General features: G+C 62.8%; 61 protein-coding genes and 1 pseudogene (2 of these 62 only partly in view). 25 read left to right on the forward strand and 37 right to left on the reverse strand.

The window, feature by feature from the left end:
* The 5 genes from X738_RS52885 to X738_RS52905 form a co-directional block, all read right to left on the reverse strand.
* On the reverse strand, positions 1-231 hold the 5' portion of the coding sequence (locus tag X738_RS52885; RefSeq protein ID WP_023798212.1) for a hypothetical protein. It extends 18 nt beyond the left edge of the window; 231 of the gene's 249 nt are visible here — the first part of the coding sequence; the start codon lies at positions 229-231; the stop codon falls past the left edge of the window.
* Positions 232-352: 121 nt separating this feature from the next.
* Positions 353-751, reverse strand: coding sequence for a GFA family protein (locus X738_RS52890; RefSeq protein WP_023798213.1), 399 nt, complete (start codon positions 749-751; stop codon positions 353-355).
* Positions 752-937: 186 nt separating this feature from the next.
* Positions 938-1,894: an alpha/beta fold hydrolase gene (locus X738_RS52895; protein WP_023798214.1), complete on the reverse strand. Its 957-nt coding sequence runs from the start codon at positions 1,892-1,894 to the stop codon at positions 938-940.
* Positions 1,895-1,920: 26 nt separating this feature from the next.
* A complete protein-coding gene (locus X738_RS52900) occupies positions 1,921-2,406 on the reverse strand; it encodes an SRPBCC family protein (RefSeq protein ID WP_023798215.1) in 486 nt (161 codons plus the stop codon).
* A gap of 136 nt (positions 2,407-2,542) precedes the next feature.
* Positions 2,543-2,791, reverse strand: a complete 249-nt coding sequence (locus tag X738_RS52905) for a ParB N-terminal domain-containing protein (RefSeq protein ID WP_023798216.1) — start codon at positions 2,789-2,791, stop codon at positions 2,543-2,545.
* Between the two features lie 156 nt (positions 2,792-2,947).
* On the opposite strand from X738_RS52905, the gene X738_RS52910 reads away from it, so the two are divergent.
* The 5 genes from X738_RS52910 (at position 2,948) to X738_RS52930 (ending at position 8,657) form a co-directional block, all read left to right on the forward strand.
* Positions 2,948-4,588: a N,N-dimethylformamidase beta subunit family domain-containing protein gene (locus X738_RS52910; protein ID WP_023798217.1), complete on the forward strand. Its 1,641-nt coding sequence runs from the start codon at positions 2,948-2,950 to the stop codon at positions 4,586-4,588.
* A 1-nt stretch (position 4,589) separates the two neighbouring features.
* Positions 4,590-5,969, forward strand: a complete 1,380-nt coding sequence (locus X738_RS52915) for an aminotransferase family protein (RefSeq protein WP_023798218.1) — start codon at positions 4,590-4,592, stop codon at positions 5,967-5,969.
* A gap of 3 nt (positions 5,970-5,972) precedes the next feature.
* Positions 5,973-6,902: a 3-keto-5-aminohexanoate cleavage protein gene (locus X738_RS52920; protein ID WP_023798219.1), complete on the forward strand. Its 930-nt coding sequence runs from the start codon at positions 5,973-5,975 to the stop codon at positions 6,900-6,902.
* Between the two features lie 211 nt (positions 6,903-7,113).
* A complete protein-coding gene (locus X738_RS52925) occupies positions 7,114-7,617 on the forward strand; it encodes a GNAT family N-acetyltransferase (protein ID WP_031254578.1) in 504 nt (167 codons plus the stop codon).
* Positions 7,618-7,625: 8 nt separating this feature from the next.
* Positions 7,626-8,657 carry a histone deacetylase family protein gene (locus X738_RS52930; protein WP_023798221.1) on the forward strand — a complete coding sequence of 344 codons (1,032 nt, stop codon included), beginning with the start codon at positions 7,626-7,628 and terminating at the stop codon, positions 8,655-8,657.
* Positions 8,658-8,675: 18 nt separating this feature from the next.
* On the opposite strand, the gene X738_RS52935 is transcribed toward X738_RS52930, so the two are convergent.
* Together X738_RS52935 and X738_RS52940 are read right to left on the reverse strand one after the other, a co-directional pair.
* Positions 8,676-9,941 carry a cysteine desulfurase-like protein gene (locus tag X738_RS52935; protein ID WP_023798222.1) on the reverse strand — a complete coding sequence of 422 codons (1,266 nt, stop codon included), beginning with the start codon at positions 9,939-9,941 and terminating at the stop codon, positions 8,676-8,678.
* 60 nt (positions 9,942-10,001) lie between these two features.
* A complete protein-coding gene (locus X738_RS52940) occupies positions 10,002-11,069 on the reverse strand; it encodes an aldo/keto reductase (RefSeq protein ID WP_023798223.1) in 1,068 nt (355 codons plus the stop codon).
* Between the two features lie 246 nt (positions 11,070-11,315).
* On the opposite strand from X738_RS52940, the gene X738_RS82385 reads away from it, so the two are divergent.
* Positions 11,316-11,480, forward strand: a complete 165-nt coding sequence (locus X738_RS82385) for a hypothetical protein (protein WP_023798224.1) — start codon at positions 11,316-11,318, stop codon at positions 11,478-11,480.
* Between the two features lie 43 nt (positions 11,481-11,523).
* Here X738_RS82385 and X738_RS52945 read toward each other — a convergent pair whose 3' ends face one another.
* Complete coding sequence (locus X738_RS52945) at positions 11,524-12,030, reverse strand: DUF1993 domain-containing protein (protein WP_023798225.1); 507 nt, start codon at positions 12,028-12,030, stop codon at positions 11,524-11,526.
* Positions 12,031-12,154: 124 nt separating this feature from the next.
* Between X738_RS52945 and X738_RS52950 the strand changes: the two genes are divergently transcribed.
* Entirely contained in the window at positions 12,155-13,204 is a 1,050-nt protein-coding gene (locus X738_RS52950) for a DUF1176 domain-containing protein (RefSeq protein ID WP_023798226.1), read from the forward strand.
* Here the strand turns inward: X738_RS52950 and X738_RS52955 are convergent.
* The 7 genes from X738_RS52955 to X738_RS52985 all read right to left on the reverse strand — a co-directional run bounded on the left by X738_RS52955 (position 13,201) and on the right by X738_RS52985 (position 19,698).
* A complete protein-coding gene (locus X738_RS52955) occupies positions 13,201-14,079 on the reverse strand; it encodes an alpha/beta hydrolase family protein (RefSeq protein ID WP_023798227.1) in 879 nt (292 codons plus the stop codon). The two genes, X738_RS52950 and X738_RS52955, sit on opposite strands and share 4 nt — an antisense overlap.
* Positions 14,080-14,111: 32 nt before the next feature.
* Positions 14,112-15,734 carry an NTP transferase domain-containing protein gene (locus tag X738_RS52960; protein ID WP_023798228.1) on the reverse strand — a complete coding sequence of 541 codons (1,623 nt, stop codon included), beginning with the start codon at positions 15,732-15,734 and terminating at the stop codon, positions 14,112-14,114.
* The gene (locus X738_RS52965; protein ID WP_023798229.1) at positions 15,731-16,435 is read right to left on the reverse strand and encodes an XdhC family protein; all 705 of its coding nucleotides are present in this window, start codon (positions 16,433-16,435) and stop codon (positions 15,731-15,733) included. The genes X738_RS52960 and X738_RS52965 overlap by 4 nt, the downstream gene beginning before the upstream one ends.
* Before the next feature lie 183 nt (positions 16,436-16,618).
* Entirely contained in the window at positions 16,619-16,957 is a 339-nt protein-coding gene (locus X738_RS52970; RefSeq protein WP_023798230.1) for an XdhC family protein, read from the reverse strand.
* Between the two features lie 28 nt (positions 16,958-16,985).
* Positions 16,986-18,236, reverse strand: coding sequence for a vWA domain-containing protein (locus tag X738_RS52975; RefSeq protein WP_023798231.1), 1,251 nt, complete (start codon positions 18,234-18,236; stop codon positions 16,986-16,988).
* A 4-nt stretch (positions 18,237-18,240) separates the two neighbouring features.
* A complete protein-coding gene (locus tag X738_RS52980) occupies positions 18,241-19,170 on the reverse strand; it encodes an AAA family ATPase (protein WP_023798232.1) in 930 nt (309 codons plus the stop codon).
* Positions 19,171-19,203: 33 nt separating this feature from the next.
* Complete coding sequence (locus X738_RS52985; protein WP_023798233.1) at positions 19,204-19,698, reverse strand: flavin reductase; 495 nt, start codon at positions 19,696-19,698, stop codon at positions 19,204-19,206.
* 193 nt (positions 19,699-19,891) lie between these two features.
* On the opposite strand from X738_RS52985, the gene X738_RS52990 reads away from it, so the two are divergent.
* Both X738_RS52990 and X738_RS52995 read left to right on the forward strand, forming a co-directional pair.
* A complete protein-coding gene (locus X738_RS52990; RefSeq protein ID WP_023798234.1) occupies positions 19,892-20,977 on the forward strand; it encodes an ABC transporter substrate-binding protein in 1,086 nt (361 codons plus the stop codon).
* Positions 20,977-21,978 carry a P1 family peptidase gene (locus X738_RS52995; RefSeq protein ID WP_023798235.1) on the forward strand — a complete coding sequence of 334 codons (1,002 nt, stop codon included), beginning with the start codon at positions 20,977-20,979 and terminating at the stop codon, positions 21,976-21,978. The genes X738_RS52990 and X738_RS52995 overlap by 1 nt, the downstream gene beginning before the upstream one ends.
* 23 nt (positions 21,979-22,001) lie before the next feature.
* On the opposite strand, the gene X738_RS53000 is transcribed toward X738_RS52995, so the two are convergent.
* Positions 22,002-22,256: a DUF2171 domain-containing protein gene (locus X738_RS53000; RefSeq protein WP_023798236.1), complete on the reverse strand. Its 255-nt coding sequence runs from the start codon at positions 22,254-22,256 to the stop codon at positions 22,002-22,004.
* Positions 22,257-22,500: 244 nt separating this feature from the next.
* Between X738_RS53000 and X738_RS53005 the strand changes: the two genes are divergently transcribed.
* The 3 genes from X738_RS53005 to purB are packed head-to-tail and all read left to right on the forward strand — an operon-like array spanning position 22,501 to position 25,108.
* The gene (locus X738_RS53005) at positions 22,501-23,226 is read left to right on the forward strand and encodes a DUF2259 domain-containing protein (protein ID WP_023798238.1); all 726 of its coding nucleotides are present in this window, start codon (positions 22,501-22,503) and stop codon (positions 23,224-23,226) included.
* Positions 23,223-23,741 (forward strand): hypothetical protein, encoded by a 519-nt coding sequence (locus X738_RS53010; RefSeq protein ID WP_031254586.1) that lies wholly within the window; start codon positions 23,223-23,225, stop codon positions 23,739-23,741. The genes X738_RS53005 and X738_RS53010 overlap by 4 nt, the downstream gene beginning before the upstream one ends.
* Positions 23,742-23,800: 59 nt before the next feature.
* The gene (gene purB, locus X738_RS53015) at positions 23,801-25,108 is read left to right on the forward strand and encodes an adenylosuccinate lyase (RefSeq protein ID WP_023798240.1); all 1,308 of its coding nucleotides are present in this window, start codon (positions 23,801-23,803) and stop codon (positions 25,106-25,108) included.
* A gap of 176 nt (positions 25,109-25,284) precedes the next feature.
* Here purB and X738_RS53020 read toward each other — a convergent pair whose 3' ends face one another.
* Positions 25,285-26,097: a VOC family protein gene (locus tag X738_RS53020; RefSeq protein WP_023798241.1), complete on the reverse strand. Its 813-nt coding sequence runs from the start codon at positions 26,095-26,097 to the stop codon at positions 25,285-25,287.
* 305 nt (positions 26,098-26,402) lie between these two features.
* Here X738_RS53020 and X738_RS53025 point away from each other — a divergent pair, with 305 nt between their 5' ends.
* Positions 26,403-26,951: an RBBP9/YdeN family alpha/beta hydrolase gene (locus X738_RS53025; protein ID WP_023798242.1), complete on the forward strand. Its 549-nt coding sequence runs from the start codon at positions 26,403-26,405 to the stop codon at positions 26,949-26,951.
* A gap of 117 nt (positions 26,952-27,068) precedes the next feature.
* On the opposite strand, the gene X738_RS53030 is transcribed toward X738_RS53025, so the two are convergent.
* Both X738_RS53030 and X738_RS53035 read right to left on the reverse strand, forming a co-directional pair.
* Positions 27,069-27,842: an HpcH/HpaI aldolase family protein gene (locus X738_RS53030; RefSeq protein ID WP_023798243.1), complete on the reverse strand. Its 774-nt coding sequence runs from the start codon at positions 27,840-27,842 to the stop codon at positions 27,069-27,071.
* A gap of 207 nt (positions 27,843-28,049) precedes the next feature.
* Positions 28,050-28,370 carry a DUF1476 domain-containing protein gene (locus X738_RS53035; protein WP_023798244.1) on the reverse strand — a complete coding sequence of 107 codons (321 nt, stop codon included), beginning with the start codon at positions 28,368-28,370 and terminating at the stop codon, positions 28,050-28,052.
* Between the two features lie 277 nt (positions 28,371-28,647).
* Here X738_RS53035 and purC point away from each other — a divergent pair, with 277 nt between their 5' ends.
* The 5 genes and pseudogenes from purC (at position 28,648) to X738_RS0141060 (ending at position 31,203) form a co-directional block, all read left to right on the forward strand.
* Positions 28,648-29,442: a phosphoribosylaminoimidazolesuccinocarboxamide synthase gene (purC, locus tag X738_RS53040; RefSeq protein ID WP_023798245.1), complete on the forward strand. Its 795-nt coding sequence runs from the start codon at positions 28,648-28,650 to the stop codon at positions 29,440-29,442.
* A 42-nt stretch (positions 29,443-29,484) separates the two neighbouring features.
* Complete coding sequence (purS, locus tag X738_RS53045; protein WP_023798246.1) at positions 29,485-29,727, forward strand: phosphoribosylformylglycinamidine synthase subunit PurS; 243 nt, start codon at positions 29,485-29,487, stop codon at positions 29,725-29,727.
* 18 nt (positions 29,728-29,745) lie between these two features.
* Complete coding sequence (locus X738_RS53050; RefSeq protein WP_023798247.1) at positions 29,746-30,000, forward strand: hypothetical protein; 255 nt, start codon at positions 29,746-29,748, stop codon at positions 29,998-30,000.
* Positions 29,997-30,665, forward strand: coding sequence for a phosphoribosylformylglycinamidine synthase subunit PurQ (gene purQ, locus X738_RS53055; RefSeq protein WP_023798248.1), 669 nt, complete (start codon positions 29,997-29,999; stop codon positions 30,663-30,665). The genes X738_RS53050 and purQ overlap by 4 nt, the downstream gene beginning before the upstream one ends.
* A gap of 45 nt (positions 30,666-30,710) precedes the next feature.
* A pseudogene (locus X738_RS0141060) lies at positions 30,711-31,203 on the forward strand (hypothetical protein).
* Between the two features lie 145 nt (positions 31,204-31,348).
* Here the strand turns inward: X738_RS0141060 and X738_RS53060 are convergent.
* Entirely contained in the window at positions 31,349-31,594 is a 246-nt protein-coding gene (locus X738_RS53060) for a DUF1127 domain-containing protein (protein ID WP_023798249.1), read from the reverse strand.
* 93 nt (positions 31,595-31,687) lie between these two features.
* Here X738_RS53060 and X738_RS53065 point away from each other — a divergent pair, with 93 nt between their 5' ends.
* The 5 genes from X738_RS53065 to X738_RS53085 all read left to right on the forward strand — a co-directional run bounded on the left by X738_RS53065 (position 31,688) and on the right by X738_RS53085 (position 37,665).
* Positions 31,688-33,100 (forward strand): aminotransferase-like domain-containing protein, encoded by a 1,413-nt coding sequence (locus X738_RS53065; RefSeq protein WP_023798250.1) that lies wholly within the window; start codon positions 31,688-31,690, stop codon positions 33,098-33,100.
* Between the two features lie 143 nt (positions 33,101-33,243).
* Positions 33,244-35,484, forward strand: a complete 2,241-nt coding sequence (purL, locus tag X738_RS53070; protein ID WP_023798251.1) for a phosphoribosylformylglycinamidine synthase subunit PurL — start codon at positions 33,244-33,246, stop codon at positions 35,482-35,484.
* 81 nt (positions 35,485-35,565) lie between these two features.
* Positions 35,566-35,799: a BolA/IbaG family iron-sulfur metabolism protein gene (locus X738_RS53075; RefSeq protein WP_023798252.1), complete on the forward strand. Its 234-nt coding sequence runs from the start codon at positions 35,566-35,568 to the stop codon at positions 35,797-35,799.
* A gap of 175 nt (positions 35,800-35,974) precedes the next feature.
* Positions 35,975-36,310: a Grx4 family monothiol glutaredoxin gene (gene grxD / locus X738_RS53080; protein ID WP_023798253.1), complete on the forward strand. Its 336-nt coding sequence runs from the start codon at positions 35,975-35,977 to the stop codon at positions 36,308-36,310.
* A 110-nt stretch (positions 36,311-36,420) separates the two neighbouring features.
* The gene (locus tag X738_RS53085) at positions 36,421-37,665 is read left to right on the forward strand and encodes a multidrug effflux MFS transporter (protein WP_023798254.1); all 1,245 of its coding nucleotides are present in this window, start codon (positions 36,421-36,423) and stop codon (positions 37,663-37,665) included.
* Positions 37,666-37,677: 12 nt separating this feature from the next.
* Here X738_RS53085 and X738_RS53090 read toward each other — a convergent pair whose 3' ends face one another.
* The 8 genes from X738_RS53090 to X738_RS53125 all read right to left on the reverse strand — a co-directional run bounded on the left by X738_RS53090 (position 37,678) and on the right by X738_RS53125 (position 45,677).
* The gene (locus tag X738_RS53090) at positions 37,678-38,079 is read right to left on the reverse strand and encodes a hypothetical protein (protein ID WP_023798255.1); all 402 of its coding nucleotides are present in this window, start codon (positions 38,077-38,079) and stop codon (positions 37,678-37,680) included.
* A 102-nt stretch (positions 38,080-38,181) separates the two neighbouring features.
* Positions 38,182-38,928, reverse strand: a complete 747-nt coding sequence (gene pldH, locus X738_RS53095) for a pyridoxal 4-dehydrogenase, SDR-type (RefSeq protein ID WP_023798256.1) — start codon at positions 38,926-38,928, stop codon at positions 38,182-38,184.
* 31 nt (positions 38,929-38,959) lie between these two features.
* Positions 38,960-40,138 (reverse strand): pyridoxamine--pyruvate transaminase, encoded by a 1,179-nt coding sequence (gene ppaT / locus X738_RS53100; protein WP_023798257.1) that lies wholly within the window; start codon positions 40,136-40,138, stop codon positions 38,960-38,962.
* Between the two features lie 26 nt (positions 40,139-40,164).
* Positions 40,165-40,971 (reverse strand): 4-pyridoxolactonase, encoded by an 807-nt coding sequence (gene pldA, locus X738_RS53105; RefSeq protein WP_023798258.1) that lies wholly within the window; start codon positions 40,969-40,971, stop codon positions 40,165-40,167.
* A gap of 48 nt (positions 40,972-41,019) precedes the next feature.
* On the reverse strand, positions 41,020-41,955 hold the full coding sequence (locus X738_RS53110) for a putative B6 ABC transporter permease subunit 1 (RefSeq protein ID WP_023798259.1): 936 nt from the start codon (positions 41,953-41,955) through the stop codon (positions 41,020-41,022).
* 4 nt (positions 41,956-41,959) lie between these two features.
* Positions 41,960-43,057 carry a putative B6 ABC transporter permease subunit 2 gene (locus X738_RS53115; protein WP_023798260.1) on the reverse strand — a complete coding sequence of 366 codons (1,098 nt, stop codon included), beginning with the start codon at positions 43,055-43,057 and terminating at the stop codon, positions 41,960-41,962.
* Positions 43,054-44,622, reverse strand: coding sequence for a putative B6 ABC transporter ATP-binding protein (locus tag X738_RS53120; RefSeq protein ID WP_023798261.1), 1,569 nt, complete (start codon positions 44,620-44,622; stop codon positions 43,054-43,056). The genes X738_RS53115 and X738_RS53120 overlap by 4 nt, the downstream gene beginning before the upstream one ends.
* Positions 44,623-44,699: 77 nt before the next feature.
* Positions 44,700-45,677 carry a putative B6 ABC transporter substrate-binding protein gene (locus tag X738_RS53125; protein WP_023798262.1) on the reverse strand — a complete coding sequence of 326 codons (978 nt, stop codon included), beginning with the start codon at positions 45,675-45,677 and terminating at the stop codon, positions 44,700-44,702.
* A 154-nt stretch (positions 45,678-45,831) separates the two neighbouring features.
* On the opposite strand from X738_RS53125, the gene X738_RS53130 reads away from it, so the two are divergent.
* Positions 45,832-46,251: a hypothetical protein gene (locus tag X738_RS53130; RefSeq protein WP_373420402.1), complete on the forward strand. Its 420-nt coding sequence runs from the start codon at positions 45,832-45,834 to the stop codon at positions 46,249-46,251.
* 39 nt (positions 46,252-46,290) lie between these two features.
* On the opposite strand, the gene X738_RS53135 is transcribed toward X738_RS53130, so the two are convergent.
* The 8 genes from X738_RS53135 to X738_RS53170 all read right to left on the reverse strand — a co-directional run bounded on the left by X738_RS53135 (position 46,291) and on the right by X738_RS53170 (position 53,463).
* Positions 46,291-47,301: an ABC transporter substrate-binding protein gene (locus X738_RS53135; RefSeq protein WP_023798264.1), complete on the reverse strand. Its 1,011-nt coding sequence runs from the start codon at positions 47,299-47,301 to the stop codon at positions 46,291-46,293.
* Positions 47,302-47,334: 33 nt separating this feature from the next.
* Positions 47,335-48,132 carry an ABC transporter permease gene (locus X738_RS53140; protein WP_245277616.1) on the reverse strand — a complete coding sequence of 266 codons (798 nt, stop codon included), beginning with the start codon at positions 48,130-48,132 and terminating at the stop codon, positions 47,335-47,337.
* Positions 48,133-48,146: 14 nt separating this feature from the next.
* Positions 48,147-48,989, reverse strand: coding sequence for an ABC transporter ATP-binding protein (locus X738_RS53145; protein ID WP_023798266.1), 843 nt, complete (start codon positions 48,987-48,989; stop codon positions 48,147-48,149).
* A 124-nt stretch (positions 48,990-49,113) separates the two neighbouring features.
* Complete coding sequence (gene fhmpcd1, locus X738_RS53150) at positions 49,114-50,043, reverse strand: 5-formyl-3-hydroxy-2-methylpyridine 4-carboxylate 5-dehydrogenase (RefSeq protein WP_023798267.1); 930 nt, start codon at positions 50,041-50,043, stop codon at positions 49,114-49,116.
* Positions 50,043-50,663: a glutathione S-transferase family protein gene (locus tag X738_RS53155; protein WP_023798268.1), complete on the reverse strand. Its 621-nt coding sequence runs from the start codon at positions 50,661-50,663 to the stop codon at positions 50,043-50,045. The genes fhmpcd1 and X738_RS53155 overlap by 1 nt, the downstream gene beginning before the upstream one ends.
* Positions 50,664-50,688: 25 nt before the next feature.
* Entirely contained in the window at positions 50,689-51,096 is a 408-nt protein-coding gene (locus X738_RS53160) for a RidA family protein (protein ID WP_023798269.1), read from the reverse strand.
* 9 nt (positions 51,097-51,105) lie between these two features.
* A complete protein-coding gene (locus X738_RS53165; RefSeq protein WP_031254596.1) occupies positions 51,106-52,239 on the reverse strand; it encodes an LVIVD repeat-containing protein in 1,134 nt (377 codons plus the stop codon).
* A gap of 72 nt (positions 52,240-52,311) precedes the next feature.
* Positions 52,312-53,463: a cupin domain-containing protein gene (locus X738_RS53170; protein WP_023798271.1), complete on the reverse strand. Its 1,152-nt coding sequence runs from the start codon at positions 53,461-53,463 to the stop codon at positions 52,312-52,314.
* A 26-nt stretch (positions 53,464-53,489) separates the two neighbouring features.
* Between X738_RS53170 and X738_RS84645 the strand changes: the two genes are divergently transcribed.
* Entirely contained in the window at positions 53,490-53,723 is a 234-nt protein-coding gene (locus X738_RS84645; RefSeq protein ID WP_156942568.1) for a hypothetical protein, read from the forward strand.
* A 16-nt stretch (positions 53,724-53,739) separates the two neighbouring features.
* On the opposite strand, the gene X738_RS53175 is transcribed toward X738_RS84645, so the two are convergent.
* A protein-coding gene (locus X738_RS53175; RefSeq protein WP_023798272.1) for a GMC family oxidoreductase crosses the window boundary here: on the reverse strand, positions 53,740-55,249 show its 3' portion. It continues 119 nt past the right edge of the window; 1,510 of the gene's 1,629 nt are visible here — the last part of the coding sequence; the start codon falls outside the window, past its right edge; its stop codon occupies positions 53,740-53,742.

The raw sequence follows: 55,249 nt of genomic DNA on the forward strand, positions 1-55,249 counted from the left end.
ATTGTGGCAGCTCTCGGCTACCATATGAGCGGGCGGGACGGAGCGGTCGGTGCCAAGGCGATCAGAGTTGGGGCGATCGGTGACGGGATTGACCGGCGCATCATCATCCCGGCGAACCTTTTCTTCGAGCAGCGAGCGAAGCTCGGCCGGCTGCACGTGGTCACGCTCCATCACCAGCTTGACCATCGGATCGCTCAAAAGCTCATCCAGGGTGTTAATTCTGTCGTTCATCTGTCGCCTCCTTCGACTGCCGACCCGCAGGCAATAGATAGGCGGCAATGATGGCTCGCCAATGACGCTTTGCCGGCTATCTCGTGTCTCGGACGAAAAAAATTTGGGCACGCCCTGCGCCTCAGTTGGGCGGGGGCGCGCCTTCATATTGCGGCAGTTCGTCGTCGAGTTGCACCCAGGGCTGCTTCGAGGCGGTCCAGATATGCATCTGCGGTTTGAACATGGAAGGTTCGTCGAGCGAGCCGGAGGTGATGCCGATGATGCCGGCGGAGTCGCGCCGGGAAAACATCGTCGTGCCGCAGCCCGGGCAGAAGCCGCGCTTGAGATCGGGCGAGGAATTCACCGTCGCCACCGGCCCGTCAATGGTCACATCGTCGATACGGAACAGCACGCGGGCGTTGAAGGCCGCGCCCAGCGCCTTCTGGCAAAGCCGGCAATGGCAGACGCGCTCGTTGATCGGCGCGGCCTCAGTGCGGTAGCGCACTGCCCCGCACAGGCAGCCACCCTGATATTTCGCCATTGCCTTAGCCCGTCTTTCTGAAGATTGGCAGGAAGGTAGCTGCCGGGATAGGAGCGTCAATTGAAAAGCTTTATGGCGCCATCTGTTGGCGTGATGCGGCAGGCCGAATGTACGATCAGGCGCGATGCGCAACGAGCGTCGCCGGCCATCTCGCGGGAGGACGGCCGGCAGGCAGTTGTCAGGCGGTCAGTGCGTTTCTCTGACGATCTCGTCCCAGGTCTTGACGTTGGTCTCGCCATTGAGGAAGGGCAGTGCGGCGGCCACCAGTTCCGGCGCGAAAAACACGTCGTAGTGGGTGCGGTTCGGCAGGATGGCCAAGCGGTTCTGCGACAGGTTCTCGCGCATCCAGCCGGCGTCCTTCAGCCCGCCGCCGAGCATCTGATAGAACTTGATCTCATGCTCGGGCCGGTACATGTCGCTGTCGCCAAATATCAGCATGACCGGCATCTTCAGCTTCGCCACGCCGGCGGAGTAGTCGTAGTCCTTGCGCATATGGGTGCCCAGCTGGTCGAGCAGTTTTGGAAAATCCTGCGGGTGCGGCGCGACCGCCACGTAGGATTTGTACATCGGCGTGTCCTTCATCATGTCGGCCATCGCCGCGCCGACCTGCGCCTGCTGAGTACGCATGTCGGCATAGAAGCCGTCCGAGGCATAGCCGGTCGAGACCAGCACCAGCCGGCGCACTGTCTCGGGATGCTGGACGGCCATGCGGAAGGCGACGCCGCCGCCCAGCGAGTAACCCATGACGTCGACTTTGTCGTAGCCGAGCGCCTTGACGATCGCCGCCATGTCGTCACCCATCGCCTCAAGGTTCAACGGCCGATCGCCGAGCGCGGTGCGGCCGTGACCATGCAGGTCGACGCCAATGACGGTGCGGCTTTCGGCAAGTTTTGGCAGGATCGGCGCAAACATGTCGGTGGTGCCGAGCCCACCATGCAGCAGAAGCAGCGGCTCGCCCTGGCCATAGACGGCGTAATAGTAATTCAGGCCATTGATCGGCAGCAGGCCGGATTTCGCCGGCTTCGGCATGGCTTTCGTTTCGCTGGTCATGGACGGCTTTACGTCCTCGGCATTGCTGGCGCCCGGCGCGGCGAACAACGCCGCGGCCGAGGCGAAAATGGCGAAAAACATCGATCTGGACATGTCGGTCTCCTTGCGTCCCGCCGATATCAAAGCCGCCTGGCGACTTCTTCGAGCTGGTCGGCGCACTGGCCCCAGCCCTCGTGAAAGCCCATCTTCTCGTGCTCTTCGCGGTCAGTGACCGACCAATGCGCAACCCGGGCGATGTAGCGGGTCTTGCCCTCGCCCTCATCCTCAAAGGTCAGCACGACCGTCATGAACGGCTTTTCGGACGGCTCCCACGCCTTTGTGTAGGCGTCGGTGAGAACGATCTTTTTGCCCGGCACGACTTCGAGGAAGACCCCGGGGTTCGGGAATTCGTTGCCGTCGGGACCGGCCATCACAACCAGGCTGGAGCCGCCGGTGCGTACGTCCATTTCGGCGCGCGGCGTCGTCCACGGCTTTGGCGCGAACCATTGCGTCACGAGCGTCGGCTCGGTCCAGCAGCGATAGACGTTCTCGCGCGGCGCATCGATGATGCGGGCAAGAACCACTTCGCGGTCGGAGCTGGGGGCGATGTCGAGCTTGGTCGTCATGATGGTCTCCTCACTTGCTTGCAAAAGGGTTGCTTGAATGCCGGTTTCCGTCTCAAGGACGAGCGGGCAACGCGCAGCCCGACACGGTCTCGCGAAAAATCTCGCTAGACCGATTTAGGCGGGCGGCCGCGTAAACCTAGTGGCGCTTGGCTTGCACCAGATAGGCTTCGATCTCGGTCTCGCCGAGCCACTTTGCCGCTTCCAGCCGGTGCAGGCCTTCAACCAGGATATGGCGCTTGCCGTCGTGGCGCACCTGGATCGGCGTCTTCATGCCGTTTTCCAGAATGTCCTCGGCCAGATGCCGAACGGTCTCGGGATGCAGCGTCTTCCTGCGCGCGGTCGGCACGTAGATGTCGTCCACCCTGACCTTTTGCACTCTCAGCATGTCGGCTCCCGCGGCGGAAAAGGCCGCCTTTTGAGAGATAGTCGGTTTGACAGGCAAGGCCAAGGCCGGCTGTCAGCTATCGCTGGCCCGATCGTTTCCGATTGACGCTTGCCGAGCAGATGGCCGAAATGGCGATCTTCGATCATGCCGGTAGCCATGACTGACTTGCCGACCGAATTCCCCGATTTCGGACTGACGCCCCACCAGCGCCGGCAAGCGGTGCGCGGCCACTACTGGGAGTGGCCGGGCATGGACGGCGAACATGGCGAGGTCTGGTGCTACAGCGACCGTTTCTCATACCGTCGGGGCGAGACGGTGACGCTGCATGTCAGCTCGACGGCCTCCAGCTTCAGCATGGCGATCGTCCGCGACGGCGCCATCGAGACGAAAATGTTCGAGAAGGCCGGGATCGCGGCACGCTGGCAGGATACACCCGACCAATGTTCGGTCCTAGGCTGCGGCTGGGACGCGTCGTTTGAATTCCGCGTCGGCGACGACTGGCCGTCCGGCGCCTATCGCGTCACGCTGACGGCGGATGGCCGCGATGGCAAGCCGGTCCGCTGCCACCATCTTTTCATCGTTACCCCGCAGCCCGGCAAGAAACGGGGTCGTGTGCTGCAGGTCGCCGCCACCGGCACCTGGCTTGCCTACAACACTTGGGGCGGCTCCAATCATTACGAAGGCATCACCGGCCCGAACCGCGACCAGTATGCCCCAATGGTGTCGACGCAGCGGCCATGGTGCCGCGGCTTTGTTGTCCTGCCGAAGGAGGCGCCGCGCGTGCCGCTCGCGGTCGCCGTGGCGCCCAAAACCGTGCCGCGCTATCCGCATATGGAATGGGCCTTCGCCACCGGCCATTCGAAGAAATACGCCTCGTCGGGCTGGGCAAGCTATGACAGCCACTTCTTTCGTTTTGCAGAGCGTGCCGCCTATGCGGTCGACCTTGCCAGCCAGCACGAATTGCATTTCTCGCCCGAAATCCTCGACGGCTATGACTGCGTCGTCTTCGTCGGCCATGACGAATACTGGACCTGGGAGATGCGCGACGCTGTCGACGCCTATGTCGAGCGCGGCGGCCATGCGGCGCGCTTCGCCGGCAATTTCATGTGGCAGACCAGACTGGAGGACGAGGGCCGCCGTCAGGTCTGCTACAAATACCGCGCCCGCGCCGAGGATCCGGTCTATCGCGGCGGCGACGTGACCCGCGCCACCAACTCCTGGGAAGCACCGGAAATCGGCCGGCCGGGTGCGACGACCTTCGGGCTCAATGCGACCAGGGGCATCTACGCCGGCTGGGGCGGTTGCGCACCGCGCGGCGTGCGCGGCTTTCCGGTCTACCGGCCTGAGCATTGGGCGTTCGCCGGCACAGGCATCTATTACGGCGACCTGCTCGGCGCCGACAGCCATGTCTATGGCTATGAGGTCGACGGGCTCGACCACGAGATCCACGGCGGCCTGCCCTACCCGACGCCCGACAGCGGCGCGCCGGATGGGCTGGAAATCCTTGCGGTCGGCATGGCTGCGCAAGTCGAGGAGAGCGCCGACATCCCGTTCGAACACCAGTTTCTCGGCGACGAGGATGGACGCTTCACCGCCGAAACGCTGTTCGGCGAGGCGAGCGACGCCAATCTCGACAAGGTCAAGCGCGGCAACGGCATGATCGTCAATTTCCGGCGCGGCAAGGGCGAGGTGTTCCACGCCGGAAGCTGCGAATGGGTCGCCGGCCTGCTAAGGCAGGACGCGATGGTCGAGCGCGTCACCAGGAATGTACTCGACCGCTATCTCGGAAAGTCCTGACATGCTGAAGTCCCAGACCCCTGCCCCGGATACCGAGACGCGCCTGCCGTCGCATCTGTTCTATCTGTCCAGCCTGCGCCGGCCGCTGGTCGACCGCGCCGAAGGCATCTACATCTGGACGCAGGACGGCCGCCGCTTCATCGACGGGTCGAGCGGACCGATGGTCGCCAATATCGGTCATTCCAACCGCAACGTGCTCGATGCGATGAAGCGGCAGATGGATCGCGCCACCTTCGCCTATCGGCTGCACTTCGAGAACGAGCCGGCCGAGGACCTGGCACGGGAATTGGCCGGAAAACTGCCCGAAGGTCTGGACCGGATCTTCGTTGTCTCGGGCGGTTCGGAAGCGACGGAATCCTGCGTCAAGTTGGCGCGGCAATGGGCTGTCGCCACCGGACAGGCCAGCCGCTGGAAGGTGATCACGCGCTTTCCCTCCTATCATGGCGGCACGCTCGGGGCGCTCGCCGTCACCGGCGACGATGCGCTGGCCGAAACCTTTGCGCCGATGATGCAGGTCATGCCGACCGTGCCGGCGCCGGCAGCCTGGCGCGACCGCGACAATCTCTCGATGGAACAGCGCGGCGTCCGCTACGCCGATATGCTGGAGGAGAAGATCCTCGCCGAGGGACCGCAAAGCGTGCTCGCCTTCATCATGGAGCCGGTCGGCGGCGCTGCCACCGCCGCGCTGGTGGCGCCGGACAGCTATTATCCGCGCATCCGCGAAATCTGCGACCGCTACGGCATCCTGCTCATCCATGACGAAGTGATGAGCGGTGCCGGCCGCACCGGCAAATTCCTCGGCGGCGACCATTTTGACTGCAAGCCCGACATCGTCGCGCTGTCGAAGGGGCTGGGCTCGGGCTATGCGCCGCTCGGCGCGCTGGCGGCATCCATGCGGCTGGTGCAGCCGCTGCTCGCCTCCGGCGGCTTCCAGCATGGCCATACCTATGCCGGCAATCCGCTCGCCTGCGCTGCCGGGCTCGCCGTGCTTGGCGAAATGGACCGTCTCGACCTGATCGCCAATGCGGCTGGCATGGGCGATCTTTTGATGGCTGAGTTGAAGGGCCTGGCCAAGCGGTTTCCGTTCGTCGCCGACGTGCGCGGCAAGGGACTGCTGCTAGGCGCCGAGATGGTCGCCGACCCCGATACGCTGCGGCCGATCGCACCGGCGAAGAAGGCCACCCAGCGCCTGCTCGACCTCGCCTATGAGCGCGGCCTGATCATCTATGGGCGAAAGGTCAAGGGCGGGGTCGACGGCGACAATTTCATGGTGGCGCCGCCGATGATCGTCACGGCCGAGCAGATCGGCGAGATCGTCGCCATCATCGGTGACTCGCTGCAGGTGCTGGCCGGCGAACTCGACCTGCCGGTCGAAGGCTGAGCCATGGCGCCGCGAAAAGTCATCATCACCTGCGCCGTCACCGGGTCGGTGCACACGCCGTCGATGTCGCCGCATCTGCCGGTGACGCCGGACCAGATCGCCGCAGAGGCGATCGCGGCTGCCGAAGCCGGCGCCTCGATCCTGCATCTTCACGCCCGTGATCCGAAGGACGGGCGGCCGACCGCCGATCCTGATGTGTTCATGCATTTCTTGCCGCGCATCAAGCACGCGACATCAGCGGTGATCAACATCACCACCGGCGGCTCCTCGCTGATGACGCTCGACCAGCGGCTGGCCGCACCGCTCAGGGCCGAGCCCGAAATGTGCTCGCTCAACATGGGCTCGATGAATTTCGCGCTGTTCCCGATGCTCGACCGGTCAAGGGAGTGGCAGCACGAGTGGGAGCCGAAACTGCTGGAAGCGACCCGCGACACGATCTTCAAAAACACCTTTGCCGATATGGAGACCGTGCTCGAAAGACTTGGAAAGGGCTGCGGCACACGCTTCGAATTTGAATGCTACGATGTCGGCCACCTCTATTCACTGGCGCATTTTCGCGATCGAGGTCTGGTGTCGGGACCTCTGTTCATCCAGTTCGTGTTCGGCATTCTCGGCGGTATCGGCGCCGATCCCGACAATCTGGTCCATATGAAGCGCATCGCCGACAAACTGTTCGGCGACAGCTACCAGTTTTCGGTGCTGGCCGCCGGGCGCCACCAGATGCCGATGATTGCGATTGCGGCGGCGATGGGCGGCAATGTCCGCGTCGGGCTGGAGGACAGCCTTTACGACGGCCGCCAGCTGGCAAAGTCCAATGCCGACCAGGTGCGCCGCATCCGCAGCGTGCTCGACGGGCTGTCGCTGGACGTCGCCACGCCCACCGAGGCGCGCGAGATGCTGGCGCTCAAGGGCGGTGACCGGGTGGCGTTCTGAGATGGTTATGGCCTGAGATGCTTGCGTTCCGTCCCACCCCCCTCTGTCCTGCCGGACATCTCCCCCTCAAGGGGGGAGATCGGACATCACTGCGGCTTTCGCCAATTGCCGACGTTGCAGTATTGGCGACAAGACCGAAGCTGCCAATCTCCCCCCTTGCGGGGGAGATGGCCGGCAGGCCAGAGGGGGGTGCCTGGGCGCCCTGCCTGTCGTGACTACGCCATCAACAAACGTCCTCATCCGCCCCGGCCGCATCGAGGACGTCGAAACCATCCATGCCGCGATCCTGCGGCTTGGCGCGCATACCGGCGCACACCAGGAAATCACTTCTACGCCCGAAGACCTGCGCACCTGTGGCTTTGGCGAAAAACCTGCCTTCTCGACGCTTATCGCCGAAGTCGACGGCGAGTTTGCCGGCCTGTGCCTGCATTTCCCGATCTTCTCGACCTGGATGGGGCGGCCCGGCGTCTATGTGCAGGACCTCTATGTCGAAGATCGGTTTCGCGGCCGCAGGATCGGCGAACGCCTGCTGCGGCGTGTCGCCCGAGAATGCCGGAAGGACGGCGGCGCCTATCTCAGACTGTCCGTCGACAGCGACAATGAAACCGCCAAGGCCTTTTACGAAAGGCTGGGCATTGCCTGGTCGAGCTACGAGCAGGTGCAGAAGATCGTCGGCGACGCGTTCTTTGCCTTCGCCGATGCACCAGAGGAATGAGGGAAATCATGAAAGCCTTTTATGCCGAAGAGCAGAAGCGCCACGATCCCAAGGCGTTCCTCTCCAGCGGCGCCCAAAAGCCCAATCCGGAAGAGCCGGAGCGCGTCGAACGGCTGCTCGCCGGCGCCGAGGCTGCCGGCTGCACGATCGAACGGCCGAGAGATCACGGGCTTGGTCCGGTTGCCGCTGTGCATACGCCCGAATATCTCGATTTTCTCGAGCACATCTTCGCGCGCTGGCAGCGAATCGAAGGCGCTTCGGCCGAAGTGATCCCCAACATCCATCCGATCGCGCGGGGCGGCTCTTATCCGGCCTCGGCGGTCGGCCAGGCCGGCTACCACATGGCCGACACCGCTTGCCCGATCTCCGGCGAGACCTGGCGGAGCGCGCTGTGGAGCGCCTGGAGCGCGGTCGAGGCCGCCGACGCGGTAATGGCGGGCGCGCCGGCTGCCTATGCGCTGTGCCGTCCGCCCGGCCATCACGCCTTTGCCGACGTCGCCGGCGGCTTCTGCTTCATCAACAATTCGGCGGTCGCGACGCAGGTGCTGCGCAGGCAAGCTGCGCGGGTGGCGATCCTCGACGTCGACCTGCATCACGGCAACGGCACGCAAGGCATTTTCTATGCCCGGCCGGACGTGCTCACCGTCTCGCTGCATGCCGATCCGGTGCGCTTCTATCCGTTCTTCTGGGGTCATGCCGACGAGCGCGGCGAAGGGCCTGGTCTCGGCTACAATCTTAACCTGCCGCTGGCGCGCAAATCCGGCGATGCCGCGTTCCTCGAAGCACTCGACGTGGCGTTCCAGCGCATCCGCGCCTTTGCACCGGAAGCGCTTGTGGTGGCGCTCGGCCTCGACGCCTTCGAAGGCGATCCGTTCGGCGGTCTGTCGGTGACGACGCAGGGCTTCTCGCGCATCGGCGAGGCCATTGTGGGCTGCGGCCTGCCGACGGTCATCGTCCAGGAAGGCGGCTATCTCTGCGACGAACTCGGCGACAATCTTACTGCGTTCCTCACCGGGTTCGGCGGCGGCAAGAAGCGCTAATATCAGCCGGATGCCGCTTCAGAGTCGCTCCTGTCGCAGCATGGCGATAACCCGGTGCACGCTCTCCAGCGTCTCATCGATCTCGGCCGCCGTATTGTAGTGGGCGATGCCGATGCGCACGACACCCTGCTCGGCCGGAATGCCAAGCTGGTGCACGATCTCCCAGGCATAGTTGTGGCCGGACCACAGGAAGATGTTTTCCGCATTCATCTGCCGCACGATCGTCTCCGGCACGATGCCGTCGACAGTGAACGAGACCGTCGGCACGCGCTCGCCGACACGCGCCGGATCGGTGATGCCGTGGATGGTCAGGCCCGAAACGGCCGACAGGCCGTCGATCAGCTTTTGCGTCAGCCTGTTCTCGTAAGCAATTGAAATTTCAAACGCCTTGACTATCCCGGCACGTCGCGAACCATCCTCACCGGCGACGGCGCCCAGTTCCGCAAAATAATCGACCGCGGCGCTCAGGCCGGCCATCAGCTCGATCTGCGGCGTGCCGAGTTCGAACCGCTCCGGCAGAGCGTTGGACGAACAGCGGCATTTGTACGGTGTCAGCGCGTCGATGACATCCAGCCTGCCCCACACTATGCCCATGTGCGGCCCGAAGAATTTATAGGCCGAACAGACCAGGAAATCGCAGCCGAGGTCCCTGAGGTCGATCAGGCCGTGCGGTGCGAACTGCACGGCGTCGACATAGACCAGCGCGCCGGCCTGCCTGGCGATGCCGGTCAGCGCCTTCACCCGGTTGACCGAGCCGGTCAGATTGCTGGCGTAGTTCAAGGCGACAAGCCGCGTCCTGTCGGTGAGCAGCGCAGCAAGCGCCGCCTCCTCGATCTGCCAGCTCTGCTCATCGAAAGCCAGCCAGCGCACGACAAGGCCAAGATCTTCGGCGAGCTGCAGCCACGGCGAAACGTTGCCCTCGTGGTCCATACGGGTGAGGATGATCTCGTCACCGGGTTTCATCGTGCGGCCGAGGGTGCGCGACATGTGGTAAGTCAGCGTCGTCATGTTGGCGCCGATGATGATTTCCTGCGGGCTTGCAGCACCGAGGAAATCGGCCATCGCCGCATGGGCGTCGTCGACTATCTGTTGCGCCGCGATCGTGGTTTCGAAGAAGCCGCCGAGATTGGCGTTTGTTGTCAGCAGGCAACGTGACACCGCGTCGGCGACCGCCTGCGGCACCTGCGTGCCGGCAGGGTTGTCGAGATAGATGCGGCGACGGCCCTTGTCGGTCAGCGACAGTGCCGGAAATTTCTCGCGCACGACCTCAATTGGAAAATCCACTTTTTCCCTCTCCCTACTGCAATCGTTCAGCAATCGCACCTTGCAGCACCGGGAAGCAGCTCACGGACACGGGTTGCCGACACGCTGATGGATTGCATCGACAGCCTTCTGCATATCCTCGGTCCAGACGACATCGGCGGACGACAGTGCCATTTCGAGCTGCGGAAGGGTCGTCGCGCCGATGATACTCGAGGTGACGAAGGGCCGGCTCGTGACATAGGCATTGGCAAACAGTGCCGGCTCCATGCCGAAAGTGCGCGCCAGTTCGTTGTACTCGAGCTGCGCCTCCGCGGCATTGGGCGTCTCGTAGCGCTGGCCACGGTTGAAAAGCTGAGAACGCGAGCCTTGCGGCCGCGCGCCATGATCGTATTTGCCGGTCAGGTAGCCTTGCGCCAGCGGCGAATAGGCGAGCAGGGAAACCTGTTCGCGCTCGCAGACCTCGGCAAGGTTCACCTCGAAGCCGCGGTTGACGAAATTATAGGCGTTCTGCAGCGACGCCAGGCGCGGGCCGACGCCTTTGTCGGCTTCGCCGATAAACCGCATGACGCCCCAGGAACTCTCGTTCGACAGGCCGAAATGGCGGATTTTTCCGGCCTTCACCAATTCTTCGAAGACGGCGAGCGTTTCGGTGATCGGCGTCTCGCCGCCCGGTGCACCGGCGGAATCTGTCCGCAGCGGCACGGCACCGACGCGGTTCGGATTGGCGCCCCATGGCACGTCCCGTTCCGGCCAATGGATCTGGTAAAGGTCGAGATAATCGGTGTTGAGCCTGGTCAGCGATTTTTCGACGGCATCGAAGATGTCGGCGCGCACCAGCTTCGACGGGCGGTTGCCGCGAAACCATGTGTTGGCGGTGCGGCCAACCACCTTCGAGGCGATGACCACTTGATCGCGGTTGCCCTTCGCTTTCATCCAGCTGCCGATGATCTTCTCGGTCCAGCCTTGCGTCTCCGCCTTGGGCGGGATCGGGTAGAGCTCGGCGGTGTCGATGAAGTTGACGCCGCGCGAAAATGCCAGATCCATTTGGGCGTGGCCATCCGCTTGGGTGTTCTGCTGGCCCCAGGTCATCGATCCCAGGCAAATCTGGGAAACAAGAAGATCGGTCCGACCAAGGCGGCGTTTTTGCATGGTAATTTCTCCGGCGGGAACTCTTTTGCGCGGCTGCGCGGGAAGGAAGCCGCAGCATACAGGAATGCGCGGGCTGTCTCCAACCCTGGCGCCAGTGGCCAGCGACTTTTTCGAGAGGCCGAAGCAGGGGGCGCTCGGCGACGTCAAAAAATCAGGGCGGCATGGCTGCCATGCTAATGCTGCACTGCACAATTATCACGGTTTGCCTATATTGGGGCTTGGGAGGACCAACCAGGGGCTTGAATCATGGGTTTCCTCACTGAAATGTTCGCCCGTCCGCGTCCGCAGGAACATCTGCGCTACCGCGCGGCTCTGGCGCTGCTTCATTCGATGAGCAATGCCGACCGTGCCGACATCGGCATCAAACCGGCCGATTTTCCGCGCGTCGCCCGCGAAATGTCCTCACGTTAGTCACGGATATCCCGGCTCGACCGGGATATCTCCTCGCTATTCTTCAACGCGATCCTATGAAAATCGCCTTGCTCAGCGGCACGCCATTGTGGCGCAGGATGTCGTAGGCCGTGGTCACGTGGAAATAGAAATTGGGCATGGCGAGATGCAGCAGATATTGCATGCCGGCCATCGAGAATTCGCGCTGGCCAAGCTTCAGCTCGATCATTCTGTCATCGGAGCCGTCCATATCGGCAGCCGCGAATGTCGCCAGAAGGTCGACGGTCTTGGCGATGCGCGCCTGGAGATCGGCAAAGCTCGCCTCGTTGTCTTCGTATTTCGGCACCTCGCGACCGGCAAGCCGCGACGGCGCGCCCTTGGCGTGGTCGGTCGCGATCTGCACCTGCCTGGTCAACGCATACATGTCCGGCGCCAGCCTCGACGTCAAAAACACCTGCGGATCGATCTTGCGGTCGAGCGCATTTTGCTCGGCGATGTTCAGCACGTTGGATAGCGCCTTCAACCTGGCCGAAAACACCGGAATGGACGCTTCGTACATCGATATGGTCACGTGAATCTCCTATCCCGGCGGGAACGCCGACGGCGGCACCTAGCGCCTGCGCAGGCGATTCTTCAAGCGTCACCACGTCGCCGCAATCGCTATGATAGGATTTCCCATCCGGTGGAGATTCCCGATGAGAAGCGCCCTTTTTGCAGCGACCGCTTTTTTCTCCCTTGCCGTGACAGGCCAACCGGTGCTCGCCGCCGAAGCGCCTTATGTCGACGACAGGTCGGACGCCGAAGCGGTCATCCGCTCGTTCTACAGCGCCATCAACCGGCAAGAATTCGCGCGCGCCTGGGACTATTTCGGCGAAACCAAGCCGGTCCAGGATTTCGACGCCTTCGTCAAGGGCTATGACGGCACCGAAAGGGTCGAGGTCAAAACCGGTGGCGTGTCCGAAGACGGTGCGGCCGGCAGCATCTATTACAATGTTCCGGTCGCCATCCGGGCGACAGCCAAGGACGGCAGCGAAAATGTCTTTGCCGGCTGCTACACCCTGCGCCAGGTCAACGCCTCGATCCAGGAACCGCCATTCCGCCCGATCTTCATCGACAAGGGCGCGCTGAAACCGTCCAAGGCCGAATTCGAGGACGCCGTGCCGGCAAGCTGCGGCGACGCACCGCCGCCACCGAAGAAGGATGCCGCGCTGGAGCAAGCCAAGAATGCGTTTGCGGCCACTTATGGCGACCAGTGCGACAAGGAAATGCCTGGCGGCGAGCCCTTGGCAGAGCCGGACGCCTACTCCCTGCGCTACAAGGATGCCGGCGCCGAGGCCGATCAGCCCGAACGCGAGACGCGGCTGTTTCGCTTCTTCTGCTCGATGGCTGCCTACAATGAGAGTGCCGTCTACTATGTCCACGACGATGTGTCAGGCGTCCGGCAGCTGCAGTTCGCCTCGCCGGAACTCGATATCCACTATGAGAACAACGATAGCGAAGGCAAGGTCGAGGCGATCAACGTCACCGGCTTCCAGACCGACGACCAGCTGGTCAATTCCGAGTATGACGACGCCGCCAAGACGATCTCGTCGCTCAACAAGTGGCGCGGTGTCGGCGATGCCGCGTCGGCCGGCACGTATCTATTTCGCAACGGCAATTTCTCGCTGGTGCAGTACGATGTCGACGCCTCCTATGACGGCGAGATCAATCCGCAGACAGTGGTGGACTACAACACACCGCCTTAAGGGGCCTTCGACAGCATCCAGTTGAGCGTGCCGCGCCAGTCGGTCATGCGGATCGGCGTGCCGTGCGTGCCGGTCTCGAAGCGGACAAAGCGAGCCGGATAGGTTTTCGATTTGGCCAGGATCGAACGGAAGAAGGCTTCCTGTTTCTCGACTGGAAACACCGGGTCCTTGCTGCCCTGGCCAAAGAAGACCGGAACCTGGCGGCTGAAGGCCGGGCTCGAGAGGAAACTTTCATCCCACAGCGAACCGAGCAGCAGCAGCCCGCCGATGCGCCCGCCAGTATTCTTGCGGGCGGCCAGCTTCCAGCACAGTGCGCCGCCCATCGAGCCGCAGGCAACAAAGATCTTCGCGTCCGGCGACCGTTCGGCATAGTGGCCGATCAGCGCGGCGATCTGGGCAGCACCTGTGTCGCCGAAATCGGAAAAGTCCGGTGACAGATAGAGGCCGCCATTGCCGGCCATCAGGTTCTTGATGCGGTTGAAATTGCCGCCGAAGGTGAAATCGTCGACGCCCTGCTTACGGCTGCCACCCTGCCCATGCAAATAGAGCACGATGATGGCAGCACCTTGCGTGCGACCGACGGCTACGTGGCGGATATTGCCGGCGTCGGTCTTCAGCAGCAGATCCTGCTGCACCTTGCGCACACCGGTGTCGACATACTGCGCCTGCGCGCGGCGCTCCGGCACCTTGTCGCGGGCGTTGATATCGCGCAACTCGCGATAGTCGACGACTGTATAGGCGCCCTCGGACGAGAGGATGGCCGGATAGGCGAACAGATCGTCTTTGAAGGGCTTGAGAACGTCAGCGTAAGCAGCGCAAGAAAACAGGAAAAATATTGAAGTCAGTAGAGCGCATAGGACGGTTCGAATAGCCATCCCACAGGCATGCGTTTTTCGGCCCCGGTTTGTCAATCCTGCAGCACACCGCCGGCGCTTTCCAGCGCCTCGGGGGTGTCGACATCGATGGACGCTGCCTTGCCGATCTCGACATCGATGACATCGAGCCCCTCGGCCTCGACCAGATGGCGCGCGCCGGTATCGCCTTCGAGATGAGCGATCGCCGCAAACAGCGAACGCGGCAGCAACACAGGATTGCCTCGCTTTCCCTCATGCGAGGCGCGCACCACCGATCGGCCCTCAGATTTGCGGAATGCATCGATCAGCCTGTCGAGGTCGGCTGACGCGATGCCAGGCATGTCGCCAAGCACGATCATGGCGCCGGCAGCATCGGCTCTGACCCGCGCGATGCCGGCCTTCAGCGATGAAGACAGGCCCTCGGCGAAATCCGGATTATGGGCGAAAGTCACATCCAGTCCCGACAACGCGGCGCGCACACGCTCACGCTGATGGCCGGTGACGATGACGGTGCCCGAAGCTTTGGAGCCGAGCGCGCGCTCGGCGCTGCGGCGCACCAGCGGCTGGCCGTCGAACAGCGCCAGCAGCTTGTTCGGGCCGCCCATGCGGCTGGAGCGGCCGGCGGCCAGCAGCACGATATCGACCTTCAACTCGGCACTCTCAGACTTTGGCGCCGGCAGCGGCTCGCGCGGCTGTGGCCGGGTCGGGATTTCCATCAACAGACCGCCGACACCCATGCCGGCAATATCCTTGGCCGTCACGTCGAGACCGGCGATCAACCTGTCGAGAACCCAGTCGAAGCCGTTCTCCTTGGGGCTGCGGGCGCAGCCCGGCGCGCCGATGACGCGCTTGCCGGCAAGCGCGCCGAGCACCAGGAGATTTCCGGGATCGACCGGCATGCCGGCGCGGATGACGGTGCCGCCGGCCTTCTCGATCGCTGCCGGGACGACGTCGCCAAAATCGCTCATCGCCGAGGCGCCGAAGATCACCACAATATCGTTGTCACGCGCCAGCGAGCCCGCAGCCTCCGCAACGGCGCCAATTTCGTGCGGCGTGCGGCGCTCGGCCGTCAGCCGGCCACCTGAGCGCGCAAGACGGGCTTCGGTGACCCGCAATGTCTTGTCGAGCACACTCGGCTTGATGCCGGGCAGAACCGTCTGGATGACGCCGACACGCACAGGCTGATAGGCATTGACGGCAAAGATCTCGCCGCTGGCGCAGATCCTTGCCACCGCATCGACCAGGGCGGAAGCAACGGCGAAGGGAATGATCTTCACGGTTGCGACCATCTGGCCATTTTCGACCGGTGCGTGCTGCGCCAGAGTGGCGATGGTGATGGTCGGATCGACGGCGTTGATGGCGTTGATCATCGCGGCATCGACCGTGAAGATACCGGCCGCCTGGGCGTGCAGATTAACCCGGCCGGTCGCGGCGGGCTTCGCCTCGACATTGCGATGGATCATGCTTTCGGCGATCTTTTCGGCGGCAGCGTCCTCGCTCAAATCATCGAGAGCAAGAACGGCCGCGACGACCTCAGAAATCCCTGCTGACTTGAGCAAAGTCACATCCTCGGCGCTCAGCCTGTGTGCCTTGCGCAAGCGCCGTTCTCCGGCCGTGGTGGCATGCGCAAGCACTGCGCCTTCGGCCGTATCTACGGGGATTGGCCCAAACTTCACGCCACCGCGTCCTTGGATTCGAGGCCGCGCGAACGAAACGCCTGGATCGCTTGCGCCAACACCGCCACAGCTATTTCGGCCGGGCTCGCCGCACCGATGTCGAGACCGATCGGCGCGTGGATGCGGGCGATCTGGTCGGCGGTCGCGCCCAATGCCAGCAGGCGTTCGACCCGCTTCGCATGAGTCTTGCGGCTGCCGAGCGCACCGACATAGAAGCATTTGGCGTCGAGCGCCGCCTTCAGCGCGAAATCGTCGATCTTCGGATCATGGGTGACGGCGGCCAGCGCCGTGAAGCTGTCGAGCGGCTGGCGCTTCAGGATATCCTCCGGCCATTCGGCATGCAGCGCGACATCGGGAAAGCGGTCTGCGGTGGCAAAGGCCGTGCGCGGATCGACGATCTCCACGGGGTAGCCGGCGATCCTGGCCATCGGCGCCAGTGCCTGGCTGATATGGACTGCGCCGATCACCACCAGGCGCGGCTGCGGCAGGTAGGCGTTGAGGAAGAAGGTTCGCCCTTCCGCCTCGACCGACCCGGAATTTCCTGATCGAAACGCCTTGGCGATCGCAGCGCCCAATTCGCCGGCGACCTGATCGCCCTCCCGCACGATGCGATCGCGGCCATCGCCGAGATCGGTGACCAGGATCACCGCGCGGCGGGCGCGGCGTTCGGCGTTCAGCGTCTTTAGCGCGTAGGGATCCATCGAAATATCTCTTGTTTAAGCATGATTCTTGTCGGCAAACCGGTTCCCACTTTGCGGGATCATGCTCTCTTGTTTAAGCATGATTCTTGTCCGCAAACCGGTTCCCACTTTGCGGGATCATGCTTTCTTGTTTAAGCATGATTGTTGTCCGCAAACCGGTTCCCACTTTGCGGGATCATGCTTCTAACCCAACCGCTCGACATAGACCTTGATGCGGCCACCGCAAGACAGGCCGACCTGCCAGGCGGTCTCGTCGGCGACGCCGAACTCCAACATCTTCGCCTTGCCTGAGTCGACGACGTCGATCGCCTCGGTGACCACCGCGCCTTCGACGCAGCCGCCAGAGACGGAACCGTGGAAATTGCCTTCCGCGTCGATGACAAGGTGGCTGCCGACCGGGCGCGGCGCCGAGCCCCAGGTCTCGACCACGGTGGCAATGGCGACATCCTTGCCGTCTTTCATCCAGCCTTCCGCGATGATCAGCGGATCGCGGGCCTCATCGAGATAAATGCTGTTTTCCATCACCGCTTCTCCCAGAGAAAACATATGACTATGCTGCGCCTCTGGCGCCACCCTCAATCCATCTGCGTGGGTCGACGGAGCGCGCCGAAGTCTTGTCCAGCGACGCGCACAGGTCGGCGAGCGCATCGAGGTTGTGCACCGAGCGGAATTCGTCGACATGCGGCAGCATCGCCTTGACGCCGCGGGCGCGCGCCTCGAAGCCGTCGAAGCGCAGCAGCGGGTTCAGCCAGATCAGCCGCCGGCAGGATTTGCGCAGGCGCTCCATTTCCTCCGACAGGCCGGCAACGTCGTCGCGCTCCAGCCCGTCGGTGATCAGGAGAACCACCGCACCCTGCCCCAGCACACGCCGCGACCACAGCCGGTTGAATTCGCCCATCGTATCGCCGATGCGGGTGCCGCCCGACCAGTCCATCACCGCCGCCGAACAGTCGGCGAGTGCTGCGTCTGAATCGCGATGGCGCATCTGACGCGTCAGATTTGTCAGCCTGGTGCCGAAAACGAAGGCGTGCACGCGCCGGCGCTTTTCGGTCAGGGCATGCAGAAAATGCAGGAAGATGCGCGTGTACTGACTCATCGAACCGGAAATATCGGCAAGCACGACCAGCGGTGGGTGAACCTCGCGGGCTGAACGGAATTTCGGCAAGATCAATTCGCCGCCGGTGCGCGCAGCGGAACGCATCATGGCGCGCGGATCAATACGGCGACCATGCGCATTAGACTTGAAGCGGCGTGTCCTGACCATGTCGAAGGGCAGCCGCAACTCGGCGATCGCCTTCTTGGCGTCGATCATCTCGGCGGCGTTCATCTGGGCAAAATCCTTGCCCCTCAGCACCTCGTTGCCGGAAAATGTGAAGCGGGCGTCGACCTCGATCTCGGGGATTTCCTGCGCCGGCTGGTTCTTCTGGTGGCCCTCGAACATCGCCTGGCTGACGCGGTTTTCCGCAGCCCGCGGCTTTTGCTTCTCTCTGATATCAGGCGCCACCGGCGAAAACATCGCCAGCATCTTTTCGATCAGCTCGTGCGATTTCCAGAACAGCCGGAAAGTCTCGTCGAAGGTAGGGTGATCCTCGTGCCGCGATACCAGCACGGCATGCAGCGTCCAGTAGAAATCGTCGCGGGAACCGATGCCGGCGGCCAGCACCGCCTCGATGGCATCCTTGACCGAGGCCGGGCCGACCCGCATGCCGGCCTTGCGCAAGGTGCGGGCGAAATAGACGATGTTATCGGCGATCCGCCCGTCCGGCGTTGCCTCTTTCGGTTCGGGACGCAGCGTTGCCATCGCCCTACTCCGCCGCCGAAAGCTCGGCCTTCACCTCGTTGAGGATGCGCCGGCTTTCGCCCTGCTCGATACGGGCAATGTCGTCCTGGTATTTCAGCAGCACGCCGATCGTGTCGGAAACGGTTTCCGGATCGAGCGCCACCTTGTCGAGTTCGGTCAGCGCGCCGGCCCAGTCGATGGTCTCGGCAACACCCGGCACCTTGAACAGTTCGATCTGGCGCAGCTTCTGGATGAACGAAACCACCTCGGCCGACAGCCGGCTGTTGGCCTGCGGCACTTTCCGGCGCACGATTTCCAGCTCGCGCTCGGCATTCGGATAGTCGACCCAGTGATAGAGGCAGCGCCGCTTCAGCGCGTCGTGGATCTCTCTGGTGCGGTTGGTGGTGATGATGACGATCGGCGGCTCCTCCGCCTTGATCGTGCCGAGCTCGGGCACCGTGACCTGGAAGTCGGAGAGGATTTCGAGCAGGAACGCCTCGAAGGCCTCATCGGTGCGGTCGAGCTCGTCGATCAGGAAGACCGGGGCGGCGCCCGCCTTGCCGGTCAGCGCGTCGAGCACCGGGCGGCGGATCAGGTATTTTTCGGAAAAGACGTTGCGCTCCATGTCGGAGCGGTCAACCTTGCCGGCCGCCTCCTCCATGCGGATCTCGATCATCTGCGCGGCGTAATTCCACTCGTAGACGGCCGAAGAGACATCGAGGCCTTCATAGCATTGCAGGCGGATCAGCCGGCGGCCGAGCGCTTGCGCCAGCACCTTGGCGATCTCGGTCTTGCCGACGCCGGCTTCGCCCTCGAGGAACAGCGGCCGTTTCATGCGCAGCGACAAGAACAGCACGGTCGCCAGCGACCGGTCCGCCACATAGTCCGCACCGGTCAGGAGATCGAGCGTCTCATCGATCGTCCGCGGCGTAGGGCGTGGTTTCAACCCGGTCATTCTCTCTCCGTGCGTGCGGCCCATCCAGAGCCTCTACAGAGCGTGATAGCCGCGGTCGTGATAGATCAGCGGCCGCAAATTATCGCCGATACGCAGGCCTGTCACCTTGCCAAAAAGCACACGGTGGGTGGCCAGATCCTTGGTATCGATCAGTTCGCAGTCGAACACGGCAAGCGCGCCCTTCAGTGTCGGCGCGCCGGTCGAGATCATATCCCACTCGCCGAGCGCGAAGCGTTCCTCGACGGGCAGGCCGGTGAGGCCGGAAAAGCCCACCGACAGCGCCTCCTGGTCCGAAGCCAGCGCGTTCAAGGCGAACCTGCCATTCTTCACGAACGGCTCGTTCTTGGGATTTTCGCGATTGAGGCAGACCAGGATGGTCGGCGGCGTGTCCGACACCGAACAGGCTGCAATGACAGTCGCACCGCGCCTGCCGGCGGAACCATCGGTGGTGACCACATGGACGTGGCCGGCAAAATGGGCCATCGCGTCGCGATAGGCCTGCGGCCCTATGTCGTTCTTCTTCAGCACCGGCGATTTCCATTGGTTTGAAGCGAGATGAACTCCCAACCGTTATATATGGCGGCATATTGCATGCCACAAGCGAAGTGGTTGACATGCATCCTGAATTTCGCGTGTTGCGTGAAAGCTGACCAGCCTTTAGGTCTTGGCAGGAAGTGGCGCCGGCAAACACGCGACCGGCGCGGAGGAATTCTTCGCTCGCATGCGACCCCGGACAATAGGCACGAAAACGATAATAGCGGTGCTGGCCTGGCTGTCTCTCGCCGGTGATGCGAACGCTGACACGCTGCTGGTCGGCGTCGCAGCACCACTGTCCGGGCCGTCGGCGATGCTTGGCAAACAGATCGAGGCGGGTGCAGGCCTGGCGGCAGCGGCAAACGGTGCTCAACTCAAGGTTGTCGACGACGCCTGCACGGCCGATGGCGGGGCTGCCGCGGCGAGAGAATTCGTTGCGGCGAAGGTCGGCGTGGTCGTCGGCTTCCTCTGCACCGAGGCGATCGAGGCGGCACTGCCGATTCTGAAGGACGCCGACATGCCGGTCATCACCGTTGGCGTGCGCACCGAAAGCCTGACCGACCGGCGCGCCAAGACCGGCTGGCCGATCTTTCGGCTCGGGCCGCGCGGCGATGACGAGCGCAACGCCGTCGCCTTCAATCTCACCCGCCAATGGCAGAACGAGCTGTTCGCCATCATCGACGACGGCACGATTTACGGCCGCGAAATCGCCGAGACGCTTCGGGCGGCAGCCGAGCAGGCGGCGCTGAAACCGGTGTTCGTCGACACATTCAGGCCGCAGCTCGACAACCAGATCGGGCTGATCGGGCGGCTGAGGAAGGCCGGCGCAACGCATGTCTTCGCCGGCGGCGACGGCGAAGACATCGCCATCATGGGCCGCGACGCCGGCCAACTCGATGCCGGCATCATTTTTGCCGGCGGCGAAGCGCTGCGCACAGCGCCCGGCGACGTGCCTTATGCCACGGGCACGCTGATGTTTGCGCCGCCCGAATGGGCCGATGTCGCCGACTCCAGGGTGCTCGAAAGCTTTGCCGCACAAACGATCGTGCCGGAGGGCTACACGCTGCCGGCCTATGCAGCGGTCGAGATCGCCAAGGCGGCGACAGCCCTGGCGGACCCCCCCGGCAAGCCATTGGCCGATGCGCTCGCCGCGCATGACTTCAGCACCGCGATCGGACCGATCCGCTTTGACGGCAAGGGCGACTTGACCGAAAACCTTTATCGGGTCTTCCGTTTCAACGGCGCAAATTTCGTGCCGGCGGAGGCCAAATGATGTTTCGCACCGGGCCGCGCAATCTCATCACCGATGTCGCCGGCCTGCGTGTCGGCAACGCTTCCGATGTGAGGCTGAAGTCCGGGGTGACCACCATCGTCTGCGACGAGCCGGCAGTGGCCGGTGTGCAGATCCTGGGCGGCGCGCCGGGCACCCGCGAGACCGACCTGCTCGAGCCGCACAATTCGATCGAGGCGATCCATGCCGTGGTGCTTTCGGGCGGCTCGGCGTTCGGTCTCGATGCCGCCTCCGGCGTGCAGGCGGCACTGCGCGAAAACGGCATCGGCGTGGAGGTCGGCGGCTTTCGCGTGCCGATCGTGCCGGCGGCGATCCTGTTCGACCTGCGCAACGGCGGCGACAAGGACTGGGGCCGCTATCCGCCCTACCGCGATCTCGGCTATGAGGCGGCACAGGCAGTCGGCATCGATTTTCCGCTCGGCACGGTCGGCGCGGGCACCGGTGCCCTGAGTTCCGGCCTCAAGGGCGGCCTCGGATCGGCCTCGACGGTGCTCGACAGCGGGGTCACCATCGGCGCACTCGCCGCCGTCAATCCGACCGGCTCGGTGACGATCGCCCGAAGCAGGCACTTCTGGGCAGCGCCCTTCGAGATCGGCGACGAGTTCGGCGGGCTTGGTTATCCCGCGCCGATGCCGGCGAACGCGAAAAGGATCCTGCTGAAATTTCGCGACAAGCACGTCGGAGGCAACACGACCATCGCCGTCATCGCCACGGACGCCCTTCTCACCAAGGCCGCCGCAAAACGCCTGGCGATATCAGCGCATGACGGCTTCGTGCGCGCCATTTGGCCGACACATACGCCGGCCGACGGCGATCTGGTTTTCGCGCTGGCGACCGGCAAGAGCGGCATCGAGCTCGCGCCCAACGACGCCATCGAGCTTTATGCTGCGGCCGGCGCCACCATGGCGCGCGCCATCAGCCGCGGCGTCTTTGCCGCAACGCCCGCCGATGGCGACCTGTTTCCGGTCTGGTCGTCGCGCTGAATGCGGGCTGCCATGGCCCGTCATCAGGTGGGGTCGGATTTTTCCTCCTCGAACGTGACCGCGACATCCGAATTTGCCGACAGCCGGACTTTCTGGCCCTCGACTTCGGCTACGAGGCTGAGCGGAATGAAGTGGTGATGCCCCCTGTGGGCGCCCTCGCCGCTGTCGCGCTTGGTCAGCTTGATTCGTTGTCCCTCAACTTTGTCGACAGTGCCGACATGGACGCCGTCGGCGCCGATCACTTCCATATGTTCGCGAATGCTGGCTGCATCGGTCATTGTGGGTTCTCCATTAGAGCGCCGCGCGTCCTTTTGGACGCGCAAAGGACGCTCTAACACTTTAAATCAACGCATCGTACTTTCCGAAAATCGATTCCGATTTTCGGGTCGATGCGGTGAAGCTGCCAACATAAACAAATGACGGCACGATTGGATGCATCGGGTTTGCGTCTCAGAGGGCACGACGTTTTGACGATGTCGTGATAGTGATCGAAACAACGCTGGCTGCTCAAACGGAAATCCGATGCGAATTCTCGTCCTGTTTGCTGTGTCCCTCCTCGCCCAGTTTGCAACCTCGCTCGCCGCGCATGCCGGCGATGTTGCCGAGCTTGAAATCCTCGGCTTCACCGGGGATGGCGGCGCCTTCGCCTTCGAGGAGTACGGTGTCCAGGACGGGTCGGGGTTTCCCTATGCCAATCGCTATTACATCAACACCGCCGACGACAGTTTTCTCAAGGGCACACCGATCAGGGTGCGGCTTGACGACGAGAACGCAACGCTCGACGCGGCGCGTCTTGCAGCCCGGCAGAAAGGTGAAGCTATCATCAAACAGGCGGAATTGACGGCGAATCGCGGCATCACCGCTGGCTCCAACCCGGTGACCGAGCTTTCGGCCGATCCGTTCCGCATGGTGGTCAACCCGCGGCCGATCTTTTCGCCGGTCGATGATCCGCTCGAGTTCCGACTCGACGAGATCGGCATGAACGATACCGAAACCTGCCAAAACCTTGGCGAGATCAACGGCTTTCGCCTGATGCGCATCGAGGCGAAAGACGGCGGCAAGACTGAACTCCTGCACGAGGACAAGTCGATCCCCAAAAGCAGAGGCTGCCCGAACGGCTATCGAATCGGCGCGGTGCAGACATTTTCCATGCAGGGCCTCAGCGCCTATGCCGTGCTGATCGCGGTGCGCCAGTACGGCTTCGAAGGGCCTGACTATCGCTGGATCGCGGTGACCGGCCGGCTGTGACGTCCCTCCCCGCCATACGCAACGGCGTCCTGGATCGCATCCGCAAGGCCTTGCCGTCGCCGTCCGCCGCAGTTTGCGGCGCCCTGCTGTGGGCCGCCGCGATGGCCGCCAGCGCACTTGTCAATCTGCTGCTGGACGACTGGGTGACCCCGGCAAATATCCGCTTCGTCTCGTTGCTCTATGCGGCGGGCGGTGCGCTCGCCTTTCCGGTTGGCCTGTTCCTGGCGCGGCTCGTCTCGCTCGGGCGGCATTGGCAAGTAGCCTTGGCGGCCGCGTTTGTCTGCCTTCTTGCCACCACGATCGGCTTCACCGGTGGGCTCTTTGCGCTGCAATACCGTTCCTACTATGCGCAGTGGCATGAACCTGCACTGACCATTGGCTGGTCCATCCAGTTCGTGCACACCATGGCAACGGCGTTCTATCAATTCATCGTGCTGGGCATCCGGCTTTATTTTCCGCTCGGTTTCATCGCGCTTGCTCTCGCCAGCATCTGGTTTGCACGGCAGCAGCGTTGAGCATTTTGTCTGCCTCTGTTACGACGCGGGCGAACGCCCTCGCAAGTCAGGACTGACCGATGATCCCTCGCTACTCCCGGCCGGAAATGGTGGCCATCTGGTCGCCCGAAAACCGGTTCCGCATCTGGTTCGAGATCGAGGCCCACGCTTGCGACGCGCTGGCCGAGCTCGGCGTGATCCCGAAGGAGGCCGCCAAAACCATCTGGGAAAAAGGCGGGGCCGCCAAGTTCGACGTCGATGCGATCGACGAGATCGAGCGCGTCACCAAGCACGACGTCATCGCCTTCCTCACCCACCTCAGCGAATTCGTCGGGCCGGACGCCCGCTTCATTCATCAGGGCATGACGTCCTCGGACGTTCTCGACACCTGCTTTGCCGTGCAGCTCACCCGCGCCGGCGACATCCTTCTGGCCGACATCGACGGCCTGCTTGCGGCGCTCAAGCGCCGCGCCTTCGAACACAAGGACACCGTCACCATCGGTCGCAGCCACGGCATCCATGCCGAGCCGACCACCTTCGGCGTCAAGCTGACGCAGGCCTATGCCGAATTCTCGCGCTGCCGCGAGCGGCTGGTGCACGCGCGCGAGGATATTGCGACATGCGCCATATCAGGTGCAGTCGGCACCTTCGCCAATATCGACCCCTATGTCGAAGAGCATGTGGCGAAGAAACTCGGATTGAAGCCGGAGCCGGTATCGACGCAGGTGATCCCGCGCGACCGCCATGCGATGTTCTTTGCGACGCTCGCTGTCATCGCCTCGTCGATCGAACGGCTGGCGACGGAAATCCGCCATCTGCAGCGCACCGAGGTGCGGGAGGCCGAAGAGTATTTTTCGCCCGGGCAAAAGGGCTCGTCAGCGATGCCGCACAAGCGTAACCCGGTGCTGACCGAAAACCTCACCGGGCTTGCGCGCATGGTGCGTTCGTTCGCGCTGCCGGCGATGGAGAACGTGGTGCTCTGGCACGAGCGCGACATTTCGCATTCGTCGGTCGAGCGCATGATCGGCCCGGATGCGACTGTGACGCTCGATTTCGCGCTATCGCGGCTGACCAGTGTCATCGACAGATTGCTCGTCTATCCCGACAACATGCTGAAGAACATGAACAAGTTCCGCGGCCTCGTGCATTCGCAGCGTGTGCTGCTGGCGCTGACCCAGGCCGGCGTCAGCCGTGAGGACGCCTACCGGCTGGTGCAGCGAAACGCCATGAAGGTATGGGAGCAAGGCGCTGATTTCCTTGAGGAACTTTTGGCCGACAAGGAGGTCACCGCAGCCTTGCCCGAGGCCGAAATTCGTGAAAAATTCGACCTTGGCTATCATACCAAGCATGTCGACACGATCTTCAAGCGGGTGTTCGGAGAAGCGTGAGGCCACGCGGTTTTGACCGGTCCCAGCCGGCGGTTCCAAGCTGGAGCACCCTCATCGGACCGCGGAGCCTGTCCTCGGGCTTGCCGAAGGCAAGACCCGTGGGCGGCCGCCTTCTCCCACAAACAAGGGAGAAGGTAAGACGGCATCGACCTCGCCGCACCGTCAGGTTCGAATAATCAAGCCTTGCCGGGAACGGTCCTGATCACCGTTCCCCACGGGTCCTTGCGCGTCGCTGCATCAGTCACATTGTCGGACCGCATTTCGACCCAGGCGAGGCCGGACCGGGAAGGATCGCGACGGCCGGCGCCGGCGCTCTGCCACGAATTGGCGCCTATGTGGTGGTGGTAGCCGCCTGACGACAGGAACACCGCCGCGCCACCATATTTCGCCATGGTATCGAAGCCGAATTCCTGGTGCCACCAGGCCTCGGCGTCTTCCGGCCGTCCGACGCGCAGATGGACATGGCCGATGATGCTGTTGTCCGGCATGCCCTGCCAGGCGGCATTGCCGGCGGGCACGTCGGCGACGACCGACGAAATATTCAGTCGTTCGGTCGCCATCGCTATCTTGTCACCATTCCACTTCCAGTCCTCATGGCGGCGGTCGGAATAGATCTCGATGCCGTTGCCTTCGGGATCGGTCAGGTAGAGCGCCTCGCTGACCAGATGGTCGGAAGCGCCGTCGATGCCGATATTGTTGGCGATGGCGTGGTTGATCCAGCGCCCGAGGTCGGCCCGGCTGGGCAGCAGGAAGGCAGTGTGAAACAGGCCGGCGCTGCGCGGATCGTCAGGCTTCGCCGCTGCATCCGCTTCGATGTCGAGCAAGGGACGATTGGCGGCGCCCAGCGTGATCGTGCCACCGGTGCGGCTCAGTTCCTGCAGCCCGATGACATCGCGATAGTAAGCGGCCAAGCTTTCGGCATCTCGCGCCCGCAGCCCGACGCGGGCAACGCTGACCGGGGTCGTGGCGGCAAAAGGCAATTCGCTCATCAAAGTCTCCGTTTGGCCGGCCTTCGACGAGATCCCCAAAACCAGGAGCCCGCGCCACCTACCATCGTACGTCGTGTCAGTTCCAAATCCTGGGTCTCATGTACACGGCTGTTTCTTTTCCCGATGACAGATCGTCGTTCTTGATCGTTCACACAAGACGTCAAGAAGCGAACATGGTGTTCACAATTATGAGCAATCGCAAAATGATCAGACCCAGTTGCGCATGATCTTGTTCAAAAACCGCTTCACACTTTTTGGGATCATGCGCGGTTGCACGAAACCGTGTCCCTCGCTACATGCGCGCCATGAAAGTCAGGGATGCAGACATTCTCATCGTGCCGGGCTACACCAATTCCGGTCCCGACCATTGGCAGAGCCGCTGGCAATCGAAATTGTCGACGGCGCGGCGCGTCGAGCAGGCGGAATGGTCGAAGCCAGTGCGCGAAGACTGGACGGCGAGCGTGGCGAAGGCGGTCAACGAGGCCGAGCGACCGGTCGTCATCGTCGCGCACTCACTCGGCGTCGCTGCCGTGATCCAGGCAATGCCGCAGTTCCAGCGTCCGGTCGCCGGAGCCTTCTTCGTGGCGCCGCCCGACGTCGCCAACCCAGAGATAAAACCCAGGCACCTGATGACCTTCGGACCTTATCCGCGCGAGCCGCTGGCATTTCCCTCGGTGGTGATCGCCAGCCGCAACGACCCGTTCTGCACCTTCGAGGTCGCCGAGGACATTGCCGGCGCCTGGGGCTCGCTGTTCATCGACGCCGGCGAGGCCGGACATCTCAACGCCGATGCCGGCTTCGGCCCGTGGCCGGAAGGCTCGATGACTTTTGCGAAATTCCTGACCGACCTTTAGTGCATGTCGCCCAAAAGCATGCCCTCGGGCCTGACCCGAGGGTGCGAAGCGGTTTTGGGACGACATGCATAAAACAAAGACTTTAAGCGCGTTACATTCCCTTCAATGCGACGCGCTTTAGGCGCTGATCGAGTCCCTCACGCTCTTCAGCAGGGTTTTTGCCCCCAGGCCGATCAACGCGTGCTCGGACCCCATCGCGAGCAGCCGGTAGCCCATCGACACCACGCGGCCGGCGATGGCCGGCTCGATGACGTAGATCGCGGCATGCTTGCCGGCCTTGCGCGTCCGCTCGGCGATCGAGGCGACTGTTTCCATCATGCTTTCGAGCGTCGAGTTGACGGCGGCGCCGTTCGACCAGGCAATCGAAAAATCCGATGGCCCGAGGAAGATGCCGTCGATACCCGGCGTGTCGAGGATGCCGTCGAGTGCATCGAGCGCGGCGCGCGTTTCGACCATGGCGAAGGCCATGGTGCGCGCGTTGCTGTCGCGCAGCCAGTCGGCATAGTCGCCCTTGCCATGACGCGGAAAGGCATAAGTCGGGCCCCAGGAGCGCTCGCCGAGCGGCGGATACTTCATGGCGGCAGCGAACAGCCTGGCATCCGCCACCGAATTCACCATCGGCGCAATCACCGCCTCGGCGCCGAAATCGAGCGCGCGGCTGGCCATGTCGAAGCGGCCAACCGGAATGCGCACCAGCGCCGGTTTGTTGGCGGCCAGCACCGGCCCAAGGCCGCGCAGCACGCTGTCCTCATGATGTCCGCCATGCTGCATGTCGAGCGTGACGGCATCGAACCCCTGTCTGGCAAGAATCTCGACCGTCAGGGCATCAGGCACGCCAGACCATGCGGTGCACAAGGTTTCATCGGCCGCAAGGCGTGACTTGAGGGACATGGGCGCCTTCCTTATTCGACCTCGCATCGGCCCAAAATCGGCAAGCCCGATGCGAGGAGTCAAAGTTGAGCGTACCTCGTACTTTCCGAATGGATGCACGTCGCTCTAATGCAGTTCAGCCGGAAACAGCTGCAAAGACAAAGAAAAACCGCCCGGAGGGGCGAGGCGGTCGATTGGTCCAGCGTGTCGATTGGCTCAGAGCAAGGGTCAGGTGTTCTTGATCTGCTCGATTGCCTGCGCCATCAGATCGTCCATGGTGCGGCGAATCTGATGATCCGACTGGGCGACTCCAGCTTCGTCGAAATCCTTGCGGATCTTGCGGAAAACGTCGTGGTCGCCGGCTTCCTCGATATCGGCGAGGATGACCTGGCTGGCATAGGCTTCGGCGTCGGCCCCGGCCTTGCCGAGCTTTTCGGCGGCCCACAGGCCGAGCGCCTTGTTGCGGCGCGCCGCAGCCTTGAACCGGAGTTCCTCGTCGATTACGAACTTGCGCTCGAAGCCCTCCTCGCGATCTTTCATGCTGCTCATGGCATCCCTCCGGTCAAATCCGATTTGGTTGGCAGTCGAAATATGTGTACTGCCCAGCACAAACCAAAAGGCCGCGGGCCGGTCAATATGCTACATCACTTGCTGCGCTGCGGCATTTCATTCCGGAAAGCGGTGATTGAAAGGATTTGCCGATTGAGCAAACACTGCGATTGGGATAGACACCGGCATTGAACCCCTACCGTTGCCGCACTAATTTAGGCGTACGGACAGGAACTGGTCGCTTGCCGCCTGCCCGGAAATCCAGAGAAAAGATCAGATGAAAAATCGCCGCCGCATTTATGAAGGCAAGGCCAAGATCCTCTATGAGGGCCCTGAGCCGGGAACACTGATCCAGTTCTTCAAGGACGACGCGACCGCTTTCAACAAGAAGAAGCACGAAATCGTCGATGGCAAGGGCGTGCTCAACAACCGCATTTCCGAGCACATCTTCAACCATCTCAACCGGATGGGCATTCCGACCCATTTCATCCGCCGGCTCAACATGCGCGAGCAGCTGATCAAGGAAGTCGAGATCATCCCGCTCGAGGTGGTCGTGCGCAATGTCGCCGCCGGCTCGCTGGCCAAGCGTCTCGGCATCGAGGAAGGCACCGTGCTGCCGCGCTCGATCATCGAATTCTATTACAAGGCCGATGCGCTCGACGACCCAATGGTGTCTGAAGAGCACATCACTGCTTTCGGCTGGGCAAGCCCGCAGGAGATCGACGACGTCATGGCGCTGGCCATCCGCGTCAACGACTTCCTCTCCGGCTTGTTCATGGGAGTCGGCATCCAGCTTGTCGACTTCAAGATCGAATGCGGCCGGCTGTTCGAAGGCGACATGATGCGCATCGTCGTTGCCGACGAGATCTCGCCGGACTCGTGCCGTCTGTGGGACGTGGCGACCCAGGACAAGCTCGACAAGGATCGTTTCCGCCGCGACATGGGCGGTCTGGTCGAAGCCTATCAGGAAGTCGCCCGCCGCCTCGGCATCATGAACGAGAACGAGCCGCCGCGTCCCGCCGGGCCGGTGCTCGTCGCCTCGACCGATGGCCTCAAAGGCAAGCCGCACTGAGATTTCTTGCCGCTCAACACGTCGAACAGGAGCATGTCCAGCGTGATCAAGGCCCGCATTACCGTCACTCTCAAGAACGGCGTGCTCGACCCGCAAGGCAAGGCGATCGAACACGCATTGTCCGGGATGGGCTTTGACGGCGTCGGCCAGGTGCGGCAGGGCAAGGTTTTCGACGTCGAGCTTGCCGAGAGCGACAAGGCCAAGGCCGAGGCCGATCTCAAAGCCATGTGCGACAAGCTTCTGGCGAATACGGTGATTGAGAACTATAGTGTGGCCATTACCTGAGGTTGTGCCGGAGGGTATATGACTGAAGCCACGAACGAGTTGATGTACGAGCTCCTGAAGCGTGTGCACCACGAAGTTGCTGAACTTCGACCAGATGTTTCCGAAGTGAAGCGGGAGTTGAACGCAATTCGGGGTCACATGGTCGCAACGCAAAGCGACATCCATAACATCTACGGCATTCTTGGCCGTCAAGACGATCGTCTCGAACGTATAGAGCGCCGTCTCGAATTGCGTGGACTTGCCGAAGCCCAGGGGCCTTACGAACCGAAATGAAATCAGCCGTCGTTCTTCTGCCGGGCCTCAACCGTGACCGCGACATGATCGCGGCGCTGACCAAGATTTCGGGAACGCCGCCGGTCACGGTCTGGCAGACCGATACCGAAATCCCCGACGTCGACCTGATCGCCATTCCCGGTGGCTTCTCCTTCGGCGATTATCTGCGCTGCGGCGCCATTGCGGCGCGCATGCCGGTGATGCGGGCGGTCGCCGAAAAGGCGGCCAAGGGCGTGATGGTCATTGGCGTCTGCAACGGCTTCCAGATCCTGGTCGAGGCCGGCCTTTTGCCAGGCGCCTTGATGCGCAACACGTCGCTGAAATTCGTCTGCCGACAGGTCAAGCTGCAGATCGCCAACGCCAACACAATGTTCACCCGCCGCTACCAGCCGGGCCAGATCATCCGCTCGCCGGTGGCGCATCATGACGGCAATTACTTTGCCGACGCCGAGACGCTGCGCAGGCTCGAAGGCGAAGGCCAGGTCGTGTTCCGCTATGCCGAAGGCACCAATCCCAACGGCTCGATCAACGACATTGCCGGCATCATCAACGGCCAGGGCAATGTGCTCGGCCTGATGCCGCATCCCGAGAACCTGATCGAAGCGGCGCATGGCGGCAGCGACGGCCGGGCGCTGTTCGAAAGTGCGCTTGGCATCGCCGCTTGATATCTTCAGCGTTCATCTTTTTTCCGAATTCGAAATAGGCGCCGCATGAGCCCGAGACAGACGATCGCCCGCCTCGCTCTTGTCGCCGCCGCCTGCCTTGTGCTCGCCTCCTGCCAGTCGAAGCCGAAGAACGCGCCGGCGCCTTCGGGCAAGAGTGCGGCGCTGCTTGCCATGGAACAGGTGGCGATCGCCGCCCACAAATGCTGGATCGCCAGCAAGGATCCCGCTTTCAAGCCCTATCAGATGGCCAACGAGTTGAATTCGTTCACCGGCACGCCGCGCTTCCTGCTGGTTCCGGTCAGGCATTATGGCGGAAAGCCGTTGCTGGTCGTGCAGGCACAGGGCAATTCACGCCGGGTTGACGTGTACGGTCCGCTGATGGCCGAACCGCTCGGCGCACGCATCGGCTCNGGCACAGGGCAATTCACGCCGGGTTGACGTGTACGGTCCGCTGATGGCCGAACCGCTCGGCGCACGCATCGGCTCGGACATCGCCCGCTGGCAGGCTGGCAATCAGGCCTGCGGTGCGGCTGCATAGGGCAGTGAGCCCGCTGCCTGCAGGTCGCCGGTCTGGTCATCGGCCTGGCCGCACTTGTCCTGCAAATCTTCATCACCGTTCCAGCGTCGATGGCATCCGGCCGCAGTTTTGTCGGCTCGCTGGTCTTCTATTTCAGCGCGTATTCTCAGTCCCAGAACGGCCTCAGACCCTCACGATGGGCGTCGGCACGCGAGATGCCGATATCCCTAAGCTGATCGTCGGTCATTTCCAGCAAGACCAGCCGACTGCGCCGGCGATCCAGCAAGCGGCCGATCCGGTTTGCGAGTGAGTTGACCATTCGCACCAGGCGACGGACATAGCCTTGCCGGCCTGACGGGCCGGCTCCGGGCAATCCAGCTCTCATGTAACGGATTGTATCGATTGCAGCCATTTTCTTGCTACCAAAATTCGAGATTGTACCTATTTGTTGCGCGGTCACATATGTATTGACTCTCAAAACGGTGCAATATAGAAAATTGTCACCATGACAAATTGGCTTCCCGACCTTTCCGCCGGCTCCGGGCCGCTCTATCAGCGGCTTGCAGATTCCATCGAAACGGACATCGACCGTGGCTTGATCGCCGCCGGGGCAAAATTGCCGCCGCAGCGCGATCTGGCATACGACATCGGCACGACCGTCGGCACGGTCGGCAGGGCCTACCAATTGTTGCGCGAGCGGGGCCTGGTGAGCGGCGAAGTCGGACGCGGAACCTATGTGCTTGGCCGGCATGACACCAAGACCGATCTGCTGGCGCCCGACCCGCAGGTGGAAGGCACGCGCTATATCGATGCGCCTCGCGGCAAACTGCGCTTCGACAGCACGGCTGCGCCTGATACCGGCCAGGGCGCCATTGTCGCCGATGTGCTTTCGCGCACGGCGCAGGAGCATCCGTACGAGATTTCAAGCTATACGCGGGATTTTCCCAACCGCTGGGTCGAGGCCGGCTGCAGCTGGCTGTCGCGAAATTCGTTTCGCCCAAGCCCCGATTGCATCGTTCCGACGCTCGGCACCCATGCCGCGGTTATGGCGGCGATTGCCGCGCTGACCACGCCCGGCGACTATATCGTCTTCGAGCACCTCACCTATTCGCAGATTTCTCGCAGCGCCGGCCTGATCGGCCGCCGCACCGCGCTGGTGACGTCGGACGCGGAAGGGCTCGATCCAGAGGATTTCGAGCGCGTCTGCGCGCAAAAACACCCGAAAATGATGTTCCTGATGCCGACGGCACAGAACCCCACACTGGTGACGCTGTCGGCGACGCGCCGCGAGGCCATCGCGCGCGTCGCGCGCGAATACAATGTCATCCTGATCGAGGACGATCTCTATGGCGATCTGACCGACGACCCGACGCCGCTCCTGGCCGAATATGCCCCCGAACGGACCATCGTTGCCGGCGGCCTGTCGAAATCGGTTGCGGCCGGCGTTCGGGGCGGCTGGCTCGCTTGTCCGCCGGCCTATCGCCACCGGATCCGGGTCGCTCACAAGATGCTGACGGGTGGCCTCCCCTTCCTGCTGGCGGAAGTGTGTAGCCGACTGGTTCTGTCCGGCCAGGCCAGCGAGATGCGCAAGCGCAGCATCGTCGAGATCAACGCGCGCGTGGCGATCGTGCGCGAGACACTAGCCGGGTTCGACTTCAACGCACTAGACAATGTGCCCTTCGTCTGGCTCACCCTGCCTGATCCATGGCTTTCCGGCACCTTCAAGAACGCCTGTCTCGAACATGGCGTGCTCATCGACGATGAGGACGAGTTCAAGGCCGGGCGTTCCGAGCAGGTTTTTCACGGCGTGCGGTTTGGCGTTTCACAGCCGGAGCGACGAGAGGACATCGCGGGCGGCGTCGGCGTGATCCGGCGGCTGCTGGACGAGGGCCGCGCCGGCTACGACAGTTTCTCCTGAACCGGCTTGAAACCGGCGGGCAGAGTGGCGATCTTTCGCTACTTGCTGCACCCTTTCCATCGTTTTTCGTCGCTTGATGGGTGTATCGGCTGCAAAGCTTGCGATAAGACGGGACTCGATCCCAAGGACATAAATTGCCGCCCATGACCATTTCCAATTCCGTGCCGATCACTCCGGAACTCATTGCCGCGCACGGGCTGAAGCCCGACGAATATCAGCGCATCCTCGACCTGGTCGGGCGCGAGCCGAGCTTTACCGAGCTCGGCATCTTTTCGGCGATGTGGAACGAGCACTGCTCGTATAAATCCTCAAAAAAGTGGCTGCGCACGCTGCCCACCACCGGGCCGCAGGTCATCCAGGGCCCGGGCGAGAATGCCGGCGTGGTCGATATCGGCGACGGCGACTGCGTCGTCTTCAAGATGGAGAGCCACAACCACCCCTCCTTCATCGAGCCCTATCAGGGTGCGGCGACCGGCGTCGGCGGCATCCTGCGCGATGTCTTCACCATGGGCGCCCGGCCGATCGCGGCAATGAACGCGCTGCGCTTCGGCGCGCCGAACCATCCCAAGACCAGGCACCTGGTTGCCGGCGTCGTTGCCGGCGTCGGCGGCTACGGCAATTCCTTCGGCGTGCCGACGGTCGGCGGCGAAGTCAATTTCGACGCGCGCTACAATGGCAACATCCTGGTCAACGCCTTTGCGGCGGGGCTGGCCAAGACCGATGCGATCTTCCTGTCGGAAGCCAAGGGCGTCGGCCTGCCGGTCGTCTATCTCGGCGCCAAGACCGGCCGCGACGGTGTCGGCGGCGCCACCATGGCCTCGGCCGAATTCGACGACAGGATCGACGAGAAGCGGCCCACCGTTCAGGTCGGCGACCCGTTCACCGAAAAATGCCTGCTCGAAGCCTGCCTCGAACTGATGGCGTCCGGCGCCGTCATCGCCATCCAGGACATGGGTGCTGCCGGCCTCACCTGCTCGGCGGTCGAGATGGGCGCCAAGGGCGACCTCGGCATCGAGCTCGACCTCGACAAGGTGCCGGTGCGCGAGGAGCGCATGAGCGCCTATGAGATGATGCTGTCGGAGAGCCAGGAGCGCATGCTGATGGTGCTGCGCCCCGAAAAGGAAAAGCAAGCCGAGGCGATCTTCCACAAATGGGGCCTCGACTTCGCCATCGTCGGCAAGACAACCGACGATCTGCGCTTTCGCGTGCTGCACCAGGGCGACGAAGTCGCCAATCTGCCGATCAAGGACCTTGGCGACCAGGCGCCGGAATATGACCGTCCCTGGACCGAGCCGAAGAAGCCGGCGCCGCTGGCGGCCGGCGATGCACCGCAAGCGGATGTCGCCGAGGCGCTGCTGAAACTGCTTGGCGGGCCCGACCTGTCCTCGCGTCGCTGGGTATGGGAACAATACGACACGCTGATCCAGGGCAATTCGCTGCAGCTTCCGGGTGGCGATGCCGGCGTGGTGCGCGTCGAGGGCCATCCGACCAAGGCGCTCGCCTTCTCCTCCGACGTGACGCCGCGCTATTGCGAGGCCGACCCTTACGAGGGCGGCAAGCAGGCGGTGGCCGAATGCTGGCGCAATCTTACCGCCACCGGCGCCCTGCCGCTCGCGGCCACCGACAACCTCAATTTCGGCAACCCGGAACGACCCGAGATCATGGGCCAGTTGGTCGGCGCCGTGAAAGGCATCGGCGACGCCTGTCGCGCGCTCGGCTTTCCGATCGTCTCCGGCAATGTCTCGCTCTACAACGAAACCAACGGGCAAGGCATCTTGCCGACGCCGACCATCGGCGGCGTCGGACTGATCGCCGACTGGTCCCAGATGGCGCGGATCGGCTTTGCCGCCGAGGGCCAGATGATCCTGCTGGTCGGCGCGCCGTCGATGTGGGGAACGCATCTCGCCCAGTCGGCCTATATGCGCGACCTCCATGGCCGCACCGATGGCCCGCCGCCGCCGGTCGACCTCGACCACGAAAAGCGCGTCGGCGACCATGTACGCACTCTGATCGCCTCCGGCGTCGTCACATCAGCGCATGACGTTTCCGATGGCGGCATTGCCGTCGCGCTGGCCGAAATGGCGATGGCGTCCGGCATCGGCGCAACCGTCCCCGGCCTGGTCGGGACCGATTCGATCCCGGTCTGGTTCGGCGAGGATCAGGGCCGCTACCTCTTGACGCTGTCGATCGATCCGCAAAGCAAGGAATGGGACGCCATTCGCGAACAGCAGAGCAAGCTCGGCATCTTCGCACCGTGGATCGGCTCGACCGGCGGCCGTGAGTTGAAACTTGGCGAGGCGCGGGCGATCGCTGTCGGCGAATTGACCGCTGCCCACGAATCCTGGTTTCCTCGCTTCATGGCAAATGAGGTCGTGGACCCCTGATTTGATCGAGTGGGCCCGTTTTCGGTGTGGTTCATCCGCCGTTTCGATCATATCTATGAGATCTGAACAAGGAATTCTCGCATGGCAATGGACGCGCACGACATCGAACGGCTGATCAAGGAAGGCATTCCGGACGCCAAGGTGACGATTCGCGACCTGGCCGGCGACGGCGACCATTATGCGGCCGAAGTGGTGGCCGAAAGCTTTCGCGGAAAAAGCCGCGTCCAGCAGCATCAGATGGTCTACGACGCGCTGAAGGGCAATATGGGCGGCGTGCTGCACGCGCTCGCACTGCAGACCAGCGTGCCGGAGTAAGCTTTTTTGGGGGTTTGCTGGCTTGGGAAAATAGCCGTCCGACGCTCTTGGCTCAGGCCATCCTTTGCGCCATTTGCGTGACGAGGGCGGCAAACGTCTTGTTTCAGGCAACCTATGGGTTTATTTGAAAGGGAATGTTTCGAGCCCGGCTCCCGCGGGCATGAAAGGATTTTCTATGAGCGGTATCAACGACTACATCGACAGCGAAGTGAAGGCTAACGACGTCGTTCTCTTCATGAAGGGCACGCCCGGTTTCCCGCAATGCGGATTTTCCGGTCAGGTCGTGCAGATCCTCGACTATATCGGGGCCGACTACAAGGGCGTCGACGTGCTGACCTCGGCCGAGCTGCGGCAAGGTATCAAGGAATACTCCAACTGGCCGACGATCCCTCAGCTCTACGTCAAGGGTGAGTTCGTCGGCGGTTGCGACATCGTCCGCGAGATGTTCCAGGCAGGCGAACTGCAGACGTTCCTCGTCGAAAAGGGCGTGAGCGTCAAAGGCGCCGCCTGACGGACATTTAGGGCACTTCGCCAAGCTGATTATCTCCCCGGTATCGGGGCACAAGACGAATGAATGCGCCGGTGCGCCGGCGCTTTTTCGTTTGAAGATCGGACTTTGCCGTGGATCAGCATGCAGAAGCGCAGCAACAGGCAAGCACCTTGCCTATTCCGCGCTGGGAATTCATCGCACTGTGCGCGGCATTGATGGCGCTCAACTCGCTGGCCATCGACATCATGCTGCCGGCGCTGCAGCAGATCGGCGCCTCGCTGGGCGTGGAAAATGAAAACCACCGCCAATATGTGATTGCCGCCTATATTCTCGGCTTTGGCGGCGGACAGCTCTTCTTCGGGCCGATCTCGGACCGCTTCGGACGCCGCGCTCCGCTCGTCGTCGGACTGGTTATCTACGTCGCAGCGGCGAGTGCGGCGGCGGTCGCCCCGACATTCGCTACGCTTATCCTGTGCCGGGTGGTGCAAGGCATCGGCGCCGCGGCCACACGCGTCATCGCCGTCTCGATCGTGCGCGACACGTTCGATGGCCGGCGCATGGCTGAGGTGATGTCGCTGATCTTCATGGTGTTCATGGCCATTCCGGTGGTGGCGCCAGGCATCGGCCAGTTCATCATGCTGTTTGCCTCCTGGCACTGGATCTTCATCACAATGGCGGCAGGCGCACTGGTCGTCTCAGCCTGGTCGCTGCTGCGGCTGCCGGAAACGCTGCATCCCGAATATCGCCGGCCGCTGACGGCATCATCCGTCCTTGGCGGTTTCCGCATCGTGCTGACCAATCGCATCGCGCTATGCTATGCCTTCGCCAGCACTTTTGCCTTCGGTGCGATGTTCGGCTTCATCAACTCGGCGCAGCAGATCTATGTCGACGTCTTCGGCGTCGGCGAGATGTTCCCGGTGATTTTCGCAGGGATCGCCGGCGTGCTCTCCTTTTCGAGCTATCTGAATTCGCGCCTTGTCGGCCGCATCGGCATGCGCCGCCTGTCGCAAAGCGCGCTGCTCTTGTTTCTGGCCATCAGCCTCGCCTGGCTGGTCGTTTCCATCCAGATGAAGATGCCGCTCTGGCTTTTCATCACCTTCTTTGCCTGCACGATGGTCCCGTTCGGCGCACTCGGCGCGAATTTCAACGCGCTCGCCATGGAGCCGCTCGGCCAGTTGGCCGGGACAGCGTCGTCCATTCTGGGCTTCATGCAGACCTTCCTCGGCGGCGTGCTCGGCACGCTGATCGGCCAAGCCTTCAACGGCACGGTGACGCCCTTGGCCGCCGGATTCTGCAGCGTTTCGCTTGGCGCATTGGTGATGGTGCTGATCGCCGAGCGCGGCAAATTCTTCCAGCCGCAGAACCCGCCGGTTTAGGCCGAACGCGTTTCAGGATTCATCCCCGCTCGCTGCGGTGAAGCGAGGGAACAGCAAACGCCCTGCGATCGCCCCACCCATCCTGTCCGAAACCGGCAGTGGCAGAGCCTTGTCGAGGGCCTCGAGGACGGAAGCGACGAAAGCCCGGTTGAGGCTGCCATCATCCCCCAGACGGGAGTAGGTGGCGCGAGGCTTGCCGATAAGTGTGCCGTTTCGGCGAATTGAGAACTGCAGCGTCAGGGTCATGCCCGCGGTTCCGGGCGGCGGCTCCCAACAGGCGACGATCGCGGAGAACATCTCGTTTATGGTGTCGACGGGTTCGGGACTGCGACAGCCGCGCTCCTGCGATGTTGCCGCGTTAGGCCCGGCAACCAGGGCAAGGGTAAGGGCGACAATTGCGGACCGAGGTTTCATCTCGGGTCTCCGGTTTCGCGCGGATAAATGTAATCGAAATTTTCGACTAAAGCTTCCATCGAGTATCAGCGCTGCGGATGGATCCTTTCAGACGTCGGCGCTTTAGTGGCGCACCATGCCGGCGTCGACATTCAGCGTCTGGCCGGTGATCCAGCGTGCGTCATCCGAGGCCAGGAACGACACCACATCGGCGATATGTTCCGGCTGCCCTTTGCCTTTCATAGCCTGCAGCATCTCGACGAAGCCGAACGCCTCGTTGTGCGGGCTCGCCTTGACCCCATCGCTCTCGATCAGGCCCGGCGTCACCGCGTTGGCGGTGATGTTGTATTTGCCGAGTTCTGTGGCGAGCGCCCTGGTGAAGCCAATGACGCCGCCCTTGGCCGCGACATAGGCCGCCATGTTCGGCGTGCCGGCAAAGAAGCTGTTGGAGGCGATGCTGATCACCCGGCCGGCCTTGCCGGCGGCACGCATCTGGTCCGTTGCCGCGCGGCTGACGATGAAGGTTCCGGTCAGATTGACGTCGATGATCTTGCGCCAATGGTCGAGGTCGACATCGTCCCAGGCGACGAAGGGCACGATGCTGGCGTTGTTGACCAGGATATCGATGCCACCGGTCAGTGCCTGGATCTCGGCGAAGAGCGCCTTGACGGATGCCGGATCGGAAATGTCGGCGGCGATCGCCTTCGCTTTTGCGCCGATCGCCGCCGCCGCCGCTTCGGCGCCTTCCGCATTGATGTCGCTGACGATGACGGTCGCGCCATCGGCGGCCAAGCGCGCGGCGATCGCCTTGCCGATGCCTTGTGCGGCCCCGGTAACCAGGGCGGTCTTTCCCGCAAGCCGTTCAGTCATTTCCGTGCTCCATGTGATCTGTGACTTCATCTCAGGCGTCGGCGTCGATAACGGCGAGCGCCGCGTCGATGCCTTTGCCGACCGCGAGCTTTTCGCCCAAAGCACTCATCGCGCCGCCAAGTGCCGTCAGCGCGGCGATCGCATAGATCGGCTGGGCGGTCGGGCCCATATGGCCGATGCGCGTCAACTTGCCCAATGTCTCGCCCCGGCCCGACGAGAACACCACGCCGTAACGGGCGCGCGCAGCCTGGCGAAGCGCCTCCTCGTCGATGCCTTCGGGCGTCCGGACGGCAGTCGTGGTCGGCGATGCGATGATGTCGCTGGCCGCCCAGATCGACAGACCCAGCGCGGCGACGCCGGCGTGCATGGCCTTGGCGGTGAGCGCGTGGCGCGCCCACACCGCCGCCGGTCCCTCATTGAGGTAGAGGTCGAGCGCGACGTCGAGCCCGTTCATCTCCGCGACGGACGGCGTGAACGGAAACGGCTTGTCCTTCGACCACGCATGCTCCCAATCGACGATGCTGAGCATCGACGCGCGCGGCGCCAGTGGATTGGCCTTCATTTTCGCCCAGGCCCGCTCGCTGACGCCCATCATCGTCAGCCCGGGAGGCGCGCCGAGGCATTTGTTCGGGCCGGTGACATAAATGTCGGCCTTGCAGTCCTCCGGATGCGTTTTCATGCCGCCGAAGGACGAAACGGCGTCGACGATCAGATAGGCGCCATGCGCCGAAACCAGCGCACCGATGGCATCGATCGGGTTGATGGTGCCCGACGGCGTGTCGTGATGGCAGACGGAAACGATGCTGATTTCCGGATGCGCTTCCAGCATTGCCGCAACCGCCTGCGGGTCGATCGCCTCGTTATAGGGCACCTCGATTTCGAGCAGATGCGGCGAATAGCGCTTTGCCCAATAGCCAAAACCCTTGCCGTAGACTCCCGAGGCAAGGTTGAGCACGACGTCGTCGGGCGTGATCAGGGAGGCTGCCGCGGCCTCCAGGCCAAGCACCGGCTCGCCATGCAGAATGACCGGCTTGTTGGACAGCCGCATCGCCTTCTGCGCCTTGTCGACCACAGCCTCGTAAAAGAGCTGGAACGCCGGGTCGTGATCGTAGAGCACGGTGCGGCCGAGGCCGCGCAGCACATCGGGATAGGCGTTCACCGGCCCGGCGGTGAGCGTGATGACCGGTTCGGCGTGTTCGAGATAGCGCATGGTCTTTGTCTCTTCGTTGGCGGCGGTCAGCCGTAGAATTGCGTGCCGGTCCGATAGGTCTTGAAGTTTTCCATGTCGTGCGAATACATCAGCTCGGCCCCATAATCCTCGGCGAGCTTCTTCACCTTGCGCATCGAGTTGACACCCGCCACCGGGTCGATGTGGAAGGCCGCCTGGCACAGCGTTTCAAGGCTCTTCTGCGTGTAGGCCGCATCGATGGTGAACATGATCGGCTTGCGCTTGGGAAATTCGACCAGCAAGCTGTAATGGCCGATAGAATGGCCGGGCGTCGAGATCAATTTGACCCCCCTGGCAAGCTCGACATCGCCGTCGATGCCCTCGAAGGTCGAGTTGGCCCGCGTCGTGCCCTCCAGCAATTGCGCCGTCGCGCCACGCGCTTCGGCAGCATCCGCCGAAAAGCTCAGATCCGAATAGCCAAGGTGCTCGAAAGGCTGAGGATTGCAGGCCTGCGGCACCTCGGTGCGATGACAGATCTTCTTGGCATGCGGAAAATACTTGTTGCCGCCGCAATGATCGAAGTGGAAATGCGAGTTGACGACGACGTCGATATCCTTCGGCTCGAGGCCGAGCAGGGCCAGGGCGCCGGGAATGGTCTGTTGCTTTTCCTGGATCGGCTTTTCGAAAGGCAGCACCTTCATGACGTGGTCGTAGTCGTAGCCGGTGTCGATGAGAAACCGGCCCTCGGCATGCTCGATCAGGATCGAATAGACGGGAAAGCGCACTTCGCCGCCGGGGCCGCGATTCCAGAACACGTGATAGCCGTCGAGAACGAGCGAGCCACCATCGAGCAGGTAGACCTTGGTATCCGACATTTTGTTCTCTCCTCTGTTGGCGCGGGTCCCGTCCGCGCCTGAACCGGATCAGCGCACGCCGCGCTCGTATGGAATGCCGAGCGCTGCCGGCAGGCTGGCCCGCCGGCCGAACAGAACCAGCATGATCATCACCGCCAGGAACGGCAGCATCTGGATGACGTCGGTTGGTATGTTGATGCCGGCCACCTGCATGGCTGTCGTCAGCGACAGGCACACGCCGAACAACAAGGCACCGAACAGCACCCAGACCGGGCGACCACGCGCCAGCATGGCCAGCACAATGCCGAGAAAGCCCGCGCCATTGGTGATGAAGGGAATGAACAGGCCGGCGCCGACATTGGCGAGAAAGGCGCCGCCAAGCCCTGCCAGCGCTCCAGTCGTCAGCACGGCGATGGTGCGGGTTCGTGCGACGTCGATGCCGGCGACGTCAAGCGCGGCCGGCTTGTCGCCCGCCGCTTGCAGGTTCAGGCCGAGCTGCGTGCGCCGATAGATGTAGCCCATGGCGAAAACCAGTGCGACCGCCAGGTAGACGATCAGATGCTGCCTGAACAACGCCGGCCCGATCACCGGAATGCCCGACAGCAACGGAATGACGGTCACATCCACCGCTGGCAGGCGGGGATAGCTGCGCGAAAACTGGAAATGGTGGAGCAGCGCCGTCAGGCCTTCAAGTCCCAATGTCAGCGCTATGCCGATGACGATCTGGTTCAAGCCGATGCGCACGCAAAGCAGCGCCATGACCAGCGCCACTGCGATACCGCCGCCGGCGCCGGTGAGAAAGCCCAGCCACAGCGATCCGGAATAGAAGGCGCCGACGAAGCCGAGATAGGCGCCGGCCAGCATCATGCCTTCGATGCCGATGTTGAGCACGCCGGCCCTTTCGGACATCTGTTCGCCGAGGCCAGCCAGCAGCAGCGGGATCGCCGCGGTGACCGCGCCAAACAAAAGCGCGCTGAGAAAGACTTCGCTGAACAGCCCGGTCATAACTTCAGGCCCTCCGCGACTGATTGTAGCGGTGATCGATGTATTCGGCGAGCGCGAGCACGATCAGCACGATGGAGACCAGCACCAGCGTGAAATGATTGGGCACGCCGAGGCGGCGGGCCGCGCTCTCGCCGCCGATCGACAGCACCGAAAGCAGGAACACGAAACCGATGGCGGCAAAGCCGTTCATGCGGGCGAGGAACACGACGGGAATGACCGCCAGCCCATGAGCGGGGTTCCAGTCGGCGCGGACGTTACCCTGGACGCCGAGGATATCGACAGCGCCGGCAAGTCCGGCCAGCCCGGCCGAAATGGCGAAGACGGCAATGGTGAGCTTCGGCACGCCGAGCCCCGCATGGATGGCCGCGCGTGGGTTGGCCCCGACGATCCTCAGCTTCAGGCCGAAGGCCGTGCGCGTCATCACCAGATGTACGGTGATGATCGCCGCCAGTCCCAGAAGCAGGCCGCTGGTGATGGTCGTGTCGAACAGGCGCGGCAGCCGGTCCTCGACCGGCAAGGTGCGGGTCTGCGGCACGGTTGTGCCCGGATCGCGAAACATCAGCTTGACCAGCACATTGGCAAGCGAGGTGCCCAGGAACGTCATCATCAGCGTGGTGATGATCTCGTTGACGCCCTGATAGGCCCGCAAAAGGGCCGGCACCAGCGACCAGAGCATCGCAACCGCCATGGCGATGACAAACGAGAAAATCAGCGCCAGCCAGGCAGGCATGACTTCCACGAAGAGCGGCGCGCTGGCGGCGGCCGTTACCGCGCCGAGCAGGAACTGGCCATCGCCGCCGAGATTCCACATGCCGGCGCGAAAGGCCACGATCAGGCCGGCGGCAAGAAACAGCAGCGGCGCCATGCGCGTCAGCGTCTGCTGGATGCCGAGCGGCGACAAAAGCCCTCTCTCGAGCACAAAGCCATAATAGGCAAGCGGGTCGACGCCGACGGCAAGCAGGATGCAGCCGGCGATGATAAGCGCGGCCAGTATAGGGCCGATGGTCATCAGCAGCCGATGCTGGATATCGCGGCGCGTGACCACAGCAGCCGTGGCATCGAGTGCGGTTGCGCCGGCGGCTGGGACGGTGTCGATGCTCATGCGGCAAGTCCGATCATCAAGCGACCGATCTTGGAGCGGGCATCGCCGACATTCTCGACCGTGCCGACCAGCGAGCCGTTCGAGATGACGGCGATGCGGTCGCACATGCTGAGCAACTCCTCCAGGTCGGTGGAGATGAGCAGCACGGCAAGGCCGCGTGCCGCCGTATCGCGGATTCGCTGGCGCGAAGCCAATGTATTGGCGAGATCGAGCCCATAGGTCGGCTTGTTGAAGATCACCACTTTTGCGCCTTCGGCGAGTTCGCGCGCCAGCAGCACCTTCTGGATATTGCCGCCGGAGAGCCGGGCGACCGGCGTTTTCAGGCTGGGCGTGCGCACGTCGTATTCGCGGACGAGCTGAGCGGCGCGCTTGTCGATTTCAGCGCGCTGCTCGACGCCGTTACGCCAGAAGGGAGCGGCGCCCACCTGCTTGAGGAAGAAGTTGATCGAGACCGGAAAAGTCCCGACCGTGCCCTCGCCGAGCCGGTCGTCGGTCAGGTAGCGAAGGCCTCGCTCACGGCGTTCTCCGACGCTCAGCGCCTCGATGGGCGCGCCCTGCAGCCGCACCGAACCGCTCACCGTCGCCCGCTGGCCGGCCAGCGCTTCCGCCAGTTGCTTCTGGCCATTGCCGTCGATACCAGCGATGCCCAGCAGCTCGCCTGGACGGATGTCGAACGAAATCGATAACAGGCCCGGCGCGTCGTCTGTCGATGCGACCGCGAGTTCATGGACCTGAAGCAGCGGAGCCGCTCCGGCGTGAATGGTGCGAACCGGACGCTCGGACGCTTCCGGGTCGTCCTTCTGCTTGCCGAACATCAATTCGACGATCTCCGAAACGATCGCCTGCTCGCCTAGCGCGCGAAACCGCTCGGGAGGAATTTCGCCGACCTTGCGGCCGAGTTTCAGCACCGAGATTCGATCGCCAAAAGCCGCCGCCTCCTTGAGCTTATGGGTGATGAAGACGATCGCCAGCCCCTGCTCGACAAGGCGGCGCATCAGCGCGCCCAGCTCATCGATGCCCTTCGGCGTCAGCATCGAGGTCGACTCGTCGAGGATCAGAAGCCGGCTGTTGCGCACCATCGCGCGCAGGATCTCGACCTGCTGCTGTTCGCCGAGCGAGAGTTCCGACACCTTGGCATGCAGCTTGACCGTGATACCGAGCGCCCTGGTGATTTCGGCGACGCGCACTTCCAGCTCCTCGGTCTTGGGCCGCTGCCACCACGGGCCGCCGAGCAACAGGTTTTGCGCGACCGTCAGCGTCGGCACCAGCATCACGTGCTGGAATACGGTTCCGATGCCGAGCGCCAGCGCATGGCGCGGCGAGGTGATCGCGATAGGCTCGCCGTCGACTAGTATGCGGCCCTCGTCCGGCTGCTGCAGGCCGGACAGCATGCCGATCAAGGTGGATTTTCCGGCGCCGTTTTCACCGAGCAGCACATGTACTTCACCCGGACGGATCGCCAGATCGACGCTGTCGTTGGCGACGACGCCGGGAAACCGTTTGGTCACGCCTTCAAGCGCGACGATGTCGTGCTTGTCGACCGACAATGAGGAAGCACTGCTCATGAAGCCAAAGCCTTGAAACTTGAAATCGGTCCGGAGGGGTGAATTGTCACCCCTCCGGAAACCTGCATTGAAGCGCCTTACTGGGCGACGCTGGTCATCAGCGCCCTGACGGCTGCTGCATCATAGACCGGATCGACCCTGGTCTTGCCGGAAACGATGTCCTCGCGCAGCGTCTGGATCTCCGCCCATACATTGTCCGGGATCGCAGCGGTTTTCAGAAGCTTGACCGAATCGTCCTTGAGGCCGATCGAGTAGCTCTTGGTGCCGAACGTGTCGGCCTTGAGGTCGGCGATCATCGCCGCATAGACAGGCTCGATGTTCCAAACCACCGACGACAGCAGGAAGCCTTTGTCGATCGGCGTCTTGTCGCCGATGACGTCGATGAAATAGACCTTGCCGCCATCGCCGGCCTTGGTCGTCTCGACCGCCTGCAGCATGCCGAAGCTCGAGCCGTTGCCCTGGCCGAAGATGATGTCGGCGCCCGATGCGATCACGCTTTCGGTAACGCGCTTGCCGCCGGCCGCATCGCTGTAGGCGGCGGGTCCGATCACCGCATAGGTGACCTTGACGTCCGGGTTCTCGGCCTTCACACCTTGCGCGAACGCCGCCGACTGCGAGTTCCACGACGGAGGCTCGCCGGACACGACGATGCCGACCGACTTGGAACGCGACATCTTGGCGGCGAGACGGCCGGCAAGGTACGCGCCTTCGTGACCGCTCAGCGTGTAGTCTGCGACGAGCCCAGCCTCCAGGCCGGTCGGCGTGTCGACGATCGCCACTGGCACCTTGGTTTCCTTGGCGATTTCGGGAGCCGCGGTGTTGTACCCGCTGGCATGGGCAATCAACAGGCTGGCGCCGTCGGCCGCCAGTTCGCGCAATGTCGGGCGCACGTCGCCATAGCCGAGCCCCTGCGCCGTCACTATCTCGACACCGGCAGCTTTCGCCGCTGCCTTGGCAGCGTCGATGCCTTGCTGGTTCCAGCCATAATCGGTGCCTTCTTCCGGCGTCAGGATGGCAATGGACTTGACTTCGGCGGCAAGTGCATTACCCAGCAAGAGTCCGCTTAATATAACAGCGCTTACGCTACCCTTAAGGAACTTAGACATGTTACCCTCTCTGTTCGGTTGACCCAAGATATTCTTATTGTTATTGCGCAAAAGCGAGGTAGACTGCCTGAACAATTCCACACGGAGTTCAGGCAAGGTGGTTGTGCGATACATTCTTCCGATAATTCTGGCGTTCACATCGTTCGCCAACGCGGTTGAATTGCGGCACATCACTGTGCGAACCGGCACCGAAGGGCTCGATCCGGTGCCGCTGACGATCTCGAATGCGGGGCGTGAGGCGCTTTCCTGCAATGCAGACTTCGCCCACTGGTATTCGGCCACGATCGCCACCGCGGCGCCTGGCAAGAGCGCCCGTGTCGAGCTGTGGTTCGATCCAGAAACCGGGACATTTGCGATCCTCAACGACAAGCGCGAAAACCTGCCCGTCGAGCGGCTGTGGTGCGGCCTCGCCAGACAGGCATACGCCACGCGCGTGCAAATCGTGCTCGACCGGACCAGTGGAAGAAAGGGGCAAATGGCCGTGACCTGCAGCAGAGCGGACGACAGGCTGGTCTGCCGGTAGACGCTCGCTTTTTGCCAGGTCAGACACCGCCCCCGACCTTCACTCTGCCGCCAGGAATTTGTCGGTAAAGACGTCGTCGGCCGACAGGGCCGTTTTGAGCACGCCCTGATCCGTCAGCGTCTTCAAGGTCTCTTCCCATTGGGTCTTCGTCATCCAGCCGAGGCCGTGTTCCTTCGTCGCCGGGCTGTTGAACGTCGAAGCTATGTCGGCCTTGAGCTGGGCCAGCAGCACATCCTTCTTCTCCGCATAGCCAGGAACGGCCTTGGCGGTGATTTCGGCAGCTTCTTCCGGATGGGCCGCGACATAGTCGAAAGCCTCCCTGTAGGCCTTCACGAAGCGGCGCACGACATCGGCATTGTCCTTGATCATCGCTTCCGAGGTGAACAGTCCCGAGCCATAGGCCTTCCAGCCGTGATCCGCGCCGAGCATGATGCTCAGCGACCCTGGCCCGCCAGCCTTGGCTTCAAGTTCTGGCACTTCGGCGTCGAGATAACCGACGACCGTCTGGACCCGTCCGAGCAGCAGGTAGCTTTCGTACGGCGGCGAGACGCTGTTGAGCGTCATATCCTTCTCGCTCATGCCGTTGGCAGCCAGGAAGCCCCTGAAGAAAATGTAGGTAGAGCCCGCCGGGTGGATGCCGATGGTCAGGCCTTTGAGGTCTGAAGGCTTGGTCAGCTTGAGCGTCTTGGCGAGCGAAATGATGCCCAGCGGCGACTGCTGGTTGACCGCCGCGAGCGCCACGACGGGAACATTCTGCGACCTTGCCACGGCAAGCGTGGGAAGATCGCCGAAGCCGAATTCAGCGTTGCCGTTACCCACCAGCCGCATGGCGTCAGGCGAGCCGGACCCTTTGCGGACCTCGCTCACATCGATGTCGTTCTTGGCGAAGAAGCCTTTTTCCATGCCGACAAAGAACATGGCGTGATTGCCGCGCACCACCCAGTCGAGCTGGACGTTGACCGTGTCCGCCGCCAGCGCCGCGTTCGAGAAGCCAAGCGCGCCGACAAACGCCGCAAAGGTGGCTGCCTTGATAAGAGAGCGTCTCAGCATTGTCTGTTCCCTTGTTTGGTTGTTCGAAAGATCCTAGGCCTGGCTGAATTTCGGCGCCCACGGCACCACGACACGTTCAAGAATTTCGGCTGCGTAGTAGAAGGCGATGCCGAGCACTGAAACCAGCAGCAGCGCCGCGAAAACAAGGGCCGTGTCGAGTTGGGTCGACGCGAATTGGATGACGTAGCCGAGCCCGTCCGAGGCTCCGGCAAATTCGCCGACGATGGCGCCGATCACGCTCAGGGTCGCGGCTATCTTGGTCCCGGCCATCAGGCTCGGAAGCGAATGGGGGACACGGATCCTGAACAGGATCTGGGTCGGGCTGGCGCCGACCGAATTCATCAGCGACAGAAGCGAACGGTCGACCGATTGCATGCCGGCCAGCATCGACAGCGTCACCGGGAAGAAGGCGATGACCAGAATCAGACCGATTTTGGGAGCGAGCCCATAACCGAACCAGAGGATGAAGATCGGCGCCAGCGCGACCTTCGGCACATTCTGGAACAGCACGACGAGCGGGTAGAGCGCGCGGCCCAGCCAATCGAAGCGCACGATGACGAGAGCAAGCGCAATGCCGACTATGACCGAGACAAGAAAGCCAAACAGGATTTCGCCTGCCGTGACCACCGTCGCCTGCATGAGAGTGCCCCACTGTGCGACCACCGATTTCGCAATCTCGGATGGGGCAGGAACGATAAAGGAAGATATCGAGAATATCCGCACCGCGGCTTCCCACACCACGATCGTCACCAGCAGAAGGATAGCCGCCGGAAGCCAGCTGCTCGTTGCCGCGTCCCAGCCGGAAACCGGTTGCGGCGATGAGAGATTCATGAGGGGTTGCCTGCTCACGTCGCGCCTCCCGGCTGGTGACTGGAGCGCAGCATCGTTCGAAGCTGAAGCACCAGCCTGACGAATTCGGGGACTTCGGTCACGGAAGCGTCGCGCGGATAAGGCAGCGGAATGTCCAGGCTCTGGGTAATGCGTCCCGGTTTGATTCCCAGAACATGGACCTGGCGCGACAACTGAATGGCTTCGTCGATCGAATGCGTCACGAAGACGATCGTCTTGCCGGTCCGCTGCCAGATCTCCAGCAGCGACTGGCCCATCGAGTCGCGGGTGATCGCGTCAAGGGCGCCAAACGGCTCGTCCATCAGCAAGACCGCCGGATCGAGCGCCAAAGCCCGGGCGATGGCAACCCGCTGCCGCATGCCGCCAGACAGTTCGTTTGGGCGCTTGTGGGCGGCATCGCCAAGTCCCACCAGATCCAGCATTTCCTGTCCACGTGCCCGCAGCGCCGAGCGCGACATCGATTTGTCGGCGATGCCGAGCAGCATCGAGGCATTGTCGACGGCGTTTTTCCACGGCAGCAGATTGGCATCCTGAAAGACCAGACCGATCATCCGCTTGCGCGCCGCTTCGCCTGGCGAAACGCCGGCAACCGAGACGCTGCCGCTGCTCGGATTTACCAACCCAGCCAGCACTTTGAGCAGCGTACTCTTGCCGCAACCCGAAGGGCCGATCAGGGAAACGAACGAGCCTTGCGGAACTGCAAGGTCTATATCCCTGAGGATCAGCTGCCGGTTGCGATCCGTGCCCATGACCACCGAAACGCCTTTGGCGGAAATGAGGTCGTCGTGGCGGATGTGGGTCGGTCGGCCGCCGGCGGGTCGAATGGTTTCAACCTGCATGGTCGATCACCCCATGCATTGTGATTGGCCGCAGCAGCGCTGTCTTGATGGCACAGTCCGCATGAACGGCCAACCGGGTGAAGTCCCCGGCATAGCCAGCCTCATGCCTAACTCGTGCCATCGGCTACTCCCGGCCCTCGAGGATGCGTCGCACCGCGACCAGCTTGCGCGCCCGTTCGCCTTGCAGCGCCCTTATCTGCTCGGGCGTATAGGAGAACATGCCTTCGCCCGACTTGATGCCGAACTTCGATGCACCGGTCTTCTCCAGCACCATCGGCGCCACATCATCCCGATTGGAGAGATCGGCGTTCAGGAACGAAGAGACGGATTTGTAGATATCGAGGCCGGCCATATCGAGCAGTGCCATTGGCCCGATGACGGCGATCTTGTAGCCGATGCCCCAGGATACGCAGGTGTCGAGATCCTCCGGTTCGATGACGCCGCGCTCGACCAGATCCACCGCTTCACGCAGCAGTGCGTAAAGCACGCGATTTTCGACGAAGCCGGGAACGTCTTTCTTCACGACCACCGGCAACAGCCCGATCGAGCGGATCAGGTCGCGTATCGTCGCCACCGTTTCGGGCGCGGTCTTCTCGCCGCCGATCACCTCGATCATCGGGATGATGTGCGGCGGGTTCGACCAGTGCATGCCGACCATCCTGTCGGGGTGCGAGATATGGGCCTGCAGCTTGGTGATCGGAATACCCGACGTGTCCGAGGCGACGATCACCGAAGAGCCGATCAGCGGGTCGATGGCGCGATAGGTTTCGGCCTTGGTGTCGATATTCTCAGGCACATTCTCGATGACCAGTTCCGCCCCATCGACGGCCTCGGCGATGGTGCGGACGAAGCGCACCGTGCCGGCGCCCGTTGCCGGCACCTTGATGTCGAGACGGTCCAGAACCCCGCCGGCGATGTCGAGCGTGCCGCGGGCGCGTTCGACCGCGACATCGGAAACATCGTACGCCGCCACGTCGAGCCCGCCGCGCGAAAGCCGCGCGGCGATGCCCGGACCCATCGTTCCCAGTCCGATGAGAGCGGCGCGCTTGATCATCATGCGGCCTTTGCGGGAGCCGCAGCGGTTGCCGCCTTGAAGGCTGGACGAGCGGCGATTGCGGCGACCCAGCGCTCGAGATTGGGCAGCGACGGCCGGTCGATCTTGAAGTCGATGCAACGTTTCAGGATCGGTGCGCAGGCGACGTCGGCAATGGTCAGCTTTCCCAGCGCCAGGAATTCCTTGCCGGCCAGATGCCCGTCGATGATCTTGAGCTGCGCCACCAGGTCCTTGACCTGTTCCTTGTATTCGGCGGTCTGTTCCTCTGGCGTCAGCTTGGCGCCCTTGAAGGCAGCCATATAGCCGGGATTGACCGCCGCCAGCAGAAAATCCATCCAGCGCTCGACCTCGGTCTTTTCCGCAGGGGTGGCGCCATTCAGCCGCTCACCGCCGGATGCCGCGAGATAGCGCAGGATGGTGTTGGACTCCCAGATCACGGTGTCGCCGTCGACCAGCGTCGGGACTTTCGACGTCGGATTAAGCGCCTTGTATTCGGCCGTCTGGGTGTTTTCGAACTGGCGGCCGTAATCTTCGCGCTTGTATGGCGCCCCAAGCTCTTCGAGCATGAAGAGCACCTTTTGAACGTTGCCCGATGTCTGGCGGCCTAAGAGCTTGTACATATCATCTCCTCGATTGTGTCGTGGCCTACTTGCCGGCCGGCAGCGGCTTGTAGACGATAGCGTCCATTTCGATCTTGGTATTGATGACGGCCTTTGCCTCCACCGTTGTGCGCGCCAGCACCGCGTCGCCGATCCCTTCGAGAAACGCCTTGTTGTAGCGGCCGAAGTCGCGCGTATCCTCGAGATAGGTGGTGATCCGCACGACATCGGAGAGCGTTGCGCCCTCATCGGCAATGACGCGCGCGATGGTCCTCAGCGTCGCCAGCGTCTCTTCCTCGATCGTGCCGCTGATCATGTTATTGCTCTCGTCCTTCGGCACCTGGCCGGAGACGAAAATGAAATCGCCGGCACGCACCGCCGGATGAAACGGCAGGTTCGGATTCTTCTTGCCAATGGCGTAGTGGCTGGCGGATTTTCGCGTGCTGTCGCTCAACCTATCCCCCTAGAGAACGCTGGTTTCGATGATATCGACGCCACGGACGCGGTCGATAAGGTAGACGATGCCGCGATCGTCGATGGTGACGTCGTTGGAAGACGATCGCTCGGCGCCCTCAGGCGCATCGGGCACGAAATGGCCGACCTCCTTGGGTGCGAACGGGTCGGCGATGTCGACCAGCCGCAGCCCCTGGGCGAACCATGCAAACGGAATGATGGTGCCCTTGAACCGCTCGGAAGGCTGATGGCAGCCGGTCATAGGCGGTTGTGGTTCGCCATCCGGGTCGAGGCCAGGCACCTGGAAGGTCGAGATCGGCAGCGGGTTCGTCTCGTCGGTGATGTCGTAGATCCAGGTGAAGGCCGGCGGCGAAGGTCGGAGCTTGGCGACATCCTCGTCCGCCACCACCATGATGTTGCGGCCCTTGAGGGGCTGCGGGATCGGCAGGCATGTGTGCGTGGGATGCGGGAAGCTCGGGCTCGAATTGACATGCGAGACAAGCTTCGGCTTCGAAATGTCGGAAATGTCGAGGATGAACAGGCCGTGATGCCAGTAGCTGACATAGAGCCGGTCGCCCATGCGTAACGGATGGTGGCAGCGCGGCGTGACGTAATCATGCCACGGATACTCTTCGCCGCCGCCGGTCCATTGCCCCGGTATCCACCAGCGGCCGATTTCGACCGGATTTACCGGATCGATCAGGTCGAGGATCATCACGATGTTGCCGACATAGCCGTCGGCGGTCGGCGAGATATAGGCGTAGCGGCCGTCATAGTCGTAGCGATGCACGCCATGGCCGGCGGTTATCCACTTCGAGATCAGCCGCGGCTCCGCCGGTCGGGTCGTGTCGTAGAGCGCCAGGCCGCCGCCGAAATCGGCCGGGCCCGCATTGCCGAAGCGCTCGTGGTTGATGATCATCAGACCGTCCTGGGCGCGCACCTTGTGCGAGTGCCAGCCGGGCGGAACGTCGATCGTCGCGACCTTCTTGGGATTGCGCGGATCGGAAATGTCGACAAGCGTCGTGCCGCTCGGCGGACGCATGTGGCCGATATAGAGAATGTTGCCGTCGACCCAGACCTGACCACCGCCCGGACAGTCGACATGGCCGATCTGCTTTGTGTTGAACGCCGAAACCAAATGCATCCGCCCTTGCTGCTGAACCGTCTCTTTCGATGTCCGCGCCATTATGGCGGCGCGGACGGTTTCCGCTGCAAACTAGACGATGCGGAGCAGATCGCCGGCCTGGTTGCGGCCCCAGCGCTTGTAGAGCAGCAGCGCCTTCTGTGTCGGCGCATCGGTCGCGCCGAAGAAGATGACCGGCTCGGTCGAGGAGCCATTGATATGCTCGACCCAGCAACCGCCCGGTATGGCGATCGTGTCGAACTGGTTCCAGTCGTAGCGCTTGCCGTCGATCATCGAATGGCCATTGCCGCGGAACGGCGCCAAGAGCAGGCTGGCGGTCTCGCGCTGCGGCAGCGTCTTTTCGCCCGGCCGCAACATCTGCACGTAGAAGTTGATCGTGCGGAAGACCGGGCCGCCGGTGGTGGGGTCGACATAGTCGATGACGATGCCTTCATGCGGATCGCCGTCCCAATCCTTGTGCGCGTCGAGGATCGCTTCCATCTTTTCCCAGCGATAGACATACATCGGCGACGACAGGCCGCCGCCGCGCTTGTGGTCGACGAAGCGCGGCATCAGGCCGCCCTCGCCATAGATTCGCTGCGAATAATTGCTCGGAAAACACGCGGTCTGCACCTTCTTCTCGACTTCCTTGCCGTCGACCATCTCGGTGTATTTGTGATCGAAATGCACCGCGTGCAGCGTCTCGACCAGCGGCAGGTCGAGGACCGAAAGGTTGACCGCCTGTTCGCCGCCGACCGTGCCGTGATTGTGCCAGGCGTCGTTCGGCGTCAGCACCATGTCGCCGGGGCCGAAAACCACGTCCTCGCCCTCGACGCCGGTAAAATTGCCCTTGCCGGTCAGGCCAAAACGTATGGCGCTCGGCGAATGCTTGTGCGGCGGCATGATCTCGTCCGGATCATTCAGGCGGTAGGCGGTGTACATGGTGCTGACCGAGGCGCGCTTGGGCGCGAGCCCCGGATTGACCAAGATCAGCGACCGGCGCTCGCTGTCGTCCATGGTCACCAGTTCGGCGGCGCGCTGCAGCAGCGGCTCGATATCGGCATAGGACCAGACGAAGGGGATCGCCTTCGAGGTCGCCATGAGCTGCTTGATCTCGTCGTGATCGACGCCTTCCGACGTCGCCCAGAACGGGAACATATTCTTTTCGTAGAGGGCGTCATAAAGGCCCTTCAGCGCTGCCTTCTTGTTGGTGACGGTAAGGTCTGCCGGTTGCGCCAAGGACATCTCTGACACCTCTCTTCACGAAGAAAATGCGTTTAACCAACTCAACCGTATTCGGATTGGTTTTTCTGGACAATCCCAAAACTGAGAATTTTAAAAATTTTTGGTTGAGTGCTTCTATGGAGGCCGAATGGCCCCAAAAGGGGCAAAAAAGTCGAAAAGATGCGAGAAAATGGCCGGCGGATCGTACCATTGCGGCCGTGGCAATCGCTCGGCAGCCCAACCAACTCGAATTTTGTTTTCAACCAAAGGAACTTGGTTGAACCCGGGCGACAGCAATCAGGCGGCCATGCTTTGTTCAGCACGGCCGCGGATCAGGTCCGAGGCCTTTTCGGCGATCATGATGACCGCCGCATTGATGTTGCCGCAAACGAGATCCGGCATCACAGAAGCATCCACCGCGCGAAGGCCGGCAACGCCGCGCACCCGTAGTTGCGGGTCGACCACCGACTCCGCGTCGACACCCATGCGGCAGGTGCCGGCCGGATGATGCACAGTGATCGAGGTGTTGCGAATATGCTCATCGATCTCATCGTCGCTCTGGCATTGTGAGCCCGGAAAGAACTCCGAGGCGATGAACGGCGTCATCGACGGTTGTGCAGCGAGGTTGCGCGCGACGCGGAAGCCGGCGCGAAGCGACTGCCAGTCGCGCGGCGAAGACAGGAAATTCTGGTGGATCAGCGGCGCGGCCAACGGGTCGTTCGACGCCAGTTCCACACTCCCCCTGCTCTCCGGCTGGACGGCGACGATGCGGGTCGCAAAGCCATCGGCGAAGGAAGCTTTGAATGGCGGCATGTAAGGCCATGCGGCAAGCGGCGCAGCCGTGAAAAGCAACTGAACATCCGGCAACGGCCGGCTTGCATCGCTTTTCAGAAACGCCACGACCCCGCCAGGCACATCTCCCGAAAAGCCCTTTCCGGTAAAATAGGTCTTGACGAAATCCAGCCCGATACGATCGGCCCGCATCATCTTGTGGAATGGCCCCGGCTGCTTGCGCCGATACATCAGAATGACCGAGACATGGTCCTGCAGGTTCTTGCCGACCTGCGGACGGTCTACTTTCGTCTCGATACCATGCGCGGCGAGCTCGCCGCTATCGCCGATCCCCGACAGCATCAGCAACTGCGGCGTGTTGATGACGCCGCCGGCAAGCACGACCTCATGCCGCGCCAGCACCTGGTGGGTCGCGCCGCCCCTGGTATAGGCGATGCCGGTCGCTCGCCCATCCTTCAGCACGATCCGCGTCGCCATCGCGCCGGTCAGCACCTTGACATTGCTGCGGCGCATGGCGGGACGCAGATAGGCCGACGCGGTCGAGCAGCGGCGACCGTTTGCGATCGTCATCTGCAGGCGGCCAAAGCCTTCCTGCACCGGGCCATTGTAATCGTCGGTCTGGGGATATCCGGCATCCCGGCTCGCCGTAGCGAAGGCATCGATCAGTTCGTCCTTGTAGCGGCAGAACTGCGTGTTCAGCGGCCCGCTGCCGCCGCGATAGTCGCTCTCGCCTTTTTCCCAGCGCTCCTGATTCTTGAAATAGGGCAGCACCTTGTCGAATGACCAATCGGTGAGACCGCTGGCCGCCCAGCGGTCGTAATCGCCGCGATTGCCGCGCACATAGGCCATGGCGTTGGTGGAGGAGGAGCCGCCGATGACCTTGCCGCGCGCACATTCGACCTTGCGTCCGCCGACATTGGCCTCGGGCTCGCAGAAATACATCCAGTCATGACGGCGTTCGGTCAGGATCTTACCCCAGCCGAGCGGGATGTGGATCATCGGATCGCGATCCCAG

This window comes from Mesorhizobium sp. L48C026A00 (genome assembly GCF_000502375.1).
Lineage (GTDB): Bacteria > Pseudomonadota > Alphaproteobacteria > Rhizobiales > Rhizobiaceae > Mesorhizobium > Mesorhizobium muleiense.

Excerpts from the sequence above, each read along its gene's own strand:
- X738_RS52890 (WP_023798213.1), bottom strand. The coding sequence starts at position 751 with ATGGCGAAATATCAGGGTGGCTGCCTGTGCGGGGCAGTGCGCTACCGC.
- X738_RS52895 (WP_023798214.1), bottom strand. The coding sequence starts at position 1,894 with ATGTCCAGATCGATGTTTTTCGCCATTTTCGCCTCGGCCGCGGCGTTG.
- X738_RS52900 (WP_023798215.1), bottom strand. The coding sequence starts at position 2,406 with ATGACGACCAAGCTCGACATCGCCCCCAGCTCCGACCGCGAAGTGGTT.
- X738_RS52905 (WP_023798216.1), bottom strand. The coding sequence starts at position 2,791 with ATGCTGAGAGTGCAAAAGGTCAGGGTGGACGACATCTACGTGCCGACC.
- X738_RS52910 (WP_023798217.1), top strand. The coding sequence starts at position 2,948 with ATGACTGACTTGCCGACCGAATTCCCCGATTTCGGACTGACGCCCCAC.
- X738_RS52915 (WP_023798218.1), top strand. The coding sequence starts at position 4,590 with ATGCTGAAGTCCCAGACCCCTGCCCCGGATACCGAGACGCGCCTGCCG.
- X738_RS52920 (WP_023798219.1), top strand. The coding sequence starts at position 5,973 with ATGGCGCCGCGAAAAGTCATCATCACCTGCGCCGTCACCGGGTCGGTG.
- X738_RS52930 (WP_023798221.1), top strand. The coding sequence starts at position 7,626 with ATGAAAGCCTTTTATGCCGAAGAGCAGAAGCGCCACGATCCCAAGGCG.
- X738_RS52940 (WP_023798223.1), bottom strand. The coding sequence starts at position 11,069 with ATGCAAAAACGCCGCCTTGGTCGGACCGATCTTCTTGTTTCCCAGATT.
- X738_RS82385 (WP_023798224.1), top strand. The coding sequence starts at position 11,316 with ATGGGTTTCCTCACTGAAATGTTCGCCCGTCCGCGTCCGCAGGAACAT.
- X738_RS52950 (WP_023798226.1), top strand. The coding sequence starts at position 12,155 with ATGAGAAGCGCCCTTTTTGCAGCGACCGCTTTTTTCTCCCTTGCCGTG.
- X738_RS52955 (WP_023798227.1), bottom strand. The coding sequence starts at position 14,079 with ATGGCTATTCGAACCGTCCTATGCGCTCTACTGACTTCAATATTTTTC.
- X738_RS52965 (WP_023798229.1), bottom strand. The coding sequence starts at position 16,435 with ATGGATCCCTACGCGCTAAAGACGCTGAACGCCGAACGCCGCGCCCGC.
- X738_RS52970 (WP_023798230.1), bottom strand. The coding sequence starts at position 16,957 with ATGGAAAACAGCATTTATCTCGATGAGGCCCGCGATCCGCTGATCATC.
- X738_RS52975 (WP_023798231.1), bottom strand. The coding sequence starts at position 18,236 with ATGGCAACGCTGCGTCCCGAACCGAAAGAGGCAACGCCGGACGGGCGG.
- X738_RS52980 (WP_023798232.1), bottom strand. The coding sequence starts at position 19,170 with ATGACCGGGTTGAAACCACGCCCTACGCCGCGGACGATCGATGAGACG.
- X738_RS52990 (WP_023798234.1), top strand. The coding sequence starts at position 19,892 with ATGCGACCCCGGACAATAGGCACGAAAACGATAATAGCGGTGCTGGCC.
- X738_RS52995 (WP_023798235.1), top strand. The coding sequence starts at position 20,977 with ATGTTTCGCACCGGGCCGCGCAATCTCATCACCGATGTCGCCGGCCTG.
- X738_RS53000 (WP_023798236.1), bottom strand. The coding sequence starts at position 22,256 with ATGACCGATGCAGCCAGCATTCGCGAACATATGGAAGTGATCGGCGCC.
- X738_RS53005 (WP_023798238.1), top strand. The coding sequence starts at position 22,501 with ATGCGAATTCTCGTCCTGTTTGCTGTGTCCCTCCTCGCCCAGTTTGCA.
- purB (WP_023798240.1), top strand. The coding sequence starts at position 23,801 with ATGATCCCTCGCTACTCCCGGCCGGAAATGGTGGCCATCTGGTCGCCC.
- X738_RS53020 (WP_023798241.1), bottom strand. The coding sequence starts at position 26,097 with ATGAGCGAATTGCCTTTTGCCGCCACGACCCCGGTCAGCGTTGCCCGC.
- X738_RS53025 (WP_023798242.1), top strand. The coding sequence starts at position 26,403 with ATGAAAGTCAGGGATGCAGACATTCTCATCGTGCCGGGCTACACCAAT.
- X738_RS53030 (WP_023798243.1), bottom strand. The coding sequence starts at position 27,842 with ATGTCCCTCAAGTCACGCCTTGCGGCCGATGAAACCTTGTGCACCGCA.
- X738_RS53035 (WP_023798244.1), bottom strand. The coding sequence starts at position 28,370 with ATGAGCAGCATGAAAGATCGCGAGGAGGGCTTCGAGCGCAAGTTCGTA.
- purC (WP_023798245.1), top strand. The coding sequence starts at position 28,648 with ATGAAAAATCGCCGCCGCATTTATGAAGGCAAGGCCAAGATCCTCTAT.
- X738_RS53050 (WP_023798247.1), top strand. The coding sequence starts at position 29,746 with ATGACTGAAGCCACGAACGAGTTGATGTACGAGCTCCTGAAGCGTGTG.
- purQ (WP_023798248.1), top strand. The coding sequence starts at position 29,997 with ATGAAATCAGCCGTCGTTCTTCTGCCGGGCCTCAACCGTGACCGCGAC.
- X738_RS53060 (WP_023798249.1), bottom strand. The coding sequence starts at position 31,594 with ATGGCTGCAATCGATACAATCCGTTACATGAGAGCTGGATTGCCCGGA.
- X738_RS53065 (WP_023798250.1), top strand. The coding sequence starts at position 31,688 with ATGACAAATTGGCTTCCCGACCTTTCCGCCGGCTCCGGGCCGCTCTAT.
- purL (WP_023798251.1), top strand. The coding sequence starts at position 33,244 with ATGACCATTTCCAATTCCGTGCCGATCACTCCGGAACTCATTGCCGCG.
- X738_RS53075 (WP_023798252.1), top strand. The coding sequence starts at position 35,566 with ATGGCAATGGACGCGCACGACATCGAACGGCTGATCAAGGAAGGCATT.
- grxD (WP_023798253.1), top strand. The coding sequence starts at position 35,975 with ATGAGCGGTATCAACGACTACATCGACAGCGAAGTGAAGGCTAACGAC.
- X738_RS53090 (WP_023798255.1), bottom strand. The coding sequence starts at position 38,079 with ATGAAACCTCGGTCCGCAATTGTCGCCCTTACCCTTGCCCTGGTTGCC.
- pldH (WP_023798256.1), bottom strand. The coding sequence starts at position 38,928 with ATGACTGAACGGCTTGCGGGAAAGACCGCCCTGGTTACCGGGGCCGCA.
- ppaT (WP_023798257.1), bottom strand. The coding sequence starts at position 40,138 with ATGCGCTATCTCGAACACGCCGAACCGGTCATCACGCTCACCGCCGGG.
- pldA (WP_023798258.1), bottom strand. The coding sequence starts at position 40,971 with ATGTCGGATACCAAGGTCTACCTGCTCGATGGTGGCTCGCTCGTTCTC.
- X738_RS53110 (WP_023798259.1), bottom strand. The coding sequence starts at position 41,955 with ATGACCGGGCTGTTCAGCGAAGTCTTTCTCAGCGCGCTTTTGTTTGGC.
- X738_RS53115 (WP_023798260.1), bottom strand. The coding sequence starts at position 43,057 with ATGAGCATCGACACCGTCCCAGCCGCCGGCGCAACCGCACTCGATGCC.
- X738_RS53120 (WP_023798261.1), bottom strand. The coding sequence starts at position 44,622 with ATGAGCAGTGCTTCCTCATTGTCGGTCGACAAGCACGACATCGTCGCG.
- X738_RS53135 (WP_023798264.1), bottom strand. The coding sequence starts at position 47,301 with ATGCTGAGACGCTCTCTTATCAAGGCAGCCACCTTTGCGGCGTTTGTC.
- X738_RS53140 (WP_245277616.1), bottom strand. The coding sequence starts at position 48,132 with ATGAATCTCTCATCGCCGCAACCGGTTTCCGGCTGGGACGCGGCAACG.
- X738_RS53145 (WP_023798266.1), bottom strand. The coding sequence starts at position 48,989 with ATGCAGGTTGAAACCATTCGACCCGCCGGCGGCCGACCGACCCACATC.
- fhmpcd1 (WP_023798267.1), bottom strand. The coding sequence starts at position 50,043 with ATGATCAAGCGCGCCGCTCTCATCGGACTGGGAACGATGGGTCCGGGC.
- X738_RS53155 (WP_023798268.1), bottom strand. The coding sequence starts at position 50,663 with ATGTACAAGCTCTTAGGCCGCCAGACATCGGGCAACGTTCAAAAGGTG.
- X738_RS53165 (WP_031254596.1), bottom strand. The coding sequence starts at position 52,239 with ATGCATTTGGTTTCGGCGTTCAACACAAAGCAGATCGGCCATGTCGAC.
- X738_RS53170 (WP_023798271.1), bottom strand. The coding sequence starts at position 53,463 with ATGTCCTTGGCGCAACCGGCAGACCTTACCGTCACCAACAAGAAGGCA.
- X738_RS84645 (WP_156942568.1), top strand. The coding sequence starts at position 53,490 with ATGCGTTTAACCAACTCAACCGTATTCGGATTGGTTTTTCTGGACAAT.